This is a genomic window from Leuconostoc sp. C5 (assembly GCF_056530425.1).
Genome location: NZ_CP134351.1, coordinates 1,305,929 through 1,363,599 on the forward strand (window position 1 = coordinate 1,305,929; position 57,671 = coordinate 1,363,599).

At 36.4% G+C, this 57,671-nt stretch carries 51 protein-coding genes (2 of these 51 running past the window's edge); 6 read left to right on the forward strand and 45 right to left on the reverse strand.

Features of this window, described 5'->3' with window-relative positions; translation table 11 throughout:
- Window positions 1-671, reverse strand: partial view of a THUMP domain-containing class I SAM-dependent RNA methyltransferase gene (locus tag RHP56_RS06625; protein ID WP_102753186.1) — the 5' portion only. The gene continues 463 nt to the left of window position 1, outside the view; the window shows 671 of its 1,134 coding nt (coding positions 1-671); it begins with the start codon at window positions 669-671; its stop codon lies off the left edge, out of view.
- Between the two features lie 22 nt (window positions 672-693).
- On the opposite strand from RHP56_RS06625, the gene RHP56_RS06630 reads away from it, so the two are divergent.
- On the forward strand, window positions 694-975 hold the full coding sequence (locus RHP56_RS06630) for a hypothetical protein (RefSeq protein ID WP_025268229.1): 282 nt from the start codon (window positions 694-696) through the stop codon (window positions 973-975).
- Here RHP56_RS06630 and RHP56_RS06635 read toward each other — a convergent pair whose 3' ends face one another.
- From RHP56_RS06635 to RHP56_RS06655, 5 genes are all read right to left on the reverse strand, one after another.
- Window positions 976-1,611, reverse strand: coding sequence for a DnaD domain-containing protein (locus tag RHP56_RS06635; protein ID WP_002815059.1), 636 nt, complete (start codon window positions 1,609-1,611; stop codon window positions 976-978). It abuts the gene before it with no gap.
- Between the two features lie 98 nt (window positions 1,612-1,709).
- Window positions 1,710-3,017, reverse strand: a complete 1,308-nt coding sequence (gene asnS / locus RHP56_RS06640; RefSeq protein WP_002815061.1) for an asparagine--tRNA ligase — start codon at window positions 3,015-3,017, stop codon at window positions 1,710-1,712.
- A gap of 7 nt (window positions 3,018-3,024) precedes the next feature.
- Window positions 3,025-4,218 carry a pyridoxal phosphate-dependent aminotransferase gene (locus tag RHP56_RS06645; RefSeq protein WP_080987884.1) on the reverse strand — a complete coding sequence of 398 codons (1,194 nt, stop codon included), beginning with the start codon at window positions 4,216-4,218 and terminating at the stop codon, window positions 3,025-3,027.
- A 14-nt stretch (window positions 4,219-4,232) separates the two neighbouring features.
- The gene (locus tag RHP56_RS06650; RefSeq protein WP_036091481.1) at window positions 4,233-4,760 is read right to left on the reverse strand and encodes a hypothetical protein; all 528 of its coding nucleotides are present in this window, start codon (window positions 4,758-4,760) and stop codon (window positions 4,233-4,235) included.
- Between the two features lie 71 nt (window positions 4,761-4,831).
- The gene (locus RHP56_RS06655; RefSeq protein WP_084035083.1) at window positions 4,832-7,225 is read right to left on the reverse strand and encodes an exonuclease domain-containing protein; all 2,394 of its coding nucleotides are present in this window, start codon (window positions 7,223-7,225) and stop codon (window positions 4,832-4,834) included.
- 161 nt (window positions 7,226-7,386) lie between these two features.
- Here RHP56_RS06655 and mvk point away from each other — a divergent pair, with 161 nt between their 5' ends.
- The 4 genes from mvk to fni are packed head-to-tail and all read left to right on the forward strand — an operon-like array spanning window position 7,387 to window position 11,323.
- Window positions 7,387-8,319, forward strand: a complete 933-nt coding sequence (mvk, locus tag RHP56_RS06660; protein ID WP_011680077.1) for a mevalonate kinase — start codon at window positions 7,387-7,389, stop codon at window positions 8,317-8,319.
- Window positions 8,316-9,257: a diphosphomevalonate decarboxylase gene (mvaD, locus tag RHP56_RS06665; protein WP_080987883.1), complete on the forward strand. Its 942-nt coding sequence runs from the start codon at window positions 8,316-8,318 to the stop codon at window positions 9,255-9,257. Before mvk ends, mvaD begins: the two co-directional genes overlap by 4 nt.
- Window positions 9,250-10,269 carry a mevalonate kinase family protein gene (locus RHP56_RS06670; RefSeq protein ID WP_462794671.1) on the forward strand — a complete coding sequence of 340 codons (1,020 nt, stop codon included), beginning with the start codon at window positions 9,250-9,252 and terminating at the stop codon, window positions 10,267-10,269. Before mvaD ends, RHP56_RS06670 begins: the two co-directional genes overlap by 8 nt.
- Window position 10,270: 1 nt before the next feature.
- The gene (gene fni, locus RHP56_RS06675; protein ID WP_011680080.1) at window positions 10,271-11,323 is read left to right on the forward strand and encodes a type 2 isopentenyl-diphosphate Delta-isomerase; all 1,053 of its coding nucleotides are present in this window, start codon (window positions 10,271-10,273) and stop codon (window positions 11,321-11,323) included.
- A 16-nt stretch (window positions 11,324-11,339) separates the two neighbouring features.
- On the opposite strand, the gene hpt is transcribed toward fni, so the two are convergent.
- The 4 genes from hpt to larD all read right to left on the reverse strand — a co-directional run bounded on the left by hpt (window position 11,340) and on the right by larD (window position 14,847).
- Window positions 11,340-11,903 (reverse strand): hypoxanthine phosphoribosyltransferase, encoded by a 564-nt coding sequence (gene hpt / locus RHP56_RS06680; protein ID WP_011680081.1) that lies wholly within the window; start codon window positions 11,901-11,903, stop codon window positions 11,340-11,342.
- Window positions 11,900-13,195 (reverse strand): adenylosuccinate lyase, encoded by a 1,296-nt coding sequence (gene purB, locus RHP56_RS06685; protein ID WP_002815074.1) that lies wholly within the window; start codon window positions 13,193-13,195, stop codon window positions 11,900-11,902. Before purB ends, hpt begins: the two co-directional genes overlap by 4 nt.
- A complete protein-coding gene (locus tag RHP56_RS06690) occupies window positions 13,188-13,952 on the reverse strand; it encodes a formate/nitrite transporter family protein (RefSeq protein WP_011680082.1) in 765 nt (254 codons plus the stop codon). The genes purB and RHP56_RS06690 overlap by 8 nt, the downstream gene beginning before the upstream one ends.
- 175 nt (window positions 13,953-14,127) lie before the next feature.
- The gene (larD, locus tag RHP56_RS06695) at window positions 14,128-14,847 is read right to left on the reverse strand and encodes a D/L-lactic acid transporter LarD (RefSeq protein ID WP_011680083.1); all 720 of its coding nucleotides are present in this window, start codon (window positions 14,845-14,847) and stop codon (window positions 14,128-14,130) included.
- Window positions 14,848-15,060: 213 nt separating this feature from the next.
- Between larD and RHP56_RS06700 the strand changes: the two genes are divergently transcribed.
- Complete coding sequence (locus RHP56_RS06700) at window positions 15,061-15,513, forward strand: flavodoxin (RefSeq protein ID WP_060461426.1); 453 nt, start codon at window positions 15,061-15,063, stop codon at window positions 15,511-15,513.
- Between the two features lie 11 nt (window positions 15,514-15,524).
- Here the strand turns inward: RHP56_RS06700 and RHP56_RS06705 are convergent, their stop codons facing one another.
- The 35 genes from RHP56_RS06705 to RHP56_RS06875 form a co-directional block, all read right to left on the reverse strand.
- Window positions 15,525-15,941, reverse strand: a complete 417-nt coding sequence (locus RHP56_RS06705; protein ID WP_011680084.1) for a GtrA family protein — start codon at window positions 15,939-15,941, stop codon at window positions 15,525-15,527.
- 43 nt (window positions 15,942-15,984) lie between these two features.
- Window positions 15,985-16,887, reverse strand: a complete 903-nt coding sequence (locus tag RHP56_RS06710; RefSeq protein ID WP_014324912.1) for a glycosyltransferase family 2 protein — start codon at window positions 16,885-16,887, stop codon at window positions 15,985-15,987.
- A gap of 10 nt (window positions 16,888-16,897) precedes the next feature.
- Window positions 16,898-17,770, reverse strand: a complete 873-nt coding sequence (locus tag RHP56_RS06715; RefSeq protein ID WP_102753185.1) for a fucose 4-O-acetylase — start codon at window positions 17,768-17,770, stop codon at window positions 16,898-16,900.
- 1 nt (window position 17,771) lies between these two features.
- Window positions 17,772-19,679, reverse strand: coding sequence for an LTA synthase family protein (locus RHP56_RS06720; protein ID WP_102753184.1), 1,908 nt, complete (start codon window positions 19,677-19,679; stop codon window positions 17,772-17,774).
- Window positions 19,680-19,785: 106 nt separating this feature from the next.
- Window positions 19,786-21,174, reverse strand: coding sequence for a hypothetical protein (locus RHP56_RS06725; protein ID WP_129870209.1), 1,389 nt, complete (start codon window positions 21,172-21,174; stop codon window positions 19,786-19,788).
- Window positions 21,175-21,927: 753 nt separating this feature from the next.
- Window positions 21,928-22,881: a glycosyltransferase family 2 protein gene (locus RHP56_RS06730; protein ID WP_462794672.1), complete on the reverse strand. Its 954-nt coding sequence runs from the start codon at window positions 22,879-22,881 to the stop codon at window positions 21,928-21,930.
- A 43-nt stretch (window positions 22,882-22,924) separates the two neighbouring features.
- The gene (glf, locus tag RHP56_RS06735; protein ID WP_025268249.1) at window positions 22,925-24,115 is read right to left on the reverse strand and encodes a UDP-galactopyranose mutase; all 1,191 of its coding nucleotides are present in this window, start codon (window positions 24,113-24,115) and stop codon (window positions 22,925-22,927) included.
- Window positions 24,115-24,885: a DUF4422 domain-containing protein gene (locus RHP56_RS06740; RefSeq protein WP_102753721.1), complete on the reverse strand. Its 771-nt coding sequence runs from the start codon at window positions 24,883-24,885 to the stop codon at window positions 24,115-24,117. Before RHP56_RS06740 ends, glf begins: the two co-directional genes overlap by 1 nt.
- Entirely contained in the window at window positions 24,882-26,258 is a 1,377-nt protein-coding gene (locus tag RHP56_RS06745; protein ID WP_102753720.1) for an O-antigen ligase family protein, read from the reverse strand. Before RHP56_RS06745 ends, RHP56_RS06740 begins: the two co-directional genes overlap by 4 nt.
- A 9-nt stretch (window positions 26,259-26,267) precedes the next feature.
- On the reverse strand, window positions 26,268-26,894 hold the full coding sequence (locus tag RHP56_RS06750; RefSeq protein ID WP_102753719.1) for a YveK family protein: 627 nt from the start codon (window positions 26,892-26,894) through the stop codon (window positions 26,268-26,270).
- 17 nt (window positions 26,895-26,911) lie between these two features.
- Window positions 26,912-27,538: a sugar transferase gene (locus tag RHP56_RS06755; protein WP_129870210.1), complete on the reverse strand. Its 627-nt coding sequence runs from the start codon at window positions 27,536-27,538 to the stop codon at window positions 26,912-26,914.
- 65 nt (window positions 27,539-27,603) lie between these two features.
- Window positions 27,604-29,049 (reverse strand): flippase, encoded by a 1,446-nt coding sequence (locus RHP56_RS06760; RefSeq protein WP_011680097.1) that lies wholly within the window; start codon window positions 29,047-29,049, stop codon window positions 27,604-27,606.
- Between the two features lie 96 nt (window positions 29,050-29,145).
- The gene (locus tag RHP56_RS06765; RefSeq protein WP_129870211.1) at window positions 29,146-30,657 is read right to left on the reverse strand and encodes a glycoside hydrolase family 32 protein; all 1,512 of its coding nucleotides are present in this window, start codon (window positions 30,655-30,657) and stop codon (window positions 29,146-29,148) included.
- 108 nt (window positions 30,658-30,765) lie between these two features.
- The gene (locus RHP56_RS06770) at window positions 30,766-33,795 is read right to left on the reverse strand and encodes a glycoside hydrolase family 68 protein (protein ID WP_129870212.1); all 3,030 of its coding nucleotides are present in this window, start codon (window positions 33,793-33,795) and stop codon (window positions 30,766-30,768) included.
- Window positions 33,796-34,191: 396 nt separating this feature from the next.
- On the reverse strand, window positions 34,192-37,263 hold the full coding sequence (locus tag RHP56_RS06775) for a glycoside hydrolase family 68 protein (protein ID WP_258983959.1): 3,072 nt from the start codon (window positions 37,261-37,263) through the stop codon (window positions 34,192-34,194).
- A 138-nt stretch (window positions 37,264-37,401) separates the two neighbouring features.
- A complete protein-coding gene (locus RHP56_RS06780) occupies window positions 37,402-38,433 on the reverse strand; it encodes an acyltransferase (RefSeq protein WP_102753644.1) in 1,032 nt (343 codons plus the stop codon).
- A gap of 60 nt (window positions 38,434-38,493) precedes the next feature.
- Window positions 38,494-39,807: a GH25 family lysozyme gene (locus RHP56_RS06785; RefSeq protein WP_102753645.1), complete on the reverse strand. Its 1,314-nt coding sequence runs from the start codon at window positions 39,805-39,807 to the stop codon at window positions 38,494-38,496.
- A gap of 45 nt (window positions 39,808-39,852) precedes the next feature.
- Window positions 39,853-40,362, reverse strand: coding sequence for a hypothetical protein (locus RHP56_RS06790; RefSeq protein ID WP_011680104.1), 510 nt, complete (start codon window positions 40,360-40,362; stop codon window positions 39,853-39,855).
- A 104-nt stretch (window positions 40,363-40,466) separates the two neighbouring features.
- On the reverse strand, window positions 40,467-41,474 hold the full coding sequence (locus tag RHP56_RS06795; RefSeq protein WP_102753647.1) for a hypothetical protein: 1,008 nt from the start codon (window positions 41,472-41,474) through the stop codon (window positions 40,467-40,469).
- A 122-nt stretch (window positions 41,475-41,596) separates the two neighbouring features.
- Window positions 41,597-42,646 (reverse strand): WxLIP family cell surface protein, encoded by a 1,050-nt coding sequence (locus RHP56_RS06800; protein ID WP_102753648.1) that lies wholly within the window; start codon window positions 42,644-42,646, stop codon window positions 41,597-41,599.
- Window positions 42,647-42,675: 29 nt separating this feature from the next.
- Window positions 42,676-43,452, reverse strand: coding sequence for a WxL domain-containing protein (locus RHP56_RS06805; protein ID WP_102753649.1), 777 nt, complete (start codon window positions 43,450-43,452; stop codon window positions 42,676-42,678).
- Window positions 43,445-43,843, reverse strand: a complete 399-nt coding sequence (locus RHP56_RS06810; protein ID WP_102753650.1) for a hypothetical protein — start codon at window positions 43,841-43,843, stop codon at window positions 43,445-43,447. Before RHP56_RS06810 ends, RHP56_RS06805 begins: the two co-directional genes overlap by 8 nt.
- An 8-nt stretch (window positions 43,844-43,851) precedes the next feature.
- Window positions 43,852-45,384: a hypothetical protein gene (locus tag RHP56_RS06815; protein WP_102753651.1), complete on the reverse strand. Its 1,533-nt coding sequence runs from the start codon at window positions 45,382-45,384 to the stop codon at window positions 43,852-43,854.
- A 384-nt stretch (window positions 45,385-45,768) separates the two neighbouring features.
- Window positions 45,769-46,608, reverse strand: coding sequence for a dTDP-4-dehydrorhamnose reductase (gene rfbD, locus RHP56_RS06820; RefSeq protein WP_102753652.1), 840 nt, complete (start codon window positions 46,606-46,608; stop codon window positions 45,769-45,771).
- A gap of 48 nt (window positions 46,609-46,656) precedes the next feature.
- Window positions 46,657-47,694, reverse strand: a complete 1,038-nt coding sequence (gene rfbB, locus RHP56_RS06825) for a dTDP-glucose 4,6-dehydratase (protein ID WP_102753653.1) — start codon at window positions 47,692-47,694, stop codon at window positions 46,657-46,659.
- A gap of 13 nt (window positions 47,695-47,707) precedes the next feature.
- Complete coding sequence (locus RHP56_RS06830; RefSeq protein ID WP_102753654.1) at window positions 47,708-48,301, reverse strand: dTDP-4-dehydrorhamnose 3,5-epimerase family protein; 594 nt, start codon at window positions 48,299-48,301, stop codon at window positions 47,708-47,710.
- A gap of 9 nt (window positions 48,302-48,310) precedes the next feature.
- Complete coding sequence (gene rfbA / locus RHP56_RS06835) at window positions 48,311-49,186, reverse strand: glucose-1-phosphate thymidylyltransferase RfbA (RefSeq protein WP_102753655.1); 876 nt, start codon at window positions 49,184-49,186, stop codon at window positions 48,311-48,313.
- Between the two features lie 57 nt (window positions 49,187-49,243).
- A complete protein-coding gene (locus RHP56_RS06840) occupies window positions 49,244-50,395 on the reverse strand; it encodes a glycosyltransferase family 2 protein (protein WP_102753656.1) in 1,152 nt (383 codons plus the stop codon).
- Between the two features lie 349 nt (window positions 50,396-50,744).
- Window positions 50,745-52,268: a lipopolysaccharide biosynthesis protein gene (locus RHP56_RS06845; protein WP_281446841.1), complete on the reverse strand. Its 1,524-nt coding sequence runs from the start codon at window positions 52,266-52,268 to the stop codon at window positions 50,745-50,747.
- Entirely contained in the window at window positions 52,261-52,839 is a 579-nt protein-coding gene (locus RHP56_RS06850) for a serine O-acetyltransferase (protein WP_281446840.1), read from the reverse strand. Before RHP56_RS06850 ends, RHP56_RS06845 begins: the two co-directional genes overlap by 8 nt.
- A gap of 73 nt (window positions 52,840-52,912) precedes the next feature.
- Window positions 52,913-54,046 (reverse strand): glycosyltransferase, encoded by a 1,134-nt coding sequence (locus RHP56_RS06855; protein WP_102753773.1) that lies wholly within the window; start codon window positions 54,044-54,046, stop codon window positions 52,913-52,915.
- Window positions 54,047-54,050: 4 nt separating this feature from the next.
- Window positions 54,051-55,010 (reverse strand): glycosyltransferase family 92 protein, encoded by a 960-nt coding sequence (locus RHP56_RS06860; protein ID WP_102753772.1) that lies wholly within the window; start codon window positions 55,008-55,010, stop codon window positions 54,051-54,053.
- Window positions 55,007-55,993, reverse strand: a complete 987-nt coding sequence (locus tag RHP56_RS06865) for a glycosyltransferase (RefSeq protein ID WP_281446839.1) — start codon at window positions 55,991-55,993, stop codon at window positions 55,007-55,009. The genes RHP56_RS06860 and RHP56_RS06865 overlap by 4 nt, the downstream gene beginning before the upstream one ends.
- Window positions 55,994-56,008: 15 nt before the next feature.
- Window positions 56,009-57,133 carry an EpsG family protein gene (locus RHP56_RS06870; RefSeq protein WP_281446838.1) on the reverse strand — a complete coding sequence of 375 codons (1,125 nt, stop codon included), beginning with the start codon at window positions 57,131-57,133 and terminating at the stop codon, window positions 56,009-56,011.
- An 18-nt stretch (window positions 57,134-57,151) separates the two neighbouring features.
- Window positions 57,152-57,671 carry the 3' portion of a stealth family protein gene (locus tag RHP56_RS06875; RefSeq protein ID WP_102753816.1) on the reverse strand. The gene runs 470 nt beyond the window's last position, so 520 of the gene's 990 nt are visible here — the last part of the coding sequence; its start codon lies beyond the right edge, outside the window; it ends in the stop codon at window positions 57,152-57,154.

The window sequence follows — 57,671 nt, forward strand, 5'->3', positions numbered from 1 at the left end:
AAGTCACGAATTAATCCAGGTGCGATATTACGACCAATTAATGCTGCCTCAATCGCAATCGTTCCAGAACCAGTTGTTGGGTCAACAAATGGACGATCCGGGTGCCAATTTGTTAGCAAAACTAGTGCCGCTGCAAAGTTTTCTTTTAATGGTGCACCACCCTTATTCACACGATAGCCACGCTTAAATAGGGATTCCCCTGTTGTATCCAAGGTAACCATAACGTGATCTTTATCAATCATCACTTCAAGTTGTGCAAAATAACCGTTTTCAGGCAAACGTGTTCGAATATGATAAGCTTCTTGCAATCTATTGACGATTGCTTTTTTAGTAATAGCTTGAACATCTGGCACACTAAATAACTCAGATTTTTTTGAACGTCCTGCAACGGGGAATTCTGAATCATAGTTCAAATAATCCTCCCATGGTAACGCTTTAACGCCCTCAAACAGCTGATCAAATGTTGTCGCATCAAATTCACCCACAATAATTTTAATTCGATCCGCTGTACGAAGCCAAATATTAGTATTCAATATATCTTTTTGTGTACCATCAAAACGTACTCGATAATTTTCAACTTGATGTTCATAGCCCAAGCGTTCTAGCTCTTTACCAACAAGCGATTCCAATCCTGCTGCTGCTGTTGCCATTAAATGATATGTTTTTTCCATGATTTTCCTTTATAATTAGCGTATGAGATTAACTGATTTAGAAGATTTAACACAATATATGTCACTTGATACAAAATTATTAGTACAAACTGAGGACTTTGTTAATCCAGTGACAGCAATAAAATATGCAAATAATCATTCGGATATTATATTGCTAGCTAATGATCAGACTAATGCCATGACACTATCACAACTATTCGCACGTTTGCGTACACTACCGGCAAATACTATTCTCCTCACAGAAAATAATCAACCTATTTTTGGTTTTCATCTTGATAATCAATACAATATTATTTTTAAATAATTAATCAATAATATTGTTATATGTTACACCACGTCTGCGCTGCTTAGAGACCTGCGCTGCCTGTGGTGTAGTAATATTATCACGTTGCCAGTTGGCCAAAATTGTTTCAATATAACGCAAACTACGGGCATTATTTGCAACAGCCTCTTGAATGGCCAATAACATCATCACTGGCTCAAAGTGATCCTGATCAAACCAATGCCCAACAGTTTGCATTTCCATTGGTGATAACGGACGCCCAAATTCTGCCTCTAACGTCTGCATAATCTCACGACGAGCACTCTTACCATCTGACACAATTTCCGACCGTTGTGTAGTTTGACCATCTAATAGTTTTTCGTATAATGGTGTAAAATCATAAGTTTCAGTCTGAATACTGCCACCTACCACCTGCATCAAATCTCGTCTTATCAAACTCTGCAAACGCGTAATAACAATTTTTTCGGTCGTGTGCATTACTTGGGCAATAGCTGCCGGTGTAGCTTGATCTCCCCGCCCTTGAATACGCTCCACCTGCATATACAATGCTAAATCATCATTATCTAGACCAACATCTTGATAATGTAACAACAAGTCATTACTTACGCCAGTGTTACCAGCTTGAATATACTGTTGTAATCTTTTTTCTAACGTCATATTTCCTCGGTTTTAAAAACGTCCAAATAAATTGGACGTTTTTCTTATATAAATAGTGTATCACATTCGAGTAAGAATACTATGCTACAAAACTATAATTAAGGACGTAAACGGTTGGTCATTCGTGGAAATGGAATGGCTTCACGAATATGCTCCTCGCCAGTTACAAATGTCACCATACGTTCTAAGCCCAAGCCAAATCCTGAGTGTGGCACTGAACCGTACTTACGCAAATCAAGGTACCAAGCATACTCATCCATGTTTAACCCTAGTTTTTCAATTTCATTCTTCAGGTAGTCATAATCCGTATCACGTTCTGATCCACCTATAATTTCTCCGTAACCTTCCGGAGCTAATAAATCAGCTGAAACAACAATGTCATCTCGTGTTTTATGGCGCTTCATGTAGAATGGCTTAATTGCTTTTGGAAAGTTAACAATAAACACGGGTTTAGCAAAATGATTAGCCAAGAACGTTTCTTCGGGTGAACCAAAATCAACACCCCACTCCACATCAAAATCATTATCTTGTAATAATTTGACTGCATCATCATAGCTCACACGTGGATATGGTAACTGCGTATATGAACGAAGTAGGTCTTTGTCACGCTTGAGAATGTCAAGTTCTTGATCATTATTCTCGAGTACCTTTGAGATCAAGAAAGCAATATAACGTTCTTGGAGTTTCAAACTTTCCTCTTGATCCATAAAAGCCATTTCAGGCTCAATCATCCAAAACTCAGTCAAATGACGTCTCGTCTTAGATTTTTCTGCGCGAAATGTTGGCCCAAATGTAAATACTTTACCAAACGCCATTGCACCAGCTTCAGCATACAATTGACCAGTTTGCGACAAGAATGCTGGTTCGCCAAAATAATCCGTTTCAAATAATTCAGTCGTTCCTTCTGGGGCAGATCCAGTCAGCACAGGAGCATCTAATTTCGTAAAGCCTTCTTTGTTAAAGAACTCGTATGTTGCTGCAACAAGTGTATTACGAATTTTTAGAGTAGCAAACGGCTTCAGATGCCGTAAGTACAAATGACGTTCGTCAAACAGAAATTCAGTTCCATGCTCTTTAGGTGTAATTGGATAGTCATGGCTTTCACCAATTACTTTAATATCGGAAACAGCCATTTCATAACCGAAAGATGAACGAGCATCTTCATGAATTTCACCAGTAACATAAATACTAGTTTCTTGCTTCAAACTTTTAGCAGTTTCAAACACTTCTTCTGACACGTCAGCTTTAGCAACAACCCCTTGGAAGAAGGCTGTGCCATCACGTAATTGTAAGAATGCAATTTTGCCACTACCACGCTTTTGACGGAGCCAAGCCCCAATAGTCACTGTCTTTCCAACAAAGTTTTTTGCATCAATAATCTTAATTTTAGGTATTTCTTCAGTCATCACTATATTAATCTTTCGTATATTTTTTAAAGAATTGCGTCAAACGTAAAACTGCTTCATTAAGGGTATCTTGGTCTTTAGCATAACTCAAACGCAGATATCCTGGCATGCCGAATCCCTCACCGGCAGGCAAAGCAACATGTGCTTCTTCCAAAATTTTCGTTGATAATTCAACAGTATTACTTACGCCAACAAGTTTCATTAATTTTTCATCAACTTGTGGAAATAAATAAAAGGCACCTTGCGGCTTTACATCAACGTGTACGCCATTAATTTTGTTTATTGCCTCAAAAGTCGTATTTAACCGTTGTTCAAACGCCTGACGCATGTTTTCAACAGTGTCTTGCTCCCCATTCAATGCCTCAATTGCTGCATATTGAGCCGCTACTGTTGGATTGGAAGTCATGTGTCCCAATAACTTATTCATCGCCGAAATAATTTCTGAACTCGCTAAAGTCCAACCTATACGCCATCCTGTCATTGAGTATGCCTTAGACACACCATCCACAATAATCATAGCACTATTTTCAAGATGTTGTAACTGCAACCCAGATGTAAACTCAGCACCATTATAAACAAGTTGACCATATATTTCGTCTAAAATAACATAGACCCCATGTGTATTTGACCAATCTAGGATATCTTGAATTTCTTGTTTACTATATACTTGCCCAGTTGGATTGGTAGGAGAATTGACAATAACCAACTTGACCGTTTCTTTAATTTTGTCCAAATCTGAAATGGTTAACTTCATCGACGAGCTTTCCGAATGAACCTCTATCAGTTCACCACCAGCTAGCTTGATTTGTTCAACATAACTCACCCACTCCGGAGCAGCAGTAACAACTGTGTCACCAGGATTTAGTAAAACTTGCATCAATACATACAGTGATAATTTTGCTCCTGTCGTTACGGAAACATTTTGAGTAGTAATAGCTGCTTCATATCGCTGACTGACATTTTCAACAATCGCCTGCTTCAAGGCAGGTAAACCACTGGCTGGTGTATAAAAACTTGTTTTTTGTGCTTGAATCGCTTCAATAGCTGCGTCAGAAATATTTTTAGGTGTTTGAAAATCAGGCTCACCTACGCCTAAATTAATGACATCAATACCCTCTTCTTGCATTTGTTTAGCAAGGCCGTTCATAGCTAACGTTGGAGAAGCAGTTATAGCATTCACACGATTCGAAAAAGTCTTCACTTTATAGTTACCTCTTACATACCTGAAATGGCACGATACGTCTTTCCTGATTTAAAGTCTAATGTTAAATAATTTAGTTTATTGTCCTGCCCTTTATAACTAATCTCCCAAACTAATACACCTTGGTATTCACTAATATTAGCTGAATATAACTTTTTTGGCTTGTATTTGTTAGTTATCAGTTTTTTGAGCTGACTATCTGTCATTCCTGATGAACGATTATATGTTTTTATTTTATTATTGCGAACAATTGCAACTTTTTGAGTGCCAGTCGTTGTTTGCCCTAGAACAGCATAAGTGGTCGTCTTTCGATAATTAACAGATACTTGTGTTACTGTTGCAATGCTTGTTTTTTCACGTACTAATTTTTCAACTCGATTTTCTGCCTGGCGCATTGGAGCTAATGAAACGTAAAAATACCCCAAAATAAAGGCTGCTAGGATAATCAGAATACCGATTACTATGAACCAGAAGTGCGCCCAATGAATGCGCGCTTGGCGATGTCGCTGGCGGATTCGAATATCATCTTTAAATTGTATCATTTTTTGAACCCTCCATAATGGCATGTACACATGATATTATACCAAAAAATATGGTGATTTTGATCTGCGAGTTAGAGGTCATGCAATAATCGATCATATTGCTGTTCTAAACCTTTTTTCAAGTTCATCTTTTCAACGACAATTTGTTGCTTAAATCGATTACGTTGCATAGCATTCAATTGAGAAACTAATATACCATTTTGATGACGTTGCATTTGGGTTAAAACATAAGCTAGACGTGATACAGGTTGCCATACTTCTCTTTCTGGAACAATTACAATTGCAGGTAATTCCTGCTCTCTAAGCCACATGGTTGAAAAAATTTTTGGGGTAACAATAATAATATTATTTCGTTTGGTTTGACTCTGTCGTTGTATTTTTTCCAACGAGCCAGTAATTCCTTCCGCGACAATATTATAATTCGTTGTCACTGCATATTTTATTTTTTGATACCAATGATTAACCCGTTCTTCATTGGGGACGATTAATAGTATTTCTCCAACATTACGCTGCGTAATAGATTGTAAATGCACTATTGGAGACGAACGTTGCAATTGTACAACATGAATTGGTTGTAAATCATTATGAACAAATTCACGCTCAACAGTAAAGGGCTCCGGTACATCACGTAAGAATTCCGTAACCTCTGTTGGTAAAAACTCACTCACAATTAATAATTTATGAACATTGGACACAAATTCTGCTTGATAAATCGCACGTTCCAAAATATCGAATACGACTTCAGTTTGAGTTTGTCCGTTAACTTCGGAAAATTCATTTGCCACCACAATGTCATTTTGTAACTGTAAGCGCCTAATCTTCAACAATTGATCTCGAGCATCTTGGAACTCATGAGGAATACTATTTTCACTAATTTCAAATAATTCCTTCAAATGTAATATTATCAGTAGAAACCGTTCCACGCGCTTTAAATTAGCCCGTTGATTATCGGATTGCAATATTTGTTTTAGTAGTTTTAATGCTTCACTTAAACTCTGCCGAACAAATAAGCGCTGTTTATGCGTCAAACCAGCAATCTCTTGATGATTCAATCCTTTTAAAATGTTTTGATACTGCGTGACATTTAAAGAAACGTGAAAATAATCATGTAAATCATCAACAAATTGCGTTGGTGTTTCCATGACAACAACTGGCCATTTATCAATCTTTTTCTCTTCACGCAGTTTCTGACTTTGCACAAAGTATGTGCTGAAGTTCATGATAATGATATTAGCTTGATGCGCACTTTTATAAGCCTTTTCGAAAAATTGTGCATGACTGTCACCACGAATTGATGACACGTAGTCACCATTTTGAACACCTACCGAAATTTCTCGAAGTAAACCAGTTTTTGTTTGCGTTAGCCAAACCAAAACACGAGCTTTAAAAAATTGAATTTGCAATGTACTTTTTTCTTCTAAAGTTTGAGCAAACTTTTCAACATCTATATACTCTGATGGCTCGTACAAAATAGCACTTTGCATTGGTCGGCTAAATAGCTTTGTAAGATTAGTAATAATATCTACTTGCTGAGCTTGTAAACTCTCATCATTAGTCAATAAAACCGCTGTTTTTCCACTTAGAATAACTGGAACTAAATAGGCCAATGTTTTTCCAACTCTCGGACCGGTTAAAATGGTCAGCAAGCCATCGGTACGTTTATTTAAGAATTGATTGGCACGATCCATTAAACTGTTCTGTGCAACATTTGTCGTTAACCACTGCCCAAATAACTTTGTCTTTTCGTCACTTGTTTCTGGATAATCAACTTGGACAGATTTAGAAGAATGAATTGTTTGTTCTGTTGTAGTGGTTAATACAGCGACTTGCTCAACGGTACCAAAATTTTGCTTGTTTTTTGAATGAACAAGCTTTAAAAATTGCTGCGTTTGACGTAGTAACGGCCAATCACCTTGTTGCAATTGTTTTAATGTAATGTCCGGTAATTCTTCAAGTTTTTTCCAAAATTTCAAAAACAGTAAAGCCGTGGCATGCGCATCCGCATTGGCACGATGTGCATTTTTGAGCGTGATATTTAAGTAGGTCGTTAAATCTAATAAACGATATCCCGGCGCCGTTGGAAACAATATTTGAGCAAGCTGTACTGTGTCAATAGCAGCGGATTTTAAGAGTGGAAAACCAGTTCTTTCGAACTCATCATTTAAATACGGATAATCAAAATTAACATTGTGCGCAATAATCACTGTATTTTGAAGTAAATTTTGCAATAACGGTGCAATTTCTTCGAAATACGGTGCGTTTTGCACATCCTTTTGTGATATATGCGTGAGCTGCTGAATTTGACGATCAATTAGTTGGCCAGGATTGACAAAAGATTCAAAATGATCAACGATTTGACGTTTCTTTATAAATGTCATACCAATTTGAATAATTCGTCCACCTTTTTTTACGCTATGTCCTGTGGTCTCAAGATCGACAACCACGAATGTATCGTTGGCGTTCATATAAAGCACCTTTCTAAACGTGCGTGCTAGAGCACTTTTTATGTGAGAATTGCGCTGTTTACTACACAATAATTATGCGCACTAAACAACGCAATTCTCTTTTATATTTTACACTAAATACTACTGTGCGGTACAATAGTAGAGTACATCTGGAGAAATTTATGTTAAGTCAAATGAATGGCGTAGGTCAATCCCACGCAAAAGCAATATTAATCGGCGAACACGCCGTTGTTTATGGCGAACCTGCCATTGCAATTCCCCTACCAAATATGACGGTCACTGCTACATTGAGGCCAGCATTTCGTGGTCAAACAATCGATGGTGCTGAATTCCATGGTGATTTAAGTGAACTTGGTGCAAACGTTGAAGGTATCCGACAGCTATTACTGCGCCTAATCAATAAATTTAAAATGACTAATGTGCCATTCCTTCTCTCTATTGAATCAAATGTTCCTCAAGAACGAGGATTTGGCGCTTCAGCTGCTCTAGCAACTGCGATTACAAGAGCATTTTTCGATTACTTTAACACGACTTTAAGTAATACGGAACTGAATTACTTCACAAACATTGAAGAAGTCATTTCCCATGGATCACCTTCTGGCTTAGATGCCACCACCGTTAATTCGAGCAACCCGATTTGGTTTATCAAGAACAAAACAATGGAAAAATTCGAAATGAACTTATCAGGTACGTTGGTATTAGCCGATACAGGTATCCATGGTCAAACCGTTCACGCTGTCAGCATAGTCAAAGAATTTTTGATTAATGATCAAGAACGTGCTTGGTCAACAATTAGTCATCTCGGACAAATTGCTGAAAAAATACGGATTGATATTTCTGAAAATAATCCCGAGCATTTAGGTATGATGTTTACAGCAGCCCATCATGAATTACAATCATTGGGTATTTCACATCCTAAACTTGACAAACTAGTTAATGCTGCGAATCATGCTGGTGCTTTAGGAGCAAAGTTAACAGGCGCTGGCATTGGTGGTGCTATGTTTGCTTTAGCTAGAAATAATAATGATGCAATCGCAATTGCCAATGCTCTCAATAAAGCTGGCGCACAGAATACATGGATTCAACCCTTATGAAAGCTACTGCCCATACAAATATTGCCCTCATAAAATACTGGGGGAAAAAAAATACGGAACTGAATTTACCGACAACTAGCTCACTTTCATTAACACTAGACAAGTTTTACACAACAACTTCTGTGGAACCTGCCAATCATGATCGTTTTATTTTAAATGACCAAGTCGTCGACGCCACTCGTGTTCATCGCTTTTTGGATATTCTGCGACAACAGTTGGGTGATTTTACACCACTGCAGGTTATTTCTGAAAATCACGTACCTACAAGTGCTGGATTAGCCTCCTCTGCTTCGGCTTTTGCTGCGTTAACAGGAGCTGTTACACACGAACTAGGAATGGACCTACCCAAGGAAGAATTATCCCGCTTAGCCCGTCGTGGTTCTGGTTCAGCTAGTCGCTCTTTTTTTGGTAACTTCGCCATGTGGCATAAAGGTATTGACGACGCATCTTCTTTTGCCGAGAGCCTTAACGCGCCTGAATTGCCCATTGCCTTGGTTGTTGCTGAGGTTTGTGATGCGCCTAAAAAGATAACTTCAACTGAGGGAATGAAACGTGCTATTACCTCACCAAATTATGATCGCTGGCTATCAAAGTCGGCTAATCAATTCATTGATATGCAACATGCTATCCTAGATCAAGATATTGACAAAATTGGTGCTTTGGCTGAAGATAATGCCTTGGGTATGCATGCTTTAAATTTAACAGCTACAAGAAGCCCATTCACTTATTTTACAGACAAAACACAATTAATTTTATCTTTGATACAAGATATGCGCCATCAAGGAATATTGGCCTATGCAACAATTGATGCAGGGCCAAACGTTAAAATTATCACAACAATGCAAGAAGCGCCCAAAATTGTGACCATACTAAATCATGCCATACCATCCCTGAAACTTGAAATTGCTCAAAGCGGGCCTGGAATTTCTTATGACTAAAATATTAATCCCTGGTAAACTCTTTTTGGCTGGTGAGTATGCAATTACTAATCCTGGCAATACCGCGCTTGTTGTTGCCATTACTACAGGGTTAGCAATAGAAATTACCACAGCCCGTGAAGTTTCTACTATTACTTCTAATATCATTACAGATGATCTAACTTTCAATATCAACCAAGAAACGCCAGAGCAAACTGATGACTGGCGTTTTGTTCGCGCGGCTGTGAATCTGATGACACATTATGTTCACACGAAAAAAATTAGGGCAACATTACAAGAAGTAAATATTGACATCAAAAGTAATATGAATCATCCTACAGGTAAAATTGGTCTTGGTTCGTCTGCAGCCGTGGTTGTAGGCATCGTATCGGCTTTTAATAACCATTTCAAACTCAACCTAACGTTACTGACTCAATTTAAAATTGCTGCGCTCGCACACTTGCATGTGCAGAAAAATGGTTCATTAGGTGATGTTGCAGCAATAACATACGGCGGTGCTATTTCATACCAAAGCCCTGATTTGTCTCAATATCAAACGGCAGATAAAAATTGGCTACAGCCTGAAATTGTAGATGTGCCCTGGAAAAAACTAAACATCGTTCCCCTCAGTTGGCCGCAAGACTGGCAAATCCTTTTAGGTACCACACATGAAAGCGCCAATACAAGTAAGGCACTCGCCTCAAAAACATTGCCAACTTCTTTTTTCAAAGAAAGTCAACATGTCGCTGACGACGTCGTTCAATCGGTTATTAAAAACGACTACAAGCAATTTTCAAAAGGTTTAAAATTAAATCAAACCATCTTACGGCACACATTATCCCAAAAATACGTTACGCCAAAACTAGCAATTCTACTGCAGACACTTGGCGATACCGCAGGAAAAATCAGTGGTGCTGGATTTGGTGATAATGGCTTTGCTGTTGTTAATGGACCTACAGATTTACCAGAAAAGTGGCTTGCAGCTGAAATTGAGCCACATTACGTCCAAATTGCCCCACAGAATCGAGGTTAAAATGACTGAATCTGCTCAATCTCATCGTAAAGATGAACATCTATCGCTTGGTGTCAAACTCTGGCGTCAAAATACAATGCCTGTCATTGGTGCAACTTATGATGATGTACGTTGGTTACCCAATACTTTTCCCGAAACGAGTGTGTCAGAAGTTGATGTTTCAACCAAATTATTTGAACACCACTTTAAATGGCCCTTCTACATTGAAGCCATGACAGGCGGATCAGCTTTAACTGGTCGCATCAATATGGAACTTGCTGAGGTAGCTGCTGAGTCAAATATTGCTATGGCAGTTGGCTCACAATCGATTGCACTTAAAGAACCAGAAACTCGTGATACATTCACAATTGTTCGTAAGAAGAATCCCAATGGTTTTCTATTTGCCAATTTAGGGGCCGACCATCCTATTTCAAATGTACGTACTGCCATTGATATGATTGATGCTAATGCCATTGAACTTCATGTTAATGCCGCCCAAGAACTTGTCATGGCTGAAGGTGATCGCAAATTCTATTGGCTAGACAATCTTGCTGAAATCATCGCAAAGTCACCTGTTCCGGTGATAATTAAGGAAGTCGGCTTTGGTATGAGTCAGTCTACTTTCAAACAAATTGCCGATCTAAATCCAGCTGCTATCAATGTTGGTGGAGCAAACGGAACAAATTTTTCTATTATTGAACAAAGGCGTAATCGCCTTTCTGAAGCTGTTAATTTAGATCATTACGGACTATCAACTGTCGAAAGTTTGCTGGAAGCAAAAATGGCTAAAAATAACTTACCCTTAATTGCTACAGGAGGCATTCAAAGTGTGAATCATGTCATAACTAGTCTCATGCTGGGCGCGTCTTTAACTTCTAGTGCTGGTTTCATGCTCACAACACTAATGGAAAAAGGTCAAAAATCATTACTCGAAGAAATTAATGCATGGCAAGTAGCGTTGCCACGTCTATTCACATTACTTGGTGCCCAAAATATCACGGAACTGCAACATAAACCACTAATATACAGCCCTAACCTACAAAATTTTATTGCACAACAAAAAGCATCTCAATGAGATGCTTTTAAATTTGTTATTTTATTAAATCAACTTTGTCAAAGTCAACAATAGCAATTACTGGTAAGTTTCTGAAAAAATTATTGTAGTCCATACCATAGCCCACAAGGAATTCATCCGGCACTTCCAAACCAAAATAATCAACTTCAAAATCAACTACTCTAGCCTCTTTCTTATCAGCCAATGCCACTGTGGTCACACTTGAGGCACCCTTTAATTCAAAATAATTGTGCAGCCACTGCATTGTTCTTCCTGAATCAATAATTTCATCAACAATAACAACATCCCGCCCAGTTAAATCCATGCTAACATCATGAACTACTTTGACTTGACCAGTTGATGCTGCGCCTGAATAACTTTTAACGTCTACAAAATCGAAATCCACATCCAGTGGCATCTTTCGAAGTAGATCGGTGGCGAAGATAACCCCGCCTTTTAATACGGCAATAAAAATAGGTCGTTCTTTATTTCCCTCAAACTTTGTAGTCAATTCATTAGCCACACGCTGAACCTGTGCTTGAATATCTGTTTCTGTCGCCAACACCCCTTTGATAGCTGGGTGTGTGATTAAAGGTTTCATGCTAGACCTACTCTCTTAAAAATTTCATCAACATGTCGCAAATGATAATGATAATCAAATGCATCGTCAACTTGTTCTTTTGTTAAGTTTGCTTGGATGGTTGGGTCTGCATCTACTAGGTCGCGGAACATCAATTGCTCATCCCACGAACGGGCTGTCAACGGTTGGACAGTGTCATATGATTGCTCACGTGACAATCCTGCATCAATCAAACTCAACAGTAAACGCTGTGAATATATTAACCCATACGTACGGTCCATATTCTTTTTCATTGTTTCTGGGAACACACCCAAATTATTTAGAATACCAGTATGGCGGTTTAACATGTAATCAAGTAACGCGGTTGCATCTGCAAGTATGATACGCTCTGCAGATGAATGCGAAATATCACGCTCATGCCATAAAGTAACGTTTTCCAAAGCAGTTACTGCGTAACCACGTAGCACACGTGCCAATCCAGTAATATTTTCATCACCAATTGGGTTTCGCTTATGTGGCATGGCCGATGAGCCCTTTTGTCCTTTAGCAAAGCCTTCCTCAACTTCATGTATTTCAGAGCGCTGTAGGGAACGAATTTCAGTAGCGAGCTCTTCCATTTGAGTACCAATCAAGGCAATTGTCTGGATATAATCTGCGTGTAAATCACGTGGTAGTACTTGTGAACCAACTGGTTGAGGGGTTAGCCCAAGTTCTTTCATAGCAACTTCTTCAACACGTGGTGGCACGTTTGCAAATGTACCAACGGCACCTGAAAGTTTCCCAGTTTCCACCTCTGCCGCAACACGTTCAAAACGTTCTATAGCGCGTGTTGCTGAAGCATAGAAACGTGCCATTTTCAAACCAAAAGTTGTTGGCTCAGCATGCACCCCGTGCGTACGACCCATCATAACTGTGTCTTTATATTGCACAGCTAATTTTTTAATTGCTTCACGCCAGTCTTGCAAATCTTTTTTTATCATATCATTTGCTTGGCGCAAACGTAAAGCTTGTGCTGTATCAACAACATCCGTTGAAGTTAGACCATAATGAATCCACTTGCGCTCATCACCCAAAGATTCAGATACGTTACGTGTAAATGCAACTACATCGTGTCGTGTGGATAATTCTATTTCTGCTATTCGATCTACATCAAATTTTGCATTTGCACGTATTTTTGCAAGATCCTCGGCTGGAATGTGGCCTTCGGCGACCCAACCAGCGTCAACAGCAATTTCAACATCTAACCATGTTTGATATTGATTTTTCAGCGACCAAATGTCGCGGAGTTGTTCTCGTGAATATCGTTCAAGCATTATTTTTGTCCTTTGTGAAATAAAGTGAAGCAGCGAGTAATAAGCCACCAAACGTGTTACCTAAAAATGCTGGCACAAGATTATGCAACATTTGTACCAATGTAATCGTACCATTAAAATAAGCAGCTGGCAGCAAGAAAAAGTTAGCAATAACATGATTGAATCCAATCAACACAAAGATCATGACTGGAAACCACATACCTACTATTTTCCCAATGGTATCCTTGGCGACCATACCTAAGTATACACCCATCGCCACCAACCAATTCGCACCGATTGCCGAAAAGAAGATCATCGGCATACTTGGAGTTACTTTAGACATTGCCATTGTCGCAACTTGTTTGCCATAAATATCCACCTTAGTCAGTCCTAAATAGTGTCCAAAAATATAGGCTAATAAAATCGCACCAAGTCCATTGAGCAAAGTTATCAGTATTACTTCAAAAAAATAACGTAACCAACCCAAATTACGATTTAAAGCGCCGTAACCAAGAACAAACATATTTCCAGTAGCTAACTCTTGTCCAGTGAACACAATCATAATTAGTCCGACCGGAAATAAAGATGCGCCGACCAAAGAGACAACGGGAGATTGGAGAGCAGTTAGTGGTGCCATTGCACGTATTGCTGCTAAAAATCCCAAAGAAATAGCAACGCCACCCAGTATCCCAAGCGTTACTTTTTTCCTGAGAGGATAGCCAACTTTTCGTCGGACAGTATCAACTAGCAATGCTTGCATTTCATCGTTTGTGTGCATATTCATCTCCAGAATAACTTTATTTAATTTTCTCTACTCAATTATTTTACCAGTTATTTTACTGGTTGCGTTCGTAATTAAATTAGTATTTTCTCACAAAAATAAAAAAAGTTCGGTTTACCCGAACGAAACAGTGTTTTTTATAATTTTAAGCGAACGTTTGGATTGTAAGCGTTCACAGGCCTAAATAAAACTTTGAAAATAAGGCAGCAAAAATTGCACCAACAAATGGCGCTATTCCGGGCACAAGAATACCGTATTGGAAATCACTGGAGGCTCGTCTTTTCCAAGGAATAATTGTATATGCAATACGAGGCCCCATATCTCGAGCAAGGTTCATTGCAAATCCAGTAGTACCACCTAGACCCATACCAACAGCCCAAACTAAGAAAGCCACAGCTAGCGGAACCATACCAGGAACATCCCCCGCTTTTGCAGAAATAGCTAATATACCTGTCAAAAATACGAATGTCGCAAACATTTCAACAAAAAAATTACGTGGTAAGTTACGAATTGCTGGCGCTGTTGAAAAAATATTGCGAACGATTACTGGATCAATATCTTTTTCAGATAATTTAAATTGATCTGCATACATAATATAGACAATAATTGAGCCGAAAACACCACCCAATACTTCTACTAAACTAACAATTAAGAAATAATCAAAATGAATATTTCCTAAAATAAGTTGGGCCATTGCCATTGCAGGGTTAATATAAACTTCCCCGAAGATAAACAAAACAACTGCTATTCCAAATCCCCAAGTTGTAATCGAAAACAGATGACCTGAACCGTGGTATTTTGTACGATTCAACACTTCATCAGCGTGGACGCCAACTCCGAAAATAATCATGAGCGCAGTGCCCATGAATTCAGCCAACAATTGATGTATCATTTTTAATCTCCTAAGGGGTTGAAAATTTGCATGTGAAGTTTCAAATTACAGTCACCTAAACTATATTAAGGCCTCAGAACCAGACTGTAAAGCTTTTTTATGAATTTGTCAACAAACCGTCATATTTCTAGGTGTTTCGTCAAATCGTAGCTTTTAATAGTTTAATAAAATGCTATAATTACTTTTGATAATTAAAATAAAGAGGACTATAAAATGAAAGCACAAGTTGTCTATGCAACGCTTACTGGGAACAATGAAGATGTAGCAGATATTATTATTGAAGCGCTTGAAAATGCTGATGTTACGGTAAAAAAATCTGAAATTAGTCAAACTGAGGTCGATGAATTAGAAGATGTCGATATTGCCGTGGTTGTCCCCTATACATATGATCAGGGCTCACTGCCAGATGAAGGATTAGACTTTTATGATGATTTAGCTGATGCAAATCTTGCAAGTGTCGTATACGGTGTTGCAGGATCAGGAGATACCTACTATTTGGATGATTATTGCTTAGCAGTACCAAAATTCGAAAAGCAATTTTCGCTTACCAACGCAACTAAGGGTGCGGCAGGTGTCAAAATTAATTTAAACCCACAAGCAAACGATATCCCAACACTACAAAAATTTGCACAAGATTTAATTACTGCAGCTAAAAACAACAAATAAAAAGAAGGCGTTTAAGCCTTCTTTTTAAATATAACTAATTTACTTAACGCAAAGTTGGAAATGATTACAAAAATATTTTGTATGATATTCCAGATTTGAGCATCTTGCTTTAACAAGTTAACCCCAAAATAAAAAATAACAAAGCCAATTACGGCAGTAGCAATTCTTGCTACCAAGAACTGAAATATCTCATTGATTACCGTCTTAAGGTCGTGAGCTGTTGAGTGAAACACCCAAGTTCGGTTTGTAAGATAAGCAAAAAAGATAGACCAAAACCAAGCAAAAAGATAAGATACAGAAGAATTCATATGCCATGCTTGAAAGGCTAACCAAAAGGCAATGATGTTAACCAACATTGTTAAGCCGCCAAATACGATATACAAAATAGCTTCTTGGTACTGAGTCAGCAATAACTTTATTTTTTCCATGAATTTCTCCTAAAAATAAAATAGCCCCCAATTAGGCACTATTTCATTTTTCCTTTAAATCATCTGCAAATTCAATTATTGGATTGAATGTTTTACCAGCCTGAAATCCCTTTTTAAAGATATCAAGCTTTTCTTGCTTTCGTTCTGTATTCGAAAACTTAATTTGGAAATATTCAGCCCACATACGTAGTAACGCACGATTACGACGATAGAAATCACGTTTTTTTGCATAATATCTTTTATTTCGGTAAGAATAAAAGTAACGTGGTGTTCTGTTTTCATTATCATTAAGAAGACTACTACCCACATTTTCTGCCATCTTGTGGGTCACCTTTGCGCTTGGTACAAAATATCCAGGTGCAACACGACCAGCGCGTTCGGTATATTCAATATCATCGCCCCAAATAAAGAATTCCGTGATAGGCAACCCAATCTTTTTAACTACTTCACGTTTTACTAATAATGAAACGAACGTTGCATTTTGTAGTTGCACAGGTTCCACTTGATCCTCTGGAATTACTTTCAAACGATTCATTGGTGCTGGCTGATTCATTAGTGCACGATGCCCATCAGTCCAACGAACATCACTAGACAAGAAACCGAATTGATCTTGCTTATCAGCAAACTTCAATAACTCAGTTAACGTATCTGGATGCACAACAGTGTCGTCATCCATCAACCAAACAAAGTCATCGGTTGTGTGCTCCATAAAGTAGCGCACACCTTTATTAAAACCGCCGGCGCCACCAATGTTTTCTGGTAAACGTACATATTCGATTTGGTTGCCAAGTGAGGTTAGATACTCTTGCGTATCAGATTTACTATTATTATCAACCACAATAATGTGTGAAAGCTTGGTATCTTGCGTCTGTAAACTTTCAATTACTTCTTTTAGAAGAGTAAGACGATTAAATGTGACAATCACTGCACTGACATTCTGAGACATATTGTTTTCCTTAATTCAAAAATATTGTTAAATTTACCACTAATGTTAGTATAAACAAAAAACCAACAGTCGTATAGAAAAAAATTTTTTTAGACATATTCCATTCTACATGAATCGTCACAAAATCTAATAAGAATTCAATGAGTTTTATTGCAGCAATCAAACCAAAAACAGAAATAAATATATTTTCCGCTCGACCATAACTAAAGTACACACCACTCATTTTAGCAGCAATTATCGTAACGATGCTCCCTATCACAATCCAAATAACTCGCATTTTAGTAGATTTGACAATAATACTATCGTTAATAACGAGCAAACCTGTTCCAAGTAATGCTGCATTTAAGCTGAATGGTAGATCAATAATTTCACCTATATATTGAGGCGCAATCATCAAAACTATTGCAGAAACAATGAGTACGCGTTTATCGGAAATTTTTTGATGCATATAATGGGCTAGTTTCATCGCAATGGGTGTCATCATTAAAAACCAACCGATTGGGTATTTCGTCCAGACTTCCCCTAAGGGCGTGTTCAAATTCCCCTCATTACCAAGTGCACCAGCAGAGATAGCATCCCACCAGTTTCCCATAGCAAATTGAAATGGTGTGCGCACAGGAATCACCTGCAATGTGATAAAAAATCCAATGACTGCTAATATGGTTGAAAGCAGCAAATAACAATCAAAGATGTCACCTGGCTTACGATTTTCCAATGATGCCAATCGCGCAAGGCCCACCAATAGTAACGGCCAAGAAAAGTAACTCACCAGCTTACCTAATCCATGAAAAGCATGTAAATCACCTGTAACTTTTGTTAAATACACAACGCCAATTAAAGCAAGGATGACCGTTAAGAAGGCGTTTAAATATTTTTTTGTCATATTATTTCACCTTCTGGAAAAACTTTGTTTTTAGTAAATAGTTTTTACCTGTCGTAATATCATATTGCACGAGTTTAAAATCCTTCACAAGCTTTTGTTGTTCTGCCGTCAAAGATTTTTCATCAATATTTTTTCCGTTTTTATCAATAAATGACAGTTTACCATTCTCATCACGTTTGTAGTTGTTAATTGTTGGCACTTTTTCAAGCAATTCGGTCTTCAATGCCCAGTACGGATCGACCTTCATATTGTTCATTTTAAGCACCATTGCAGTGAAATCAGATGGGTCTGCATAGTTTTCTGAAACACCAACTGTACCATTGGCTTTTTTGGCTGCATCATTTTGCCAAATAAAATAGGGTGTTGAATGCGCTGATAAAGCATCTGTAGATGTGTTCACGAAGCTAAATATTCCTGGCCAGTGATCCCCATACCAGACCAGTGTAACCGGCCGCTTTAATTTGTTTAATTTATCAAGAAATGCTTGTGTAGCGTTATCCGTGTAATGAAGTCCCTGCAAATAAGATTCTATCGTATCCAAATCAGCATTTGAATCAGTTGGCTCAATAACATTGTAATCACGTCCGGAAAATGTCCAGGGTGTATGATTTTGCATTGTTAATAATTGAATGAATTGGCTGTCATTACCACTACTAATTTTAGAAAGCACATTTTTATATGCTGAAGTGTCGCTAGCATGATTGCCGCCACCAACTGAAGCTGTATATTTGACTGGTGTGTCACTGTCAGTTGTATAGAAATAATTAATACCCATATTTTTGTACACAGCACGTCGATTGTAAAACGAACCCACATATGGATGGACCACAATTTTTTTATCAAACTGTCCAGTGACCGTTGATTTTTCATTAATGCTACTTGTTAATTGTGAATACGGCATCGTAATTGTTGGCTTATACGCTGTGATATTAAATCCCGTCAAGGTCGAATATTCAATTCCAGCAGTACCACCGCCATATCCTGAGGAAACCATATGGCCAGAACTTGTAGTATTCATAATATTATTGAGCTTTTTTAAAGGATTATCACTAATTGTCAATCCTGGCACATAACTTGGTTTTGTTAAAGATTCACTGAGCGTATAAATAACTGTTTGGTTTTTAAAGTTTTTATTTTGTCGTGTTGCATTGATGCTTTTTGCTTCGCCTTGGTATTTTTTTACAAGTTTCTTCATCGTGGCCTGACTATAACCCTTAGGTTGTACCATCGCATCTGTCGTTCGCGAATTTAGCAACGCGACAATTCCACCATTAGAAACAGCATCGTAAAGTGAATCCCATACTTTAGGATCATCCCCGAGCTTAATAAAGGTTTCTTTGTTTTGATCAGAGTTTATTTGGAAGAAAGGCACTAACGCCAAAATAGAAATAATCATTAATACTGCACGCCAGCGAATTGATCTAAAGACAATCCATTTACTGCGACGGTAAATAATGAAAAGTAACACCGCCATAACAATTAGAACTACCACAAAAGCTATTATTAATTTGATATCTAACATTCCAATCAAATTACCAAAAGCCGTCACTTCTTGTAGACTTGCCTCGGTTATTGCTTCTTGTCTAACGTTAATCAATTGGTATTCAGCAACCGTTACGATGGCTGTTAGAACAGCCATTACGATAATTGTTGCCGGTATCCGATTACTAATAAGAGTAATAAGCCACATTAATATCATTAGAATCAATACGTTTATACCGGCCGAGGTCGTTTGATTGATGACAAATTGGATACCATTTGTCCAAGCACTACGCCCCCAATCACCAGTGCCATATCCCGGATCGGTGATCATTACTCCCACTTGAATAATATAAAGTGCGATAATTGATAACCAAAGAAACAAAAAATTAAGCCGTAAAAATTTAAATATTTTATTCCGTATCTTCATTTTATTTTCCATTCTAAAAAAGGAACAGTGCTATGCACTCTCCCCAATGTTATAAAATCTATTATACCGTAAAAATTTAATGCTGTCTGCCAAAGTCAAGCAGGTACTATATTTTGCTTTTATTCAGAGGCAGTATCTTATCTTTTTTACGAAACATATATGTAATGATACATAAAATAACAAATAATAAAGTAAATATCGCATTATATTGCTTTTTCGATACAAGAGTATTTTGGCTAGATCGAGCAACTGTCATAACTGGCATCAACTCAGGGCGCCCCGAAATACTTCTGTACAAACTGTTAAAAGAGAAATCAGCCTTACCTATATCAATAATTCCCTGTGTATAAATCGCTTGGTTAGTTGGATTAGTCAAGGTTAAGACATACTTTCCCTTCTGCATAGTATTGGCTTTTGTGTTTCCATTGCTGTCAACCTCAATTGACTTATGCAATGTAGTATTCATCAAAGAGATCTGAAGCGGTAAATATTTTTTTACTTGCTGTGATTTACTGTCTGAAGAAATACTATACGCAGAATTATAAAAAATACCAGTATTTCCCGTTGTTTCAACATCAAATGTTATTTTTAATTTGTCATGAGCCTTTATTTTTACATCGCTTTGTCCTGCATATGCGACATATGGCTGATGAATCGAGACGTTATTTTTTTCAACTAACTGTGTTGTCAACGAATAGTTTGATAAGTAACCAAAAACTAGCAAACCCGTACTTATAATAAAGTACCTAATTACGTCTTGTTTTAATACACTACCGAATCGACTAATCCATCCTACAATGTCTAGTTCAGCTAACGCATATGAAAAAATAAATACAGTAAACGGCACAGCTAATAGGCTATATCGATCTCGAACTTCCCACAAACCAACTTGGAAAGCACAAACACCTAATACACCCAACACACTAAACAATACTACTGGAGGAATCGAACGCTTATTTTTTAAATGGCGCCAAAGAAAGACAAACGTCATTACGCTCAGCAATATGTAAAAAAATTGAAAACCATTAACTAAGGTCACACCAAACCGGTCTAAAATTGATTCTTCTAGATTATTTTTATTTCCGGCGTACCAATAAAAGAAATCCTGTATGGTTAATCCCGTACCGTACATATATGTTGCTTTTTTTAGAAAATGTTCTGATAACGAACCAACTGAATAGTTAAGTAGACGACGTTTGATGGAACTAAGATATAGCCTATTCTTTTCTTTAGGAGTCCGTCCAGGTTGTTCATACAGCCAAGCATCATTCCCATCAATTTGTCCGCTTGTATTTGGATTCAAGCCCATGTTAATGTATCTTGTAGCAGGTGTTACAACCTGATTATTGCGTTCATAGCGTTGAGCTGTTTGTATAACGCTCGACCCGAAATACACAACAATCACAGTCGCTATTAGAATACTGATTTGTACAAATTTTTGACGAAGTGTTTGGCCCATCAAAACAATAGTAATCAATAAAGCAATTATAATCACAACACTATTTTGCCTTAGTATGAAAGTAAAAGCTAAATCTAACGCTGCCAAGAAAAACCAAAAATATTTAAATCTAGACTGACTGTACCAAACACGACAAAGTAAACCGAGTAACAAAATCACTAATGTAGATGAAATACTGTCATTATATATCCATTCTGTAAATAGTGTTAAAGGTAAATATAACAGTAACGAGAATAATAATATATTCCCCAGTTTAACATTGATATGCTTTTTTACAGTATAGCTAGTAAAAAGGATTGCTCCATCCAACATCAATAATTGGATAATGTACGTAGCTCTGAGCTGATTGACTATGTGAAAAAAATTAAAGAATCGATATATAAAACTCCAAAAAATAGCAATGTTTACATTATTAGGATAAATTTTGAAATAATAATTCCAATCAGAAACATTGTGTGATAAATTTTGTGCTTGAATATAAATGTATCCAGTGTCTGTGAAAGGTGAATTATGCGTAGATAAAATTATAGTAAACTGAGTAAAAATAATTAGACCAACAAACAAATAAAATAAAATTCTTTGCAGTCTTTTAGAAATAATTTGGAAATAATTTAAAAAAAGTACCAGCAGTATAAATAACAGAACTGATCCACATAGCAAAGTGAGAGGATTAAACAACTGGTTTGACGAGTGTTGAAAAGTTGCAATCAAAGACACTAAAAAAAAGAAAGCAACTCCTATAACAATAATTATATTGTTTAATAATTTAAAAATCACAAAAATTTCCTCTTACTTTTCTTCTTTTGTGATATAGATAGGCCTTTTTTTTGTTTCCAAAAAAATAGCAGCCATATAACGACCTATAACGCCCAGACTCAATAATTGAATGCCACCAATAAATAGCACAATGGTTACCATTGATGGCCATCCAGCGACGCTATTATTGCTAAGCAATGCCCTAATCACTATAAAGGCAGCACTCAATAGTGACAAAACAAATGATAATAGTCCTAGCACCGTTATCACAGTTAAAGGTACCGTTGAAAATGAAACTACGCCTTCAATAGCATACTTTGTTAATGACCAGAATGACCATGATGTGTTCCCCGCAACACGCTCACGATTTTCAAATGGTATGTATTTCGTGTTAAAACCAACCCAAGTAAAGATACCCTTACTAAAACGTTGATTTTCACTTAATGACAAAATAGCATCTACCATCTGTCGAGTCATGACACGGTAATCTCGTGCGCCATCAACAAGATGCGTTTGACTAATTTTGTTCATCCAAGTATAAAATTGCTCGGAAAACCATGACCGAATTTTTGCCTCGCCATTACGATTGGCTCTACGGGTTCCAACAGCATCATATTCACCGTTTTGAACCTCTCTCAGCATTTCTGGCAAAAGTTCAGGTGGATCTTGCAAATCAACATCCATAACAGCTACATAGTCACCATCCGCTTGCTGTAACCCAGCATAAAGGCCCGCTTCTTTGCCAAAATTACGAGAAAAACTAATATAATGAACATTATCATTAATTTTAGATAAATCTCGTAAGATCGATAGTGTACTGTCTGTCGAGCCATCATCAATAAAATGATAATGGACATCAGCAGTCAAATTAGGTTTGAGCTTCTCAATAGTATTATAGAAAATATTAATCGTTGCCTCTTCATTATGAACAGGAACAACTAGTGATAATATATTTTTCTTTAAGTGTCGTTGGACTGTACTTTCCATTATGATTCCCCTCATACGTTATGTACGCCCTAATGGGCTTGAGTTATTTTACTTGATCGTGAGCAAAATTAAACTCTTGATCAATGTCAAACTCTTGACGTACAGTATTGAATGCGTCATTGAAGACTTGATCCATATCAAAGTAACGATACTTTCCTAAGCGACCGCCAAAAATAATTTCTGGATGGCTCTTACGAGCTTCTGTAGCGTATGCTTTGTATATCTGTGTATTCTTGTCATTATTGACAGGATAATAGGCTTCTTTTGATCGATCCCATTCCTGTGGATATTCCTTTGTGATGATTGTTTTACCTTCATCAGCGAGGCCGTCCAAATGTTTCCACTCCATTACACGTGTGTATGGTGTTTCGGAATCTGTGTAATTAATCACGGCATTACCTTGATAGTTGTCTGAATCAATAACCTCATGCTCAAAACGCAGGGAACGGTATTCTAATTCACCAAACTTATAATCAAAGAATTGATCAATCATGCCCGTGTACAAAACACGTGGAAATTCTGATAGCAACGTTTCCTTGTAATCAAAGAAATCTGTATCTGTCAAAACATCAACTAATCCATTGGATTCTGCGACCATATTTTCAAAAATTTGAGTGTAACCGCCTACAGGAATACCTTGGTAACGATGATTGAAATAGTTGTTATCATAAATAAATCTAACTGGCAACCGTTTAATAATAAAAGCTGGTAATTCAGTAGCCTTCCGACCCCATTGTTTTTCCGTATAACCTTTAATGAGTTTGTTATAGATATCTGTTCCAATCAATGAGATTGCTTGTTCTTCCAAGTTACGTGGTTGGCGATCCCCAAGATCTTTTAGTGCAATTTGCTTTTGTTCTTCAATCTTTGCATGTGCTTCATCAGGTGTTTTAGTACCCCACATCTGATAGAAAGTATTCATATTAAATGGCAAATTATAAAGCGTACCTTTATAGTTGGCCACCACTTGGTTTTGATACCCATTAAATTCCGCAAATTTACGAATATAGTCCCACACCTCTTTATTATCAGTGTGGAATATGTGGGCACCGAAGTCATGAACAGTAATACCATGTTCTGTGTGCGTATGCGTATTTCCACCAATATAGGGACGTTTTTCAACTACAAGTGAGCGCTTCCCGCGTTTAGCAGCTTCGTGTGCAAAAATCATGCCAAATGGCCCTGCACCAACGATTAAATAGTCATAATTTTTTGTATTAAATTGATTTGTCATTAGAAATGTACCTTTTTATTTGTATTTGGGAAAAACTTTCTTTTAAGGAAATTATACCCTTTATCTAACCAGTTTGTGCGCTCTAATTCTATTACTGGGCACTCTGCTACAGTGAGCTTTTTCGTATTAACCCAAGTATCCATTAATCGTTCACTTAGAAAACCATATACCCGTTTTTCTTGACCCTCGAGCTTATCCACATTTACTTTTGCTTCTACTTTGCCAAGCACTTCAAAAATGAAATCTGTGTACTCATTGAAATACCTACGCGGCATGATAAACATGTTAAAAAGATGTGCCGATGTCGACTGTTCCATATTCTCAAAAGCAGGTAAATACTCTGGATAATCCGCAGCAATAATTTCCTTCATTATATTATAAGGTTCAGCCGTGTGTGCGTGTAAATAATGATCACGTTGATTTTCAATATAGTAATTTCGCTTTTGAGGCAAAATGATATCAGCCTTTTTCAATAATTCCTGAGTTTGTGACTCAGTTAGGATGGCCGATAAATTGTGACCCTTTTTTTTACCCAAATAACGGCGGTAATGAAGTAGCCCCACGACCGGTGTGTCTGTGTTGTGCCGAATCCAATAAATTGCAGTTAACTCATTAAAGTTAGGATTTTTAGTTGAAATATTTTGTCCAACAGCATCAGATTGATAACCATCCGGTACACTATCATGTTGGGCCGCACCCACAAATATTGGTTGATAGTCGCTATCTTCTGGCATGATATACGGTTTATGTGTTGCAATGTATAAAGTCACAATGCTAACTCCTTTTCTTGATTAATTAGCATTTGCCGATAAAAGAAAAACATCAACAAATATGGCCATAAGAAAATTTGAATAACAAACAACGACGATACAGCGACTAAAATAATCATAATCATAAAGCTAATCTGAGTGCCTAAATGCCATTGCCAATTTTCTGGTTGACGTATTTTAAGCTCGTGTTGTACTACCAACGAACGTATGATTAAACGAGCTAGCATCCACAATGCTGGTATCATGATAACCAAACCATACGTCGCAAACCAACCAATTCCATCACTGAGCACAGGATAACCAATGTGCCTGTACACTTGCTGAAACTCTGGATTATAGGTCGTAGACTTTGGCACGTAATCCATAATGAAATACCCTGTGAAACCATAACCAACACCAAAGAGTGGGTGTGATAGGAATGTCAGCACTAAGGCAATGGTGCCACCTAGTCGATTAGAAGTCCCTTGTTTGTTGAATAAGAAATTATAAAAAATATCATGTATTGGCTGCACGAAGAAATATCCTAATGCAATACCAACAATAGCCATTATACCAAAAATAATTAAAATAATTTTATCATCACGTTTACTCCATAAAAACCAGAGTACGGCAGCTACCACTAATGTGATCAGTCCCGTTGTTGTTCGGGCAAGTACCAAAAACATTAAAATCGAACCAATAAAGGCCCAGTTAAACCATTTTTCTAAGGCAACGTGCTTTTTAAAATGCCAAAAATTTTGTTTTGTTATCGCGATACCTAAAATGATTGGCAAATAAACGACACCTAATAGGTTAGCTAAAAAAGCAGCTTCAGGTTCAAAACCATTCAATCGATAATTGTTAACTGCGTAGCTACCGGCTGCATAGAAATCGCGCCCCATCCAATGTCGTTCGAACAGACGTGCAATGGCATTAACGTACGGACGTATAGAAAAGTTATTCAGTGTCACCAACAACTGTGGAACCAAAACGACTCCCATGTATATCAGTAAACTAATCAGTCCACTTTTAATAAATAATCGTTCCTCTTTATGATTAGTGACCGTGAGGACGATTAATGCCCAAGACATATAGACAGTGACAATCCACCCCGCCAAAAAGATCATTGAACGAATAATACCAGTTGTTTGAATTGAGTCACCAGAATGCTGATAACTTAAAAACATCGCGATAAATTGCATAACCAAAAAAAATCCCGCTAGCAAAAAAGATTGCGCGCTAGGAATAATTTTTGCAATACGAGATGGAAAGCGATATATCTGCAACAATATTATCAGTGCAAATACTGGAAAAGCAATCATCATTGTTGTTTCAGCAAAACTATATGAATATGTTTTTGAGAAAAATGTGATTGGTAGTAAAAAAGCTGCCACAGCGGTGCCTCACTTTGTTGTCTTAGTCATCATTCGCTTATAGTTTTGAAAAATACCAGTAAGCAATATGATAAATGCGCCTAAGGTAATACCAAAGGCAAACCCAAATACGGCTAATTTCTTAGGGCTATAAACTGTGCCGGAGAGTACATCAGCCTTTTTCGCTGACGATAACAATAATGGCTTGGCCATGTCAGGATATAACTTGCTTCCTTCGATTGAAAATGCTTTAGCATATGCGTTAGCGATTGCAACCGACTTTTTGGCAGTTGCAGCGGAAGCACTAAAACGCATCATCAGCGTTTGGTCTGGTTGTGAAACTGTAATTGCGCTTACAATTTCTTTTTTTGTAACAGACACTGTGGATAGCTTTTTAGCTTGATTAACAACTGATGGATCGCTAGCAACCTTTTTATAAGTGTTAATTAACATTTGATCTGCTTGCACACGAGAATTTGGATCCTTAACCCCCGTATTGCTTTTTGCAACAATAACATATCGTTCAGCCGTATATGCCGTCAGCACAGAGTGTTTTGCATATGTGTAAAGAGATGCTCCCACAACAATCCCCAGAATAAGAATCCACCAACTATTTTTCAACAGTCGTTTAACTAAATCTATTAACGAAAAACTCATTTTTTCTCTCCTAAAAATTAAAATGCACCATCGCGCTTAAATATTGCAATTACTGTTTTAAACAAAATATAAAAATCAAATCGCAAATTAGCACGATCAACATAATCTAATTCCATCTGTGCTCGTTCTGGATACTCAATATTACTGCGACCACTGGCCTGCCACAAACCAAATACACCAGGTTTTACTGATAAAAACTTATCAATATCTTTCCCATATTCGACTAACTCATCTTCTACAACTGGTCTTGGCCCGATAATACTCATCGTTCCATTCAAAGTATTCCAAAACTGTGGCAACTCATCTAGAGATGTTTTACGCAAGAATGCTCCAAATTTAGTGATTCGAGGATCCTCCGCTGTAGGTAGCTTATAACCACTAGCTACAAACTTAGCATATAAATCAGCATCTTGTTTTAATATTTTGTCAGCATTGTCAACCATGGATTGGAATTTATATATTTTAAAACGTTTTCCATATTGACCAACTCGCTCTTGTGCATAAATAATTTTACTTGTTTTCTTATCTTTAATAATAATTAAGGCAATAATAGCAAACACTGGTGACAATAGAAACATCGCCGCCAAAGATACGCTAATATCTAAACCCCGTTTTGCGGTTAAATAACCTAGTTTGCGTTTCAATTTTCCACCTCATTCGTGCACATATGTGCATGATATAACTTTACCATTATACCAGAAAAAAAGCGTCATTTTGCTATTTTATTTAGTAAGGGTATTTTTTTAAGAATTGGTGCTCGTAAAATAATGAGAATTAGGACATACATAAAGACACCTAATACCAGCTCTATTGATGTACTTTTGATGTTGATTTCTAGATATTGACTAATCATCGTAACCGAAACATACATCCCTAATCCCGCAATGATATAACGCCACATTTCAGAAAAATGATGCCAGATATTCATGTCTTTACGCGTAACGTATAGCTGATAACCAATCACCAAGAACTCTGATATCGTTGTAGCCACCGCAGCACCATTCACTCCTGCCACATAAATTAACCAGAAATTAAGTAGCACATTGGCTAATGCACCAATAGTGACAGATAGTGTAAATTCATTCAGACGTTTGGTTGGCACCAAATACTGCGTGCCAATAACCGTACTCCAGCCAATGAAAATAATAATTGGGGATAGAAGAACAATGACTTGACCAACTACTTTAAACTGCTCACCCAGAAACCAAATCATGGCTGTAGGGGCAATAGCAGCCATTCCAAAGGCCATTGGAACTGATAGTGCGGAGACAAAATCCATCGATTGTGTAATATTCTGCTTCATTTTGTCAAATTGCCCTTTGGCAAACTGGGCAGACATCCGAGGTAGCATTACAGTTCCAACAGATGTAACCAGTGCCAGCGAGACTTTTATAATTCGATCAGCATTATCATAGAATCCAGCCGAATCTGTTGAATTAGTAAAGAACGGCAACATTGTTTTATTCAACTGTAAATAGACTTGAGTCGCAATGGTTGGTAAAAACATCATAAATATTGGTTTCACATGTTCTTTTAAATCAAGTTGATGCCAGTTTGGTAATGATATCTTTTTGAATAAATAAAACCACATTGACAAGTTACCGAAAACTTGTGACAGCCCGAGTAACAAAATATAATTGCCGATATCGTTTGGTGTTTTCACTAAAACAAATATCAACACTGTCATTGCAATTTTAACGAGGGCATTTCGTAGGACAGTTTTCTTGAAATCCTCCATGCCCATAAAGTACCAAGAAATGTCAAGAATACCGGAAATAATGACCCAAGTTTGAAGGATTAGATAAATTTGATTATCTTCAATATTACTATTCAATTGCACACCATACTTCAAAAATAAAAAGTATAGCGCTAAGGAAAAGATTCCAGCAATCGTGTGAATAATTTGGATTTCCCAAAATTTTTGCTGTCTTGCTTGCTTATTGTCTTTTACATAGGCAATTTCGCGACTACCATATGTAACAATTCCAAGACTTGCAATCAATAAGAAGTAGGTTACAAACGAATTAGTCCAGCTTGCAACACCGACACCATTTCGACCAAGAACTCGCGCTAAATATGGCATTGTTATTAATGGTGCAATAATGTTAAGCAGCTGATATGCCGCAGTGTATAAATAGTTTTTTGCAACTTGCATGTTGTTAAGTTGTCCTTAATTTAGTCATATGACCAATAAACGGTTAGCCTAATAATAGCCCCTTCATAGAATTATATCAAATTATGAGATTTATGTTTACTTCATTTCCTGAACGACTAGGCTTGAACTTTTATTATCTAAATTATCGAATACAATGTTATCACCACTATCATTACTGTACTTAGCAAACGTAGCTACTTGTCCAGTCTTTGGCCAGAATACTTCAATACTGTATTGATCAACGTAAAAATTAACCTTTTCTGACCAATCTCCCCACAAATTGATGTTATAGTCCTTATTATAAGAATCATTTGTAACATAATTGCTTTGGCGATGTACCGTCATTTTTTTGTCAAAATTATTAAAATGAAAGGAAACGTTGCTATCTCCATTGCCAGCTCTAATAGTCAATTTTTGGTTACCGTTCACAACGGCACTAATTTTGTAAGCAGCTTTATTGGTTTTGATGTGACTTTTACTGTGCGCCCTCACCAGAGCTGTTTTCTTTTTTGTGTCAAATAGACCATTAGTAATAATTTTTGATGTTTTTAATTTATTATCTGAACTTAAAAACATTTTTCTAAACGCCGAATAATTGCCTTTATACTTTATATCATCACTAACGCGATTAATATAATCCCAGTTACCCATCCATCCAAAGCCAAGCAATTGTTCATTATTTTCTTGATAATTGTGTGCAGCATAATAATCAGTACCAAAATCAACACGTTCTGGATCAGTTTCAGCTTCAAACTGGCCGTTTTTCAATTGACCAACAACGTAGTATGAGCCGGTACTTTTTTGAAAATCATCAGCAAAACCATTAGCACCAAAAAACAAAATCCATTGCTTTTGATTATTATTTTTTTGATAAATTTGATGTATTTCAGGAACTTCTAAAGTACCCAAATCCCGTGGTGAATAAAAGCTATCTGTGTATTGCCAGGTTGTGCCGTTTTTGGAAATATAAAATCCAATTTTCATATGATTGTTATCATCCGCCTCAGCTACAGTCATGACAAATTGCTTGGCATCAGAATCATATATCACATGAGGGTCTCGAAAATCTTTTCCTTCTTTATATGGTTTTGCTACTGGCTTGCCATTATGAGCAACATGCCAATTTTCACCTTGATTAGTCGAATACCACATATAGGTCCATTGATTACCATTAATGTATTTCGTAGCATAAGCCAGTAATGAGTTTTTACCGTGTCCAGATAAATTATCTGTGTCTTTAACAATAGAACCTGTGGCAACTGATTCTTGTTGGGAAACTGGTTTGATATCGGTGTTATCAGCTACTTTAAATGTTGTTAAATCCGAAGATACCGAACGAGCCCAACGAGTTCTTTGTTGATTAGCTTCCAATCCCTTACCAGTGTCCACCAAATAGAACAGTTCATATTTTTGACCATTTTTTAAAATAGTTTGCGTATCATTTGATAACCCATTTTTAGATAAGCCGTTTAAATGCCATTTTTGAGGTAATTGTTGTTGTGTCATATTTTTGCTGTTGTTTTTCAAACATATTAACCAACCAATCGAAAACAATACTATTCCCGCCATTATGATTGATAATACTTTTCTCACTCTATGTCGTTGCATGATGTTTCCTCTCTGTTAATAATATAGTAAAATTATGAAAAATAGCAATCCTGCTTTAAAATCAGGATTGCTATTTATTTTATTATTTTCTATAGATGTTATTATTTCTTAACGTAAGTAATAAGTGCCATCATTTCCAAAATTATATTGCTGACCATCTATCTTTTGAATACCTTGTAATGCTCGACCATTGGCATCTGTATAATACTTCTTGCCCCATGCTTCACGCCATCCTGCATTTTGACGAACACCGTTCACGAACCAGTAATATGTGCCCATGTAATAACGGAAGCCTGTATATGGCTTACCATTCTCAAACCAGTTATAACCACCATTGGCCTTTGAATAGCTTGGTGAGTACAAATAGCCACTCGCTGCGCTCTTCAAATTATACGTACCATTTGTACCAAAGTCATAGGCTTGTCCATCAATAATTTGGATACCTTGCAATGCACGACCACTAGCATCCGTATAATACTTCATGCCCCATGCTTCACGCCAACCAGCATTTTGACGAACACCGTTCACAAACCAGTAATAAGTCCCTTGGTAGTAGCGGAAGCCTGTATATGGCTTACCATTCTCAAACCAGTTATAACCACCATTCGCTGTTGACAATGACGGTGAGTACAAGTAGCCACTCGCTGTCCCCTTCAAGTTGAAGGTTCCATTCGTACCAAAGTCATAAGCTTGTCCATCAATAATTTGAACGCCTTGTACTGCACGACCATCAGTACCAACGTAGTACTTCATCCCCCAGGCTGTTTCCCACTTACTCTCTTGACGTTGTCCTGACTCGAAGAAGTAATAAGTATTTTGATAGTAACGGAAGCCAGTATACTTTGAACCATTTTCAAACCAGTACCACTGATTGTTATCCGTCACATCTTGTAAGTAACCTGATGCAAAACCACGCTTAGCGTATGTTTTGTCATTACCAAAGTCATAAGCAACACCATTAACTGCAAATTGGCCTTGCTTCACACGACCGTCGTTACCAAAGTAATATTCTAATCCCCAAGTTGCTTTGCGGATGTCATTTTCTACTCGCTTGTACGTTACTGGGTCAAAGTAGTAATAGGTATTGTCATAAGCTTGAACACCACTTTGGCGAACACCATCTTTAAACAAATAATTCGCGTCATTCGTATAATCATATTGGTAACCATTAGCTACTTGATCATTGACATAAAACTTATTATCAATCCAACCAATCTTTTTACCAGTTATGTTTGATGTCTCTTTTGTGCCAACTAGTTCGGCAACACTGCCTTTACCATTATAAGTCCATGTTCCTTGTGCTAAAACAGTATCTAGTACTTTTGTTGTTTTACCATCGGCACCTACTTGAACTAAGAATGATGGTGCTACCGTAGAATTAAGTCCAACGCCAGCTTTTTCAGCACGGTTACTCATGTATGATGTAATTAACAACAAATCATTATGTTTTGCAACAGGAACTGCATAATATGAATAAGTATCTGTTCTAGATTCAGCTAATTGTGTTCCTGTTATCACACTGCCACTACCATTCAATGGTGTATAAGGACCCATCAAACTATCAGAAACATAGCCCATCATACCAACGTTAATGTCCGGATCAACTGTTGGCACAACACTCTTACTCAAACGTGTATCTGTAAAGAGATAGTACTTTCCATTCAAAGGCACAATGTTAGCACGTTCGATTTCATCAGTAATACCGTTGGCTGCCAGAAGTGGTGAATAAATTTGTCCAATAGTTGGATTATTTTGCTGTCCTGTAAGCTTCACCAATCCAATAGCGCCATTGGCCTTCTTTGAGAATTTCAACTTATCCGCATTTGCCAATGTTGTTTCTCTTGCTGTTTGGTTGAATTCATCAGTTCCACCATAGTAATCCATGTTATCGACAGCATCATCACTTTGATAATTCTCAGTACCTGTGTTGGATTCAAAAGTTAGATAACGTTCTCCATCAACCTCAATCACGTGCGGATCACGTAAGGTAAAGTTATCTCCCGTATCATAGTATCCTGCATCGATCCATTGTTGCAGAGTTTGGTAATGCTCCTCATCCCCTGTGAAGAGTTCATGATCATTACTAACTTTTGCTACACGAACTTCAGTATCCGTATATGCCATTGACAAGTTAGCAGTTGACAAACGTTGTACTGTGCGTGGTTGGTCAGTTTTTGTATAGAATAATTGAATACTGTCATCATCATTGACCGTTGCAGATCCAGACCACTGCTGCTTATCCCACAGTGCATTGAAGCCAAAGACTGGCCCAGCATTCTTCCAATTATTGATTGCTGTATCACCATTCTTAGTGTAAAGCATGTAAATATGTTGATCGTTATCCTCTTTTGGAGAACCTGCTAAAGCAAAAACAATGTTGTAACCATGATAATTTGCAGTGACACCAGTTTTTGCGTCTTGTAGTGCCCAAGAATCCCATACATCCAAATCTTGTACTTCACCACTTTGCGCATCTGCCGTTGCCATTGCTGGCAAATTCTTAATTGCATCAGCATTGAAATATGGTACAGACGTATCTGAATTCAAATTAGCAATGTTATCCGCAACATCTTTTAAGTTAGCATATGTCATGTTGGTAGTTGAGGTACCATCATCATTTTTAGTAACTAATGTTGTTTTAGAGTTTAAATCTTTTGACACACTGTCGTCTAGTGTCACAACTGACGTGGTCGCTTTTTTATCATCAGTTGTAGCGTCAGTTGCTGCATTTTTGTCCGCTACTTTTTTCGAACTATCATCTGCTGATACTGCTGCCACATTCGCTTTGTCGTCAGTTGTTGCACTCTTAGTATCATCAACTGACGTAGTTTCTTTATCATCAGTTGTTTCTTTGTTAGCATCTACTGTCTTAGTAGTACTGTCTGTAGCCTTTTCTTGATTGGCTTCAGTTGTCGTTGCATCAGGAGTCGTTGAATTGACTGTCGTTTCTTTATTAACATCTGATGGAGCTGTTGTGTCAGTATTCACATCAGTTGTTTTGCTCAGTGTTTCTGTGTCAGTTGTTGTAGTATTACCAACCGTGTCTGCACTAACAGAACTCACTCCCATAGAAATAGCTGCTACTGTTGCTGCTCCAGCTACCCATATCTTCCCCGCCTTGTATAACTTCTTTCTCATCGATAAGAACTCCCAATTTAGAATTATTGCATCTCGTGCAACTACGTTAAGTATAAACGTTCATCATTTCAAAAATATTACAAAAAGTTGTTAAACGTATAACATAGTTCATTGTTGAACAAAAATGAATTAAATAAACATTAAAATAATAATATTAATATAAGTCTTTAAATATCAATATCGATTCTATTATCAACATTTATGTTTTAATTGTATATAAATTTTTTAAAATATTAATATATGAAATCATTCATGTGTTTTATTGAACTATATGAATTACTAAAATAAATCTACTATAGTTAAGTAAAGGTGCAGAGTGTAGCCATAGATTACAGTACTTTCTAAATTAGAATGATCATGCCTCAAAACAAAATAAAAAAGGCTTTCGCCTCTTCTTTAACGTAAGTAATATGTGCCATCATTTCCAAAATTATATTGCTGACCATCTATCTTTTGAATACCTTGTAATGCTCGACCATTGGCATCTGTATAATACTTCTTGCCCCATGTTTCACGCCATCCTGCATTTTGACGAACACCGTTCACGAACCAGTAATATGTGCCCATGTAATAACGGAAGCCTGTATATGGCTTACCATTCTCAAACCAGTTATAACCACCATTGGCCTTTGAATAGCTTGGTGAGTACAAATAGCCACTCGCTGCGCTCTTCAAATTATACGTACCATTTGTACCAAAGTCATAGGCTTGTCCATCAATAATTTGGATACCTTGCAATGCACGACCACTAGCATCCGTATAATACTTCATGCCCCATGCTTCACGCCAACCAGCATTTTGACGAACACCGTTCACAAACCAGTAATAAGTCCCTTGGTAGTAGCGGAAGCCTGTATATGGCTTACCATTCTCAAACCAGTTATAACCACCATTCGCTGTTGACAATGATGGTGAGTACAAGTAGCCACTCGCTGTCCCCTTCAAGTTGAAAGTTCCATTCGTACCAAAGTCATATGCTTGTCCATCAATAATTTGAACGCCTTGTACTGCACGACCATCAGTACCAACGTAGTACTTCATACCCCAAGCTGTTTCCCACTTACTCTCTTGACGTTGTCCTGTTTCAAAGAAATAATATGTGCCCATATAATAACGGAACCCAGTGTACTTTTTACCACTTTCAAACCAGTACCACTGATTGTTATCCGTTACATCTTGTAAGTAACCTGATGCAAAACCTCGCTCATAATAGGTTTTATCGTTACCAAAGTTATAAGCAACACCATTCACAGCAAATTGGCCTTGCTTCACACGGCCGTCATTACCGAAGTAATATTTCTTCCCAGTATTATCTTGATGAATCTCATTATCAACTCTTTTATATGTTACTGGATCGAAATAATAATATGAATTTGCATAGGTTTGCACACCACTTAAGCGAACACCATTTTTAAACAAATAATAACTAGTATTGATATAGTCGTAGACATAGCCATTGGCTAATTCATTATCAACATAAAACTTATTGTCAACCCAACCAATTTTCATATCAGTTAATTCTGATGTTGCTTTATTTCCTACAAGTTCCTCAACGCTAGCACTTTTGCCATCATAAATCCATGTACCTTGAGCTAAAACAGTATCCAATACTTTCGTGCTCATACCATCAGCACTTATTTGAATCAAAAATGATGGTGCAAACGTGGCATTCATTCCTGTCCCAGCTTTTTCATTACGATTACTCATATATGAAGTGACCAATAATAAATCACTACGTCCCTCAACGGGTACTGCATAATATGAATACGTATCAGTTCTTGAAGTAAATAATTGCGTCCCAGTAACCACACTACCGCTACCATTCAACGGTGTATAAGGTCCAAATAAGCTATCTGAAACATAACCCATCATACCAACATTAATATTAAAATCAGCTGTTGGCACAACACTCTTACTCAAACGTGTATCTGTAAAAAGATAAAATTTCCCGTTCAATGGCACAATATTAGCACGTTCGATTTCATCGGTAATACCATTGGCTGCTAGAAGTGGTGAGTAAACTTGAGCAACTGTAGGATTATTTTGATCTTTAGTCAATTTAATCAGGCCGATTGCACCATTAGCCTTTTTTGATAGTTTCAGTTTATCTGGATTCTGTAGTGTATCAACTTTGGCTTGTTGATTAAATTCTTCTGTTCCGCCATAATATGTATCGTCATTTACGGCATCATCACTTTGATAATTGTTTGTACCGGTATTAGCTTCGAAAGCTAAGTAGCGTTCTCCGTTTACTTCGATAACATGAGGATCACGCAGTGTGAAATTATCGCCTGTCGCATAATTACCGCCTTTATCCCACTGCTCGAAAGTTTGATAATTTTCTCCATCCCCTTCGAAAATAACGTAATCATTATTGACTTTGGCAACATTCAATTCTAAATCATCATAAGACATTGATAAGTTTGCTGTTGCTAGTCTTTGAACAGTCATCGGTTGATCTGTTTTTGTGTAGAACAATTGAATACTGTCATCATCATTGACCGTTGCAGATCCAGACCATTGTTGCTCATTCCATTTCGCATCGAAACCAAAAACAGGGCCAGCATTTTTCCAATTATTTAATGCTGTATCACCATACTTAGTGTAGAGCATATAAATATGTTGATCGTTATCTTCTTTAGGATAACCAGCCAGGGCAAACACGATATTATAGCCATGATAATTTGCAACAGCACCAGTTTTTGCATCTTGTAACGCCCAAGAATCCCAAACATCCAAGTCTTGAATTTGACCAGTCTGTGCATCTGCCGTTGTCATTGCTGGCAAATTTTTAATCGCATCAGCATTAAAATAAGGAACAGATGTGTCTGGATTTAAACTAGCAATATTGTCAGCAACATCCTTTAAATTAGCATAAGTCATGTTAGTTGTTGACGTACCATCAGCATTTTTAGTGACGACGGTTGTTTTTGAATTCAAATCTTTTGAAACACTATCATCTAGTTTTTCTACAAATGGAGTTGATTGCTTCTGACTAGACTCATCATTTACTTTTGCATTATCTGTAGCAGTTTCAGCCCACTGTTCGTTATTACTGCCACTTTCTGATTCAGACGTATTAACTGCTGTTTTTGTTTCAGCTACTGCGGTAGTTGATGTTGTATCTTGATTATTTGTAGTTTCAGCTTTTATTGCCTCATCCTTCTGAGCAGTATTGTTACTAGTAACCTTAGCATCGCTGTTTGATACCTCCGCTGAGTTAGAATTGCTATCATCACTATTAGTTGTAACAGTGACCGCATCAGTGTTACTAGTATCTACCTTGTTGTCATCTGATTCCGTAGAGGAAATACTCGATTCGGTTGCGCTAGATGTTGTAGTCGCATCTGCAGTAGTTGTACTGTTCGTAGTATCCGCACTAACAATGTTGGGTGCTACCACGACTGCAGCTGCAACCGCAGCTCCGGCTACCCATAATTTCCCAGCCTTATATAACTTTTTTCTCATATGAACTCTCCACTTTATACTACTTATAATATATCTTTGTTAAGTATAAACGCTTATCATTTCAATAGTATTACATTCGCTTGTTAAGCGTATATCATAAATAAAAAAAGACGCCGTATACGTCTTTTTTTATTTAATCTATACAATTTTATTTAGCAATGGAATTTTATGAATAATTAGTACGAGAGCAGTTGATGCTAACCATACAATGATCGGCAAAATGAACATGTGTTTTAGCGAACTGTCGGCAATATGTAACTTTCTCTCAGCAAAATAAATGAAGAATTCATGAATCACATACACACCAAGCGATGTACTGGCTACTTTTTGCAAAGCAAGTTGCACTTTAGGACTCGGTTGATATGTCGCCAAATGACTTTTAGCAAATTCAAATACGCCGATGGAGAGTATAAATCCAAATAATCCCCAAATATCATAGACTTCGCGTGCAAATTTGCCTCTTTTGATGGAGAGGTAAATTGTCAACGCAATCATGATGGCTACTGATGCTAAGGCAGCCACATATAGCATATTTTTTTGCCATTTGTGTAAAACAGTATTTTTTAAGTACCAACCAACCACGAAAAAGCCAACGCCACCAGCAGCACCTATTTGTATGCCATGTAGAAAAAAATTATCTGTTTGTAAACGAACTTCATAGTAGTAACTTAAGATATTGACAAAGACCATATTCACTGCTAATAAATATAAGGCTAGTGTTTTATCAGCTTTATTCGTAATTTTAGCTAACAGTGGTGCACTGATATAGAAACCAATGACGAAATAAAAGAACCAAAATATCGGCTGGATACTATTGTGCATGACCGCATCGATAAATTGACCAATATGATAATCAGTTGGTTGATGAAATATAAATGGATTTAAGATATACCACACAAATGACCAAAAAATAAATGGCACAAAAACCTTGGTCATTCTTTTTTTGAAAAAAGTTACTGTATCATATCGTTCGCGATAATCTAGCAAATGGGCACCAGACATCATAAAAAAGATTGGCACTGCCCAAATAAAGGTAACTTGAAGTATTACCGCTATAATCCAGTGCGAATCACCAGTTTGATTTGAAAAAGCATATTCTGAGGTATGAAGGAAAACAACTGCTATCGTAGCAAGTATTGTCAGAATATCCATGTAATAATAACGCTTCATATTTTTACTCTCAATATTTTTTTAATTTTTCGCAATAAAAAAGGCTTTCGCCCTCATGAATTAGCGCATGTAATATGTGCCATTATCACCAAAGTAATAGTCTTTACCATCAATTTTTTGATGTCCCTGAACAGCACGACCCGTGCTATCTGTCCAGTATGTGTAACCCCATGCATGTCGCCAACCCTCATTTTGACGAACGCCGTTCACAAACCAATAGTAAGTACCCATATAATAGCGGAAGCCAGTGTATGGTTTCCCGTTTTCAAACCAGTTATAGCCACCGTTGGCAGTTGAGTAAGATGGTGAGTACAAGTATCCACTAGCCATCCCCTTCAAATTATAGGTGCCATTTGTACCAAAGTCATAAGCTTGCCCATCAATAATTTGAATGCCCTGTAAGGCACGACCAGTATTATCAGTGTAATACTTCATGCCCCAAGCTTCACGCCAACCGGCATTCTGACGTACACCATTGATAAACCAATAATAAGTGCCCATGTAATAGCGGAAACCAGTGTATGGTTTGCCATTTTCAAACCAGTTATAACCACCATTGGCAGTTGATTGTGATGGTGAGTAAATATATCCGCTGGCCGGCTTTCCATTTTGATAGAAAATGCCATTATTGTAGCCATTGGCGTTAATCGAAATTAAGTTTTGATAATCAATCGAAACATCAAATGTTCCTTTTACACCAGGAAAACTAGTATTACTGTTCCATTGCCACATACCGTACGATTGATTCCATAAAGAACTAGCGCTTGGCTGGTATGGATATTGTGCCATCCATACCCGATTATTACCTATATATGAAAAATTCAAGTTCGTTTCATTAACATAAGAAACATATGTATAAGTAGAAGTATTTGTATATCCAGCAGCTTTAACTTGCGCGTTAAAGGCTGTTGCATTGGCAGTTACACTGCTATTTTTTGTGTATGATTCTTCCAAATCATCAACCATCAACGTATCTTTTGGTAGTTCTAATGAGGCTGCGTAATTAGTAAAATACTTTGCTTCAGCTTGCGCGTCAGCTTTTGAAGCGTACCATGAATAGTGATATGCGCCAACTTGTAGGCCAGCTTCTTTAGCATTAGTAATCTGCGATTTAGCATATGGATTTTTATATGAATCGGCTTCTGAAAGTTTCACAATTACGGCTTTAACACCATAATTTTGCATCTTCTTATAATCAGCCACAGAAATAGTTCCATTGTTAGAGGAAACATCCACAACATCCATTCTAGGTAAGCCAGAAGTACCTGCTGTGATAGCAGGTACACCATCAGCTGCATGAGCCTGACCAACAGCTACTAATGAAGCAGCAATGCTCACCGCTGCGATGCTCGACCAAAAAGTTATTTTATTCATTTACACACTCCCACATATGTACACTGACCGATGTCAGCAATTTTTTTAATTATGAAAATTAGCCTTTGCGTAATCAACAACTGACATGTTTTGTTGAGAAGCTTCAGTGATAATTTTCTTGATATCGCTTGGTGCCCATTGATCCGCTGGTAATCCCGCCGCAATAAGTTGCTTACGTGTTTCAGCAATCATTTCTGATGTCACTTCAACGCCTTGAACGGTTTTGTTTGGATCATAGGTTGGGCTATCCGTTGTATTAGAACTTACAGAACTAGAGGATGATGAACTATCTGAAGATGACGACTCTGAACTTGACGAGTTTTCTGATGAACTAGATGATGTCGTTTGCTCAGAGGAAGAACTAACAGATGAAGAACTTGATGAAGATGATTTTTCAACTGAACTGCTTTTCGAAGTCTTCGATGAACTTTTCGATACTTTAACTGTTGTTGACGATTTTGATGTTTTCGAAGAATCATTATTTTGATGCCCTAAGGCTATTATCCCCACAATAACAACAATGACAGCGGCAATGATACCAAATATTTTTTTCATTAACACTTCTCTCCCATAAGTAAAAAAACAATTAGCAATGTTCTAACCTTAAGTACTCATTTTGACATAATGCCTGCTAATTTACAATAGGTTGACGGCAGCTGTTACCCAATTGTCAAAAAGCTGTAGTCATTATCAATATTTTTTTTGGTATTTAAACTTGTAACACCAATTAAAAATAACCTGGTGGGTCGCATTTCGAAATAGTTAACCAAAGAATTAATATTTTTAATAGATAGATTCTGCGCTTCATCAATAAAAATGTAATCAAAGTTTTGTAACTTCTTCGACTTTATCTTCTTCATGAACTGGCGAATTGGAATGATTTTCCAGTCATAATTTCGTCTCAAGCTAGATTGAGCAGCATTTAATTTACCAACGTGCACAATTAAGACAGTATTATTTTTGCTCAATTTTTTAACAGTATCGTACAGCATCAGTGCTTTTCCATTCCCAGATGGTACATTAACAGCATAGAAACCTGACTCACTGATTGTTAAAATATTGTTCTGAAGTACTTGTTGCTGTTGACTCAGAAGATAGTCCTCCTCTAAAAAAGCATGTGTTTCTCGAAACGGCGAAACTAAATATAAATTGACCTTAAACAAGCTATCTAAATTGCCCATATCTATACTATCGAAAGTTGCCAGTATCCGATAAAATTCTGATGCTAAAAATAAATGCGTTGATGATATATCTGTTGCCTCTAGTTCATCTTGTTCAGTTAATGTGTAGATAATGTCTGAATCTGAGTTATAAGTAAATAGTTTAATTTCTTTAGCAACTTGTGACAAATAGTATTTATTGTTGATTAACTGTTTTCTGACCTTCTCTTCATCATAATCAGCTTGGCTTTTGAGCTCAATATTAACTACACGATGCCTTTGATCAAAGGCTAATAAATCGAACTCCTTACTAATTTTTGGCATACTGTAACCAATATAAAAAAAATTTAAGGGTACCTGCTCATCAATAAAATGACGCACTAATCGCTCAATCCCTTGTAGTTCTCTTTCACGAATAGATAGCACACCTAAATCATTTAGATAATGTTTGATGCTTTCAGACTCTATATTTGAAGCAATTTTTCTTAAATTAGCTGGTTTCAACATTGCACTCACTATTTCCTTAAATGTCGCCGAATTGTATCGTGCCTTTTTTATTATAGTACCAATAAAATATTCTAATTAAAAGTTGAAAAAAAGCAGAAACGAATGACGTTTCTACTTTTTGGTTACTGATTAGAATTTTTCTTGCGCTGTAAAATAATCACGACAATCAAAATAATGATTATGATTAACAATACAGCACCTATCAAAATGTACAGCCAATTACTATTATTAGTATTTGCTTTTACATCAACATCTGATTTGTTTAAATCTCGTGCTTGTTTTAATTTAATCGTGAAATCTTTAGTGAATGTCCATTTTTTGACTTGCTTATTAGCTGTAGCTGTAACTTTCATTTTCAGCGTATAGTCACCAGCCTTCATTGACGTACCATTTAATGAAATAGGATAAGTCAAATGACTATTTGGCGCAATTTGCATATCACTTTTAATCGATGTATATACTGGTTTCTTACTATTTTTAGAATAAATTTTAGCATCAACTGATACTTTAGACATCAAGACCGATTGATCATTTTGAAGTTCGGCGTTAACCACATTGCGATAATTAATTTGTCCAGGCTTAACTTGAAGTAAATTAAGATTAGGATTAATTGCTTTATCGGTTTCCTTTAATAAGATAGCCACCGCATATGAGTATTCATTTTGGACCGTTGTGCCGTTTTTTGCTTTATTTTGATTTACTTCGCTTGATTTTTGTTGAAATGTCAAACCACCAAGTAATATACCATCAAATGATTCTTTAGGCATAGTAATATGGAAAACAACGTTTTTAGACGAACTGGCGGGGATTACAATACTCGAAGGTCCCTTGACAATATCTGAAATGTTATATTTCAAAGAGTCGTCTTTTTTTATACTGGATTTACCATATTCGACAACCCCATTGGAATTTGTTTTAGCAGTATTAACGCCAACTTCAACAGTGATATCTTTTTTTGTATCATTTTTCAACGAAACCGTAACGTCTTGCTGTTGATCCGAATTCATTTTCAGATTGAAATATGTCTTTGACTTATCAATTTGATTGTCAGGAATAACGGTGTTTACTGAAAAATTCATTTCAGCAGCAATTGCTGTGTTATTAAATACAAAAAAAGAAAACATAATCATGAATACCATCAGTAACAATACTTGAATTTTTTTAATCATCATGTTAATGTCCTCTTTGCATTCAATTATAGTTATTCACTTGGCGCATCATACAACTTCCATGTCAAAGTCGCCGAATAATTAACATCTTTTACTTTTTCTGCACCCGCTGGGACTTCTAAAGTAACACTCTCAGCAGCATTTTCTTTGGTTCCCATCGTATATAATGATGTACCACGACCGGTACCTTTGTCAGCATGCATCAGTTCTTGTTCTGCACCTCCCAATATCGCATCACTATGTACATTATCCTGAGTTAATGAGTTATTGAAGGTTGCCTCATTTCCAGAAACGTACGTTCCATTTTTAAGATGAATCTGTGCACCTTTTAATATATATGGCTTAGTCTCATCATCAGGATTTGTTGCTTGAAAGTTTCCTTGCGACACAGTTAATCTCCATCCTTGACCTGATCCTGATCGAGAATCAGTCACTTGAACAAAGTTAGGACCTTCCTGTTTGTTATTGTTATTATCCCGATACTTTTGAGCAAAAGCAGAATACTCTTGTTTCAATGTTGATATTTTGTGATTTCCAAAATTAAGTGAAGATGCAAAGTCAATTGTTAGTGGTCCGCTTGTTCCATTTGAATGAGTTGTATCTCCATCTTGTTCTGTGGGTTGAACACTATTTTGACCACCATTTGGATTTGTGGGATCTAACACTGACTTTGAAGTATCATCTTCACTAAATGTAATTGTTGCGTTTGATGTTGTTGAAACATCATCTGCATGTACCACAGTGAGTGGTGCTATTGCCAATCCTAAACTAGCTAATCCTGCTAAACTTAAAATTTTCTTGTTAATCATAATTCTTCCCTTTTTCTGTTCTCTTATTCTCTGAAATAATCACCATCGTAATGATGATAACACTGCATAATATGTATGATAATGATTGCCTATGTGTTACAGCTACACTTGGTAGTCGTGTAATGACCGGTATCACCTCCTTTCGAGTTGAGACATAACCAGACTGACGGCCAAATTTACCATGAGCCATTGGTGCATTCACTAATGTACCTTTAGCTGTGGACATTTGATTGGTTGACTGTTGTTCAACAGGTATATATTCTGGCATTTGAAAACTTATTTGCGCGTGAGATTCAATTTCAGATCCCAACACATTGGCCGAACAAACAATCATAGAACTAACAATTACGTAGCTAGACAAGACACACAACAGAATCTTTTTTAGTTTCATGTAGACTCTCATGGACTATCAACCAATGTCCATCTCAGCGTTGCAGTATAATTACCTATTTCTGTTATTGTGTCTAAATTAGATATTTGTATATCGTAGAAACTATATTGTTTCTTTTCTTTGTTATAGCTCCAATCAGACAATAAATTACCAGTCCCATCATCTTGCCAGGGCCAATAATTAATACGTGCCGATGTTGTTGTAAAGTCTTGTAAAGACGTTGTTAAGCTGCCCGAGCTGTAATCACTCTTCACTAACTGCCAACTAACATCATTAGCGAATGATCCATTTTCTGATGTGAACTGTTTAGCCAATTCAACGTTAATTTTTATTTCTTTACCTTTTTCACCACTGACTTGACAGTTACCTTTCCAATTACCAATCAAACTTGTTTCACTATTCATCTTGTGAGAACCAAAATCTACATCTGGAGCAGAGATTAACTTTGGTGACACATCATTGTTTCTATCAATTGGCAGTTCCAAATCTGGAAAAGTACTACTTGTTGGAAAAGTGTTATTTCCTACGTATTTATGTGCAACAATGTTACCATTAAACGTACCAATACCAGACAGTGTGACAATGCCTTCAGGCGATAATATGGCATTACTTGTTTCTTTATTATTGCTCTGCCAATCAACATTACCTGTATAATTAGTTTCAGAATCTATATTATAAAAATTAAACATGATATTTTTGCTTTTCGAAACCGAATCAAAAGCCATGCTACCTGTTGAAAAATTGTTCACACCGGAAGTATCGATTGTAATAACGACCTTCTCCACATCAGATATTCCCTTAATTGACAAAGAATAGCCAGGAAAATCACTTGCTTTAACAGTTAAATACTTGACATTATCTTCCGATGGAATATGACTCGCATCAATTGTTATCGTACCCCCCCACTTGTTTTCAACAGTGGCATTATTATTTTTGGAGTGGTTGGCGATTATTTTTGATACAGATGATAGCCTCGCGAGTTCTGTATCTATATCCAAATACTCATCATTATCAGCATCTTGCCGTAACACTTTTGGTGTTTGGTTTAGTTTTAAGCCGTTGATTGTTGATCGTCCATCGGTTGCTGTTGGCTGTAAATATTTAAAAGACGAGCCTAAAATCAAAGTATCGTTATTAAATGTTGCCTGATCATTATTAGACTGTATGCTTCTTTGAAGATAGGAAATACCCTTATGACCAGCTGAACTACCACCTTTTCTAATCATGTCTTGTGTAGCAAAATTACCTTCTATTGGTCGATCGTCAAGATCCATTATTTTTGAAAAAACATTGAAGTGACCAGATAATCCCAATCCCGTATTCTTTGATTCTGAAAAATCATCTTGCCAGTGACCTGCTGCTGGCAAAGTGACCCTAGTATCGTCTTCTGCAAGTCTTTGAAATTGATATGTACTTGATGGTTTCTTGTATTGATATGTGGTTGATACTGATGTTCGTTGAGGTGAAAAATTAATATACCATGCACTCACAATCACTACAGTTAACATTCCCAATAGAGGTAATAGTGCTTTTTTTAACATGAATTCCTCCTTTCTAATACACTTAAACGCTTATCATTGTACCAGTTACAATGTGAAATCAAAACAACAGAAATATGTTTTTTTATAATCGTTTATTAATCCACAATAATATTTATACTTTAGTTAATTACTATCTTAACGATTTTTGTTTAGAATATTTTGTATCAATAGCTTTAATACAAGTAAGTACTTGCATATTAAATTAGAACGAATAACAATTTCAACCCGACGTATTTTGAGTCGTTTTGCTTGACTTATTGTAAAATGTATGTTATTAAATATTATTTTCACAAGTAAAATAGCAAACAAAAAACCTTACTCCATATAAGATAAGGCTTCTTTCCAAACTATATTTTTATCTCATCAGCATGAATTTAACTACTACTACTTTATCCCTGCCAAAAACTCCCCCAGCGCCTCGCGCCAAGTACTAATCTCAAATCCTGTCGCCTTAGCCTTCTCCAAACTCATCACTGAATGCTTTGGTCGGTAAGCTTTTTGTGGAAATTCTGCGCTAGTTACTGGGGTAACATCAACATCTGTATCTTTCAAAATTTCCCGAGCAAAGTCAAACCATGTGGCAATGTCGTCATTAGACAAATGGTAGATACCATAAGCCGCCTTAACCTCTACCAAATGAAGCATAAACTCAGCCAAAGTACGTGTCCAAGTTGGCCGTCCCAGTTGATCATTCACAACTGTCAACTTGGGATGAGTGGCTGCCAAGCGTTGCATGGTGTAAACGAAGTTATTGCCAAACTCGCCAAATACCCAACTTGTGCGAACAATGTAGGCATCAGCGCCACTTTCAGTAACAGCCAATTCACCGGCTAGTTTAGCTCGTCCGTAGGAATTTTTTGGGTTAACCGCATCTGATTCGAGGTATTCGCCCTCGTTGGTGCCATCAAAAACATAATCTGTTGAAACGGCTACCAGCTTTGCCTCGTATAATTTAGCAGCATCGGCAACATTTTTAGTCCCATCAACGTTAACCTGCCAGTTTAACTCGCGCCCGTCATCTTCGGCTAGATCAACTTTTGTATAGGCCGCCGCATGCAAAACAACATCCGGTTGCTCTTGTTCAAACGCTGATAACACAGCTGCGCTGTTCGTAATATCGAGCTGTTTTGAATCAAAAGCGACAAAATCTAGTCCACGTTCGCGCAATAACTTTTGTAATTCTTGCCCTAGTTGACCATTAGCACCTGTAATTAAAAACTTCATTCCAATTCTCCCTCATAGACAAAAAACTCACATGCGTGAGTTTTAACTTTATTGATTATTCTGTGCGTACTTGGCTTCAACTTCATCTTTTTCAGCTTGCCACCAAGATTGGTTGTCTTTGTACCACTGGATAGTGTCGGCTAAGCCAGTTTCAAAATCAGTGTACTTTGGTGTCCAACCCAATTCTTCGCGAATTTTTGTGGCATCAATTGCATAACGTAAATCGTGGCCTGAACGATCTTGAACAAAGTCGAAGTCATCTTCAGCTTTACCCATATCTTTCAAAATAGCGCGTAATACTGTGATGTTGTCTTTTTCACCATCAGCACCAACCAAGTACGTTTCGCCAATTTTCCCCTTAGTCAAAATTGCCCAAACTGCAGTCGCATGGTCGTAGGTATGAATCCAGTCACGGACGTTTTTACCGTTTCCATACAACTTTGGCTTAATTCCGCTGATAATATTCGTTACTTGACGAGGAATGAACTTTTCAATGTGTTGGTATGGGCCATAGTTGTTTGATGTATTCGAGATAGTAGCTTGCAAGCCAAACGAACGTACCCAAGCACGAACTAACAAATCAGAACTTGCCTTTGTTGATGAATAAGGGCTTGAAGGACGGTATTGTGATTCTGGTGTGAACTTATCACCGGCACCTTCACCATGTCCTGGCAAATCTTCACGCAATGGCAAGTCGCCATAAACTTCGTCAGTTGATACATGGTGAAAACGCTTGTTATACTTGCGTGCTGCTTCAATTAAGGTATATGTACCAATAATGTTTGTCTGCACAAATGGAGATGGGTCTTTTAATGAATTATCGTTATGACTCTCAGCGGCATAGTGGATCACGGCATCGGTCTCAGATACCAATTGATCAACCAATGGTGCATCAGCAATGTCGCCAACCACTAATTTCACACGGTCTTCTGGCAAACCTGCTAAGTTTTCCTTGTTCCCAGCATAAGTTAATTTATCTAAAACTGTCACAGAAACATCAGGATGTTCTTCGACAATGTAACGGACAAAGTTCGCCCCGATGAAGCCGGCACCGCCCGTTACTAAAATATTCTTATATTCAGTCATGAATGTTCTCCTATTACAATTGCTCTTTTGTTAGTGGCACGACATCTTTTAGCAAAGGATGATTTTTGTCTGCTTCACTTACTTCAGCATTTTCGATACCATACCATTCAATGCCCAAAGCAGGATCTGCGTAATTCACAAAGGCATACTTTGGCTTTAAATCTAGTGCCCAGTAGTCATTGACTAAGTATGAGTATGATACCATTTCACTCAATACTTGGAATCCATTAGCCACACCACGTGGTACATAAATGCCCTTACTAGCATCAATAACCGTTTGGTAGACATGTCCAAATGAATCACCTTCGCGTAGGTCAACCCAAGAGCCCAACACACGACCATTATCAGCCACAGAAATGTACTTATCCCATGGTTCAGCATGCAGGCCACGGAGCACACCCTTTCGTGATAAGGACACATTGTTTTGTAACTTATCTTCTTTAAAAAAGGATTCTGGAAAACCAAGGGGTAACATCTTTTCTTTTTGGAAGTTTTCCTTAAACCAACCACGATTATCACCATGCACGGGAATATCAAACACCATCATCCCCGGAATAGCTGCAATTGGTTGTGCTGCCAATTTTTTCTCAAAAAATTCTTCAGTCATGTAAACGCCTTATTCCCCTTCTTCATCAACAATTCTTAGCAAATATTGACCGTAATCATTCTTTTTCAATGGTTGTGCCAACTTTTCTAATTGCGCAATATCAATATACCCCATACGGTAAGCAATTTCTTCTAATGAAGCAACTTTTAAGTTTTGTTGTTTTTGAATCGTTGCAATGAAGGAAGAAGCTTCGAGAAGTGAATCGTGTGTCCCAGTATCAAGCCAAGCATAGCCACGTCCCATGACTTGAACATCCAAATCGCCACGCTCCAAGTAAGCTTGGTTAATATCAGAAATTTCAATTTCACCACGCTCTGATGGTTTAACGTTGGCAGCGATTTCCACGACATCATTGTCATAGAAATAAAGACCGGTTACGGCGTAATTGGACTTTGGCTGTTCTGGCTTTTCAACAATAGACAAAGCTTTGCCATCCTTGTCAAATTCAACCACACCAAATCGTTCCGGATCCTTAACTTGATAACCGAACACTGTGGCACCAGATGTTTTCAGAGCTGCTTCTTGTAACTTCTCTGATAGCCCTGCGCCATAGAAAATATTGTCACCTAGCACCAAAGACACAGCGTCATCACCGATAAAGTCAGCGCCAACAATGAACGCATCAGCCAAACCGCGAGGCTCTTCTTGAATTGCATATTCGATATTTAGACCAATTTCATGACCATTACCAAATAGTTCTTCAAAACGTCCAACGTATTCAGGCGTTGAAATTAGCAGAATATCCTTAATACCAGCTAACATCAAAACAGACAATGGATAATAAATCATTGGCTTGTCATAAATTGGCACCAATTGCTTACTTGTTGCCTTAGTAATTGGATAAAGTCTTGTGCCGGAACCTCCGGCTAGGATAATACCTTTCATTTTTTCTCTCCTTATATATGCTCGCGCATTTTACATCAAAGAATGGTGTCCATTAACTTAGTTCGAACCAAGAGTCTTTTCTTTCTTTAGAAAGTCAACTGGAATTGCGCATGTTCGTCCATGGATTGACAGCTTTTTCACTGTCTCGCCATTAATGCTTTGTATATTCTGCGCTAATGGTTTCTCGCCTGAAAACAATTCTGTCTCTAAGTTCGATAATTCCTCATAGCTCATACCATACTTAATTCCCAGAACCATCCATCGTGATGCTTGGCGAACTTCGCTAATACTTTGTGAATCCATACGCTCATTGATTATTTTTCTCAAACCAGCAATTAGCGTTTCTCTCTCTTGTTCATTTTTCTGAAGCTTAATAATCTCTATCACAGTTGTATATGAGCTATTAAATAGTCGACCAATATACATTGCCTTGAGCTTAGATTGTTGTGCCAAAGACCAATTAGGAGAAGTCTCAATAATGTTGAATACCTCCGATAAGATATTGAGGTATTTCCAAGGTTCATTGTAGGTATAACTTGAACTCTTGCCCAGATTACCAAAGTCTTCTCGTTGGTTCCAATAATAGTAATCTTTATCCGCTAAGATAGAGATCTTTCTCGAAACAGAGTAGGCTTTCATGTTGAAAACTTGATCTTCTTCGACTGGAATGTAAGTACTGTCAGGGAATCTAACATCATATTGATTTAACATAGCCCTTCGATACATCTTATGGGGTGCTAACGTACTGAGAATATGATCCGTTATGATGCTCGCGTCTTTAATGTTCGTGCCGTTTTTAAAGGGAACCTGTGTGCCGTTGTACATTTTGCCTTCAGCGTATTTGCCAATAATGACATCAGAATCATTGCCAGCAAATGCAACAAAAGCCAACAAGGTGTCATCCGCTAAATTGTCATCTTGATCCATAAGCATGATGAATGTCCCACGTGCTTTTGCTATTCCATGATTTCTTGGAATGCTTGGATAACCATGATTCTGCTCTTCGACAACTATTCGCAAATGTTTAAGTTGACTCTCATATTCCTGAATAATATTTAACGGCTTAGTACTCTTATCATCAACAATAATCACCTCAAAATCATTTTGGTTCATTGTCTGTCTGACCAGAGAGTCAAGCGCTTTTCTGATATAATTCCCAGCATTGTAGTGTGCAATCACAACTGATACTTTAAATTCATCTTGATTCATTCTCAGTCTCTCCCAAGCCTTTAAATTACTATACTCACGAGCCAACACCCGCATTAAAAACTTACATGTTTACTATAAAGTTTAGTTATTTAACATTTTATAAATCACAAAATTTTATAAATTTAAAGATACTTCTTAATTAGAAGTAGTTTTCCCGCTAGAATGATAAAACTATAATTAATATATATATACTCATAATAACGCTAATCATAAAAATACGATATAATTACGATTACTTAGAACTAAAATAACTAAATTCAATCCCATTATATACTCAATATAGTTAAAGTATAGTATTAAATACTTCATAGACAATTATTACTGGCAGCAGTACCCGAGTTAGGATTTTTTATTTTTTTACAAACATGTAGTACAAGGACTTAGTTTCACTTCTACGACCAAAGATTATATAAAATAATATAATAGAAATAATAAGGTTCACAATCATTAATTGAAGCAAGAATAATATTCCACTCCCGTGGAAAAAATGCATTATTAACCAAGCTACTATTGTTGGGATTAATAGCCATAGCTTTTCAATTAGTATTTGACAAAGGACTTGAAATCTTTCTCTAGATTTTAAGTTTAGAGAATAATTTAATACAATTAAGGGTTCATACCATAACACAAATAATGTTGTAGATCCTATCGTTCCTAACAAAATACCGATTAACCCTAGATGAAAAAGCGATAAGGCAACCAAAGAAAACCCAATGTTCAAAATTGACTCAATAACAGATTTCCACTTTTGAACCCACTGTAAGCCATATGCATCAATATAGACAAGTGCTGGAGCTCTCGAAATTTGGATTACAAAGTTTATAATAATAAGTAAAACTATGTATTGCGAAAGTACATAATCCTCTCCTAACCAAAAAACAACCAACGGGCGCAACATGGTCAATAATTGAGGTGCTAAAAAGAATGCTATTCCTGTTATATAAAAGTTGAGTTGCTTAAATACTTTAGCTGCACGTTCTGGAGCTTGAACGGACAAGTTACCAACTCCTGCTGTCAGAGTACCAAAAACTTTTTGAATTAACCCAGACAAACTATTTAAAATCATTGTATAGTTCGAATATAACCCCACCGTTGTTAAGTTGACAAAAATTGATAGCAAGATATTATCACTCGCAAAGACTATTATAGAGCCTAACTTGTTTGACAATCCCCCGACTGTATTGTGCAACAATGTTTTCTTATCTTCATTCGATAATTTTGGATGTTTTGGTAGACTATGTAGAAAAGGATAGCCTTTTAAAACAATCCGAGAAAGTATTATGTTTGTAGTTAATGTAGAAATAAGGAACAAAGACACATATATGACCATAGAATCAAATAAATAAAGAAAAACTATTTGCAGTAAATTAACACCGGTTACCAACAGAAAATTTACGCCAGTAATTATATAGTTCTTTTGATTTGCATTTAAAATCGTTCGATTATAAGTGAATAAATAACTACTAGCAGAATTGACTAACAAAATAAAGTAAATTAAAGTTACATGACTAAGTTCATTTCCTTGCTCACCAATAATCAACGGCAAAAAAGGAATAATTGAGGATCCCGTTATAAAAATGAACCCCCCCACAAAAGTGTATACTTTTCTAAACAACGCAATGAAATTTCTGATTGAATTATTATCATTTTGGGCCAAAGGCTTATATAATAAAAAAGCAAAAACTGACTCCATACCCAAATCTGAAATAGCTAACACAGATAAAATACTTGTAAAGACACCATTTAATCCTAGATACTGGCTTCCTAATTGTCGAACAAATATCGCACGTACCACGAAAGAAATTATAGTAGTAACTATATAAGTCGATAGCATTATTAATATGTTTCTAATTGCATATTTTTGTCTATTCATATTTTTTCACTGATTTTTTTGTAACCACTACACTTTTTCGGCCAATAATAACCGCTGGAGCTCCAGCAACAGTTACACCTGGCTCAATGATGTCGTGTGTTACCACTGAATTAGCACCAATTGTTACGTTATCAGAAATCTTCACATTTCCTAGTATTTTTGCACCGGGTGCAATGTACACATCATTACCGATCGTAGGCACATCTTCCGGAGAATTAATACCTTGTCCAATAAAAACGCCTTGATGAACAGTTACGTGGTCACCGATGATCGCTGATCCATGAATAACAAGTAATCCATTGTGAACAATTTTGAATCCATTACCTATATGTCCATTAAGACTGGTACCAATCTGCAATCCAAATTTTTCGCCATAAAATCTTTTTCTTAAAAAATAATACTTTGCTAATAGCTTATTTTTATTCTGAAAAAAATCAGCTTTCCTATATAGTGACATATACTTAAGCCCTGGTCTTCCAAAATTAGCAAACATACTTCTAGCTTTTTTTTCATTGCCAGAAAAATAAGCTAATCTATCCTCATATATCTGCCTTCTCAGTATTGTACTCATTATTTTTCCTCTGTATCATCATTAATTGATGCCTAGTAACAACATTAATTAACCCTAATGTGGACAAACTAATTTATTTACTGTTATCAAGATTATAGATTTTTTTAATTTGTGATTGAAAGTACTTGAGTGAATAATTGGATTTTTCAACCAACTTATTCTTTTCTAGACGTCGCACGCCTAACTGATCACTAAAATCAAAATCCAAGAGACCTTTTGCCCATCTAATATCACTTGCGTCAATCGATAGATATTTTAAATCTCCAGTTATGTTTGATGATTGATCAAATGCCTCACTCGAAACCATAGCTGGTAAGCCACTACTCTCTGATTCTATCAATGAATAGGGTGTCCCTTCATATCGAGATGGAAAGATCATTGCGTCCGACATTGATAATAACGCTGATATATCATCTCTTTTTCCCATAAATATTACATGTTTACTGATTCTAAGTTTTTTTGTTTTTTCTTTGACTTGGTCCAACAATTCACCGCTGCCTACTAATAATAAAGTTGAATCAGGATTAGTTTTCAATAACTCATTAAAAATGTCGATTATTTTATTATGATTTTTCTGATAAGAAAACCTTGCAACAGATATGAGGACAAATGTTTTATCATTGATATGGAGTGATTTTCTCATCTTTTCTCTTTTCACATAATCAAACTTAAAGAGACTAGTATCCACACCATTATTGACAATTCTAAATGGATGTTCATGGAACATCCACTTACCAGCTCCGAAACTTGCTGCCAACAATTTAACGTTATTCTTAACTAAATTTCTTCGATCTAAATAACCGATTAATGAATAAATTGTCCTCTTCAAAAAATTGCGTGGACCATATGAAGAATTATGCGCATGAAAAAAAACTTGACTAACTCCCCTTTTTTTTGCAGGTTCTGCCCAAAAAGATGTTCGTAAAATATTTGCATTGATATGAACAATGTCAAAATGATTATCCTTAAAAAAGATATTTGCTTCTTTCTTATTGTATAATAGCCCGCTTAATCCCTTGTGTATGGAATAGTTGATTATTCTCCCTCCATTGGCGATAATCTCATCTTCATATGCAATTTTAGATTCTTCAATATTCAAGAAATATGTTGTTATATTCTTGTTTTTCCAAAGGGTTCGAGCTGTATTCATAATAAACGTTTCGGTACCACCAATGTTTCGTGTCATGCCAATAAATAATATTTTCATCTAGTCATTCCTTATCAAATGCTTTTAATGCTGCCGTCAATTTAGGAATATATTCATCTATATAATTATCTTCAACAGCATTCTGATCATGATCTCTAAAAACATCCATGTTTCTAGCCATGCGACCATCACCCAGAGAACCATCTGCATATCCCCTACGAGATTTCATTTCAAATTCTTCTAGTGATTTTGAATAGTAGTGATTGATTCGAATTCTTTTTTTTGAGGCAGGCAATGCTTGTGGCGAATTAGTATATGGATATTGCCAAATTTTTTTTCCGTTCTCATCGGTGGTTTTTCCAAGGACTTGCACGAAGTGGGGATTTTTAACGCAGATTACTTTTCTAGGATTGACAATTGACTTGTAATCGGCGATAAAGTCATCGGTTGCATGTTTTCGATAATTTTCTGTAACAAGGCCCTCTGGTCGCTTGATAAAACCACCGCTACCATATACCATCCAACCAACAAGCATGGCAGATTTTCTTCCTTCATCTAAAATATCAATGATACGATTATTATCCAATGGTAATAAAAACTCATCTATATCTAAAATAGCTAGCCACCGTGTTTCATTTTTCGCTATTTGAATTGCCCTTTCATACGCTTCTAGTTGCTTCCCTTTCCCAATAATCGTGTGCAATTCAACACTTCCATCTAGAAGATACGGGGCTAACTTATCTTCTAGATTATCCTCTGATTCATTGTTATACAAATAAAATTTTGTAACACCAACCAATTTGTGAAATTCGATCCACTCTTGAATATAACTTGCTTCATTTTTGATAATTGCAACAACACTAAGTTGATTAGGAAATTCAGTTCGATTGTCAGTAATTTGTTTCAGTATATTTATCGTGTTGCCATTAGTGATGGATTTCAATTTGCTTAGTGTACCTATAACATTTGCCTTAAAACAAAGATACCTACGTTGAAACCTTGACATTTTGATTTGATATCTCATAGCTTTTTAACCTCAGCTAATTTTGATTGGTACTTATTTACTGATCGTATTCCGAAAAATAAGAATAAAACCCACGAGACCATTTTTTTAGGTCCGAATATATCCTTTTTCAGTTTCCATGAATAATAAATTGAATTGAATTTGCTTCTTGTGAAGATGCTATTTATAATTTGTATCCTCTTATCTGAAATGTTTTCTATTTTTTTAGAAATTATGTATACATCGAATAATTTACACAATTTACCATCAAACACTCGTTGTAATGTTTGTATTTTTTTTAAAATGCTATTTTGTTCATGATAACCTATGACATTATTCTCATGTTGTCGGTATAAAACTAACGGTTTATCTAAATATAAAAGAGTTCCGGATAATACAATCATGAAAGCCATCGTAGAATCGTGCATGTTTGTATTTTTAAAAATTCCACTTCCCATTTTTACGGCTGAACATCTTGCTGCCTCATTAAAGGCAAAAGAGGCTCCGGTAACCATATAATACTTTAAAATATTTTCCCTAGCAAAATTTTTATTCTCTGACATTAAGCAAAAATCCGAATGCTTCATTAGTTTGCCAGTAGACTGGGCGTACTTATCAGCAATTAATAAATCACTGAACACACCAACAGGGAACTGATTAATATTTTCAAATTTTTGTAGTCTATTAACCATGGATTGAACTTTATTTTCTAACCAAACATCATCTTGATCAGAGAAAAAATAATAATCAAATCCTTCAATTTTCTCCATTAACTTGTAAAAAGATAACTTAACCCCAACATTTTTTTCTGCGAAAAGCGTCAACTGTTTTTGCTGTTCATAATATTTTAAAATTGATAAATCAGAATTTGTTGATCCATCATCTCTTACGAATAAACTTAAACTAATATCATTTGAGATTTGTTGTCCCAATATACTATCGATTTGCTCCTTTACATATTTATCACCATTGTAATGTGACAATAAAATTGCTACTCTTGCCATATAAAATTTATCCACCTACTCTTTAATAAAATGCCCTATATAAGGGATACTTTTAGGAAAATCTGCATTTATATCTGTTAATCCATAATACAGAAACATACTAATAAGAATTAATACAACTACTATCAGTATAAAAAGATATCTTCCGCTCTTTTTAGTTTTTACTTTTTCATAAAAAAGTGTACTGGCAATCAACAATCCACTTTCAATTCCAATTCTTTGAAATCGCTGTAGTTGATCAGAAATTAACAGCAGCGGTAACAATAATTCTCCCATAAGTAGTAACGCATAGAGAGAATAAGGAACTCTAAAGCTAGAATTGTTTATTGAGCACTCATTCCCGACTTTTGCCAAGTACCATTGATACGAAACATAGCTAATCAAGGCAATTACGAAAAATATTTTCCTATTGCTGGAATGATTCATCAAATTAGTAAACGTAGTTGCAATAAAGCTGCCACCAACAAGTTCTAAAATCCTTGCCATAAAGTTGATAAGTGTTCCAATTTTCGAAGATATCATTAATAGCAGTGCAAAACTAAAAGTCAAGATTGTCGATAAGTAAGAGGCCTTAGTTATACCAGCTTTTTGAACAAAAATTTGGACCAATGGAATAAATAAGAATACAGAGGCTGATGAATGAAATCCCATTCCTAACCAAACAATTACCTCAAAAATTAAAATGTTCTTGAAACTCAACTTTTTCAAAAAAGTTAGACCAAACAATACTAAAGTATATGCTACAAAGCTACGAACTTGCGTGACTTCATTAAAAAAAGGAAAAATTAAAAATAGTGCTGAAAATAAAATAGGTTTTTCAGTTAGCCTAATCACTGCAATAAACAGAATAATAAAAGTTGCGTATATCAGAAACAAACGAAATGACGCGTAATCAAAGCCATAGTAAATGGCAACTTTTGACAAATATGTGTAAAGCCACTCTAGTCTATTTCCAGGCAAACCATTTAACAGTAAATTATAATAATATTGATAACTAATGTAATCGGTCGTAGTTGTTGGTGAAGCTGTTCCTCCAAGATAAGCCATCCAAAGAAAAGCAATAAATGTACAGATAATACCTTTACCTTTACTAATTAAAGAACCAATCCAAGAAATAGCAAGAACAATAAAATACCCCATTGGTTAGATTCCTTCCTATTATTTTTCATAAGACGACTTTTTAGACAATTTGCTATTAAAGGCTTTCGTAATATCGTTTAATATTTCCGAGTAATTATTGACAATCGTATCATTAATATCGATAATATGGTGTCTTTGTTCCAAAATATCTTTGACAATTTTTTGATAATCGGCGAAGGTATAAAACTTACCAAAATTATATTTACGTGGTGAAATATTCCCAGTAGCAATTTGGTAATATCTGACTCCCCAGACAGATATATCAGTAGTTGCTCGAAATTTCGTATGTATTGTCTGAAAAACCTTGTTCTCATTTTTAGTAACGAACTCGTTAAATAAACTTTTTTTAAAAGAATAGGCAACATGTAAGTCATAAAAGCGTGAAAACCTAGGAAAGAAATACAACAATGCAGTATATATATTTAGTGGACCGTTCCTAATGTTAAAAAACAAACGCCATTCTTTTTTTAAGACCTCTGATTTATTAAAAGTTTGGTTAATAATCGAAATGTTATTAGCTGTAACGTGATCGAAATTT

Bases quoted from the DNA above. Each gene is read 5' to 3' on its own strand.
- fni (WP_011680080.1), top strand. From the start codon at position 10,271: ATGACTGAATCTGCTCAATCTCATCGTAAAGATGAACATCTATCGCTT.
- RHP56_RS06760 (WP_011680097.1), bottom strand. From the start codon at position 29,049: ATGCAAGTTGCAAAAAACTATTTATACACTGCGGCATATCAGCTGCTT.
- RHP56_RS06800 (WP_102753648.1), bottom strand. From the start codon at position 42,646: ATGATGATTAAAAAAATTCAAGTATTGTTACTGATGGTATTCATGATT.
- RHP56_RS06700 (WP_060461426.1), top strand. From the start codon at position 15,061: ATGAAAGCACAAGTTGTCTATGCAACGCTTACTGGGAACAATGAAGAT.
- RHP56_RS06670 (WP_462794671.1), top strand. From the start codon at position 9,250: ATGACTAAAATATTAATCCCTGGTAAACTCTTTTTGGCTGGTGAGTAT.
- RHP56_RS06785 (WP_102753645.1), bottom strand. From the start codon at position 39,807: ATGAATAAAATAACTTTTTGGTCGAGCATCGCAGCGGTGAGCATTGCT.
- RHP56_RS06655 (WP_084035083.1), bottom strand. From the start codon at position 7,225: ATGAACGCCAACGATACATTCGTGGTTGTCGATCTTGAGACCACAGGA.
- glf (WP_025268249.1), bottom strand. From the start codon at position 24,115: ATGACAAATCAATTTAATACAAAAAATTATGACTATTTAATCGTTGGT.
- RHP56_RS06855 (WP_102753773.1), bottom strand. From the start codon at position 54,046: ATGAAAATATTATTTATTGGCATGACACGAAACATTGGTGGTACCGAA.
- RHP56_RS06635 (WP_002815059.1), bottom strand. From the start codon at position 1,611: ATGACGTTAGAAAAAAGATTACAACAGTATATTCAAGCTGGTAACACT.
- RHP56_RS06840 (WP_102753656.1), bottom strand. From the start codon at position 50,395: ATGAATCAAGATGAATTTAAAGTATCAGTTGTGATTGCACACTACAAT.
- RHP56_RS06815 (WP_102753651.1), bottom strand. From the start codon at position 45,384: ATGTTAAAAAAAGCACTATTACCTCTATTGGGAATGTTAACTGTAGTG.
- RHP56_RS06705 (WP_011680084.1), bottom strand. From the start codon at position 15,941: ATGGAAAAAATAAAGTTATTGCTGACTCAGTACCAAGAAGCTATTTTG.
- RHP56_RS06830 (WP_102753654.1), bottom strand. From the start codon at position 48,301: ATGACTGAAGAATTTTTTGAGAAAAAATTGGCAGCACAACCAATTGCA.
- RHP56_RS06650 (WP_036091481.1), bottom strand. From the start codon at position 4,760: ATGATACAATTTAAAGATGATATTCGAATCCGCCAGCGACATCGCCAA.
- RHP56_RS06630 (WP_025268229.1), top strand. From the start codon at position 694: ATGAGATTAACTGATTTAGAAGATTTAACACAATATATGTCACTTGAT.
- RHP56_RS06730 (WP_462794672.1), bottom strand. From the start codon at position 22,881: ATGGAAAGTACAGTCCAACGACACTTAAAGAAAAATATATTATCACTA.
- asnS (WP_002815061.1), bottom strand. From the start codon at position 3,017: ATGACTGAAGAAATACCTAAAATTAAGATTATTGATGCAAAAAACTTT.
- mvk (WP_011680077.1), top strand. From the start codon at position 7,387: ATGTTAAGTCAAATGAATGGCGTAGGTCAATCCCACGCAAAAGCAATA.
- RHP56_RS06845 (WP_281446841.1), bottom strand. From the start codon at position 52,268: ATGAATAGACAAAAATATGCAATTAGAAACATATTAATAATGCTATCG.
- RHP56_RS06810 (WP_102753650.1), bottom strand. From the start codon at position 43,843: ATGAAACTAAAAAAGATTCTGTTGTGTGTCTTGTCTAGCTACGTAATT.
- RHP56_RS06710 (WP_014324912.1), bottom strand. From the start codon at position 16,887: ATGTCTCAGAATGTCAGTGCAGTGATTGTCACATTTAATCGTCTTACT.
- larD (WP_011680083.1), bottom strand. From the start codon at position 14,847: ATGATACATCAATTGTTGGCTGAATTCATGGGCACTGCGCTCATGATT.
- RHP56_RS06690 (WP_011680082.1), bottom strand. From the start codon at position 13,952: ATGCACACAAACGATGAAATGCAAGCATTGCTAGTTGATACTGTCCGA.
- mvaD (WP_080987883.1), top strand. From the start codon at position 8,316: ATGAAAGCTACTGCCCATACAAATATTGCCCTCATAAAATACTGGGGG.
- rfbB (WP_102753653.1), bottom strand. From the start codon at position 47,694: ATGACTGAATATAAGAATATTTTAGTAACGGGCGGTGCCGGCTTCATC.
- RHP56_RS06870 (WP_281446838.1), bottom strand. From the start codon at position 57,133: ATGGGGTATTTTATTGTTCTTGCTATTTCTTGGATTGGTTCTTTAATT.
- rfbD (WP_102753652.1), bottom strand. From the start codon at position 46,608: ATGAAGTTTTTAATTACAGGTGCTAATGGTCAACTAGGGCAAGAATTA.
- RHP56_RS06865 (WP_281446839.1), bottom strand. From the start codon at position 55,993: ATGGCAAGAGTAGCAATTTTATTGTCACATTACAATGGTGATAAATAT.
- RHP56_RS06720 (WP_102753184.1), bottom strand. From the start codon at position 19,679: ATGAAGATACGGAATAAAATATTTAAATTTTTACGGCTTAATTTTTTG.
- RHP56_RS06750 (WP_102753719.1), bottom strand. From the start codon at position 26,894: ATGAGTTTTTCGTTAATAGATTTAGTTAAACGACTGTTGAAAAATAGT.
- purB (WP_002815074.1), bottom strand. From the start codon at position 13,195: ATGCTTGAACGATATTCACGAGAACAACTCCGCGACATTTGGTCGCTG.
- rfbA (WP_102753655.1), bottom strand. From the start codon at position 49,186: ATGAAAGGTATTATCCTAGCCGGAGGTTCCGGCACAAGACTTTATCCA.
- RHP56_RS06805 (WP_102753649.1), bottom strand. From the start codon at position 43,452: ATGATTAACAAGAAAATTTTAAGTTTAGCAGGATTAGCTAGTTTAGGA.
- RHP56_RS06775 (WP_258983959.1), bottom strand. From the start codon at position 37,263: ATGAGAAAAAAGTTATATAAGGCTGGGAAATTATGGGTAGCCGGAGCT.
- RHP56_RS06765 (WP_129870211.1), bottom strand. From the start codon at position 30,657: ATGCAACGACATAGAGTGAGAAAAGTATTATCAATCATAATGGCGGGA.
- RHP56_RS06860 (WP_102753772.1), bottom strand. From the start codon at position 55,010: ATGAGATATCAAATCAAAATGTCAAGGTTTCAACGTAGGTATCTTTGT.
- RHP56_RS06770 (WP_129870212.1), bottom strand. From the start codon at position 33,795: ATGAGAAAGAAGTTATACAAGGCGGGGAAGATATGGGTAGCTGGAGCA.
- RHP56_RS06790 (WP_011680104.1), bottom strand. From the start codon at position 40,362: ATGAAAAAAATATTTGGTATCATTGCCGCTGTCATTGTTGTTATTGTG.
- RHP56_RS06715 (WP_102753185.1), bottom strand. From the start codon at position 17,770: ATGACAAAAAAATATTTAAACGCCTTCTTAACGGTCATCCTTGCTTTA.
- RHP56_RS06795 (WP_102753647.1), bottom strand. From the start codon at position 41,474: ATGTTGAAACCAGCTAATTTAAGAAAAATTGCTTCAAATATAGAGTCT.
- RHP56_RS06780 (WP_102753644.1), bottom strand. From the start codon at position 38,433: ATGAAGCGTTATTATTACATGGATATTCTGACAATACTTGCTACGATA.
- hpt (WP_011680081.1), bottom strand. From the start codon at position 11,903: ATGAAACCTTTAATCACACACCCAGCTATCAAAGGGGTGTTGGCGACA.
- RHP56_RS06850 (WP_281446840.1), bottom strand. From the start codon at position 52,839: ATGAGTACAATACTGAGAAGGCAGATATATGAGGATAGATTAGCTTAT.